We start from the raw sequence: 53,124 nt of genomic DNA, 5'->3' as shown, positions 1-53,124 counted from the left end.
GATATTGGTTACGGGTAGTCCTGCTGCTCGTGATGCCGTATTGGCGACAGTTGATAATCTCAATACGCTCAGTTTGCCTCAAAAGGCAGACGAGGGTGAGCTGTCCATGGCAGTGGCGGACAACGATTTTGCTCTGCAAACGGGCAATCTTGTTGTGCAACGCTTGCTATGTAGGCTATTTCTCCCACGACCCATCGGATATGCGATGATTATTCTTCGCGCTATACCTCGCATTTGGGAGGGCCTGAGGCGACTGGTAAAAGGTGAGTTGACTGTTGAGGTTCTTGATGCAACAGCAATTACCGTGTCGCTTGTGCGCGGTGCATTCGCTGATGTTTCTACTGTTATTTTTCTACTAGGCCTCTCTGATATCCTGCAGGAACATATACAGAGACGCGCTCGCATTGCTTTGGCAGATGGACTTTTCACCCGTGCTGAGACCGTGTGGCGAATTATAGATGGTATTGACGTTGAAGTCTCGCTTGCAGATGTGCGCGAGGGTCATATTTTGCATATTCGTAGCGGTCAGGTCTTGCCTGTTGACGGCTTTATTGTGGCAGGAGAAGGTGAGCTTAACGAGGCAAGCATGACTGGCGAGTCTCGTCCTGTACATAAGGATAAGGGTATTACTGTTTATGCTGGCACAGCGCTTGAGGATGGTGACCTGCAGGTACAAGTAACAGCACCCCCAGGACGCGCGCGTATCGATCAGCTCGTTTCGATGGTAGAAAGCTCATCAGAGCTGAAAGCTGCAAGCCAAAGCCGTGCAGAACGACTTGCTGATGCACTTGTACCCTGGAGCTTTGCTGCCTTTTTTGGTGTTTTTGCATACACGCGCAATATCCTACGGGCTATGGCTGTGCTCATGGTGGACTATTCCTGTGCAATAAAAATTTCCACGCCTATCGCGGTGATGAGTGCGATGAAAGAGGCAGCTGACCGTAATGTGATTGTTAAGGGTGGCAAATACCTTGAAGCACTTGCGGCTGCTGATGTAATTGTTTTTGATAAGACAGGCACGCTTACCGTGGCAGAACCACGTGTCAAGCGGGTGTTGACATGCGCAGATGTAGATGAAGATACTCTGCTGCGCTATGCCGCTTGCGTTGAGGAACATTACCCCCACAGCGTAGCACGCGCTATTGTGCGCGAAGCAAAGCTACGCGGGCTACATCATGAACGAGAACTGCACGCTGAGGTGCGTTATGTGATAGCGCATGGCATCTCAACAACGATAGATGGTCAGGACACATTGATTGGGTCAGCCCATTTTATATTCGAAGATGAAGGAGTGCCACGCAACGAAGATTTGCTCAAACGGATTATTTGCGAGGAGCCAGACAGCTCTCACATTTATGTGTCAATGGCTGGTCGTTTGCTGGGTGCCATCTGTGTTTCTGATCCCTTGCGCCTCGAAGCAACTGAGGTTATTCGCCAGTTGCGGCTCTTAGGTATCAAGGATGTTGTGATGCTTACAGGGGATTCCAAGTACTGTGCTGCTACGGTTGCCGCAGAACTTGGTATTGACCACTATTATGCTCAGGTACTTCCCGAGGATAAGAGCGATTTTGTACAGCAGCTACGCGATGAAGGCCATGTCGTGGTAATGGTTGGTGATGGTATTAATGACTCACCTGCACTGGCGGCGGCAAATGTATCGGTAGCTCTTGCTGATGCAAGTGATATTGCGCGTGCCGTAGCGGATGTCTCAGTGCACGGCTCTTCCCTTGAGTCTCTTGTTGAGTTGCGAGTACTCTCGCAGCGACTTATGCAACGCATCCACCGTAAGTATCACTTTATTGTCATGTTCAACTCTGCGCTCATCGCACTTGGTGTGGCGCAGTTTATTACCATTACTACTGCTGCCTTTCTACATAATGCCTCGACACTTGCGGTTGCGACTCATAATGTGACTCCGCTGCTGCGGACTCAGCCGTCGCAAAAGCGTTTATCTGATTAACAAGGTTTGCCAGCAGATCAATCGCTCATATATATTGAGGAAGTATTTTTGAGTGGACTGAGGCTGAAAGCTTAGCTTTGGGGCATACGCGCAGAAGAGCTTGATGAGATACATTCGCAATAGAGAAGAGGTATCCGAGCATATAGCGTCGTAAAGTGCTGTATCTGCCAGCCATTATCTGCAAGAAATGTCATGTAGTCTGCTGCAGTCCACTGCTGCTCAAATGTAACGCCAGCAATTTCGAGAATACGTGTCCACAACCTAGCTTTCTGCTTGCCCTCACGCGCAACAAAGTTAGGCGCTACAAGTAAGCCGCCAGTTTTGAGTACACGATCTATTTCCGCAAGTACCCTCTCGGGGGCAGGGATTATATGCAGTGCATTTGCTATAACAACAACATCAAACGTATTATCTTCAAATGGCAGATCCACGGCGTTTGCAACCATAAAACTGAGATTTGCAGGTATCGTACCTTTTTGTGCTTCATAAATCATGCCTGAAGAATAATCTGTTGCTACAACCTCATGGGCTGATGGTGCAATGTGCTTTGCGAGTTGCCCTGGGCCACAGGCGATTTCCAGTACATCTTTGTTCTCGACCAGGTGGGCAATGCGCATATACATTGTCTCAAAGAGATGTTTTTCAGACCTCAATGCCAAGTTATAAATCGGCGCAAAGCGATCCCACGTCTTTTTATTCATACTAAACTCCCTATAGTTAGGTATGACTAACTATAATATGCTAGTTGATTGCTTTATCCCATTTAAGAATTACTTTTCAAACCACACTTGCTGCTAAGTTGTACGGGAATGAGTATCTCTTGCGTACAAATCTGTAATCAAAACCCTCCCGATTCGTTGCAACCTCGGGTTGCAACGTTTTAAGACTGCGATAGAGCGATGGCAACACGTGGCTACGTTGATAAGCACATAGGTTAGTGGTTTGGCAGGCAAAATTTTTATCTTTGCAGAAAGATACTTAGCTATATTTTCAGCTAAAGGGCCTATGCAACCAGTGGTTGACAAGGTTCCAACCAAAGTTGGTAGCGAAATTGAGCTATGTTTCCTAAGCTTTTAACCGCGTCGACGAAGAGGAAAATCATTATCCGAAAGGCACTGATTATGATTCTCGCAGAAAAAATTATGAGCTTACGCAAACGTCTCGGCTGGTCCCAAGAAGAACTTGCGCAGCAATTAGGTGTATCACGTCAGTCTGTATCAAAGTGGGAAGCTACAAATGCTATGCCTGACATTACCAAGGTCGTGCAGATGAGCGAGCTTTTTGGTGTGAGTGTTGATTACCTATTCAAAGATAATGCTGATGATGAGCAGAACTTATCGCTTCTTGTGGACAATCAAGAGAGCGGCGAGGCGTATACAAGCAATTCTCGTTCTGATGCTAATGTTTTGGCGGCATCAGAATCGTCTGATGTTCGTAAAGTTTCACTCGAGGAAGCGAGTGAATATACCAACCTTGTGGCACAAAGTTCTTCTGCTATGGCCCTTGGAGTTGCCCTGTGCACATGGTCTCCCATTGTATTGTTTGTGCTGGAAGCGCTTAGCGAAAAAAATTTTATGGGGATGAGTGAGGGCACCGCTACAGGAATTGGTCTCGCAGTTTTATTGCTTGCTGTTGCAGTTGCTACAGCGTTGTTCATCGTTAACGGTGGCAAGCTAAAACGCTATGAATACTTAGAAGGCGAGGAGCTTGAGCTGCAATATGGTGTGGAAGCTGCCATTCTGCGTAAAAAAGAAGCATTTGAAAGCTCTTATCATCTTACGCTTGCATTCAGCATCATTTTAATCTTTCTAGGCGTGCTGCCTGTGGTTGTTATAGGATCAATATTTGAAGATGACTCCGTTTCGTATCTTAGCGTTCCTTTGTTTCTTGCCTTTGTGGGAGCAGGAGTATTTTTCCTCGTTAAATTTGGGATGATCCGCTCGAGTTATCTCAAACTACTGCAAATAGAAGATTTCACCATAGAAAACAAACGTATTGGTCGCTGTATTGACTGGTTACCTGGAGTGTATTGGTGTCTTGTGACTGCTATTTACCTAGCCTATTCCATCTTCACCTGGGATTGGGGTCATTCTTGGGGGATTTGGCCTGTTGCAGCCGTTTTGTTTGTGGTTATATACTCCGCTCTAAGGGCTTGGATTCGGCGTCAAAACTAATACGCATCCGGTGGTATTGCGACATACCGAGGCAAGATTGAGAGGTAGCCATGAAAGTGGTCATCGTGGGTGGCGTAGCTGGCGGAGCAAGTGCGGCAACTCGTATTCGTCGACTTGATGAGCAGGCTCAGATTATTATCTTTGAGCGCTCTGCTTACGTTTCTTATGCAAACTGCGGTCTTCCGTATTACATAGGAGACGTCATTACCGACAAGAAGGCTCTTGCGGTACAGACTCCTGAAAGTCTCAATAGGCGTTTTCGTTTGGATGTACGTGTGCGCCATGAAGTAACGCGTATCATTCCTGAGCGCAAGGTGGTGCTTGTCCGTAATCTTGAGTCGGGCGAGGAGTTTGAGGAAAGCTACGATCGCTTGCTGCTCTCACCTGGTGCTCGCCCAACGGTACCTAACTTTGTGGGTACTGAGCTTGATGGGGTCTTTACGCTACGCACGGTGGAAGATACCTTCAAAATTAAAGAGTGGATTGTCGAGCACCAGCCCAAGACTGCTGTTGTTGCAGGCGGTGGCTTTATCGGTCTTGAGATGGCTGAAAACTTGGTGGAGCTGGGCGTGCGGGTCACCCTTGTGCAGAACACTCCACAGGTGTTACCTCCTCTCGATGCAGACATGGCAGCTTTTTGTCATGCCGAACTGCGCAAGCAGGGCGTTGACCTGCGTCTGAATGCCACGGTTAAAGGTTTTGCTCGCGATGCGCAGAATGCCACGCTTGAAGAGCCTGAAGGGCCTGAAGGTTTTGCTCGCGATGCGCAGACAGGCGTGTCAACGCTCCTTAAGGATGCAGAAGCGCTGCACTCGGATATGGTTCTTTTAGCTATTGGAGTCACGCCTGATACGACATTGGCGCGCGAGGCAGGTCTTGAGCTGGGCATCAAGGGCAGCATTGTGGTCAATGATCATATGCAGACCTCCATCCCCGATATTTATGCAGTTGGTGATGCCGTGCAGGTTAAGCATTTTGTGACCGGCGCTGATACTTTGATTGCTCTCGCAGGCCCCGCCAACAAACAAGGCCGTATTGCTGCAAACAATATATGCGGCATCGATTCGCGGTTTACAGGCTCACAGGGTTCATCCATCATTAAGCTCTTTGATCTCACCATTGCATCTACGGGCATTAACGAAACCACCGCAAAAAGCGCGGGTCTCAACTACGACAAGGTGGTTCTCAGCCCTGTGTCACATGCGTCATATTACCCAGGTGCGCGCGCAATGACCCTAAAACTTATCTACGAAAAGGGCAGTCTGCGTATCCTCGGTGCGCAAATTGTCGGCAAGCAGGGCGTAGACAAGCGCATTGATGTGTTGGCTACAGCGATTCATGCAGGTATGAAAGCTACCGAATTGGCAGAACTCGACCTAGCGTATGCACCACCCTATTCTTCGGCAAAAGATCCCGTCAATATGGCCGGCTTTATGGTTGAGAATCTTGAGAGCGGATTGGTAAAGCAGTGGCATTATGATATGGCTTCCGAGTTGCCACGTGATGGTAGGGTAACCCTGCTTGATGTGCGTACAGCAGCTGAGTATGAACGCGGTCATATCGATGGCTTTGTAAATATTCCGGTGGACGAGTTGCGCGAGCGTATCGGCGAAATTGATACGGACAAACCCGCATATCTTATTTGTCAGAGTGGTCTGCGTAGTTATCTTGCGACACGCATCCTAAAGCAAAAGGGTATTGATTGCTATAACTTCTCGGGAGGCTTTGGTTTTTATCGTACAGTCGTGCTGGACGAGCAGATGCATGCCAGCTGCTATCCTTGCGGCATCTAGACTCAGGCAAGATAGCGCAACCAGTAGCTAAGCTTTGAGCCCTACTATGCTGCATTCTCGTCTAGGTGCAATCCACTTTGTATTCGTGAGGATAGAAACCAAAATAAGAAATATTAAAAACATGCTTGACCCTTACGCAGCGTGAGGTCGTATAACTGTTTGCGGAGGAGGGGTGTATGTATCTTATCCAAGAAGCAGCTAGGATTTCGGGCATATCCGTTCGCACGCTACATCACTACGACCAAATCGGTTTGTTGGTGCCAAAGCGGGCAAAAAACGGGTATCGCTATTACAGCGATGAAGACCTTGATACATTGCAGAGTATTCTGTTTTATCGTCAACTTAAATTTTCATTGGAAGAGATTTGCGGATTACTAGAGAGTGCAAAAGAGGATCGTCTAGGGATGCTTGAGAGCCAGCTTTTGCTTCTTCAACATGAGCAAAGCCAACTAAACACGCTGGTTAATACATTAAAGAAGACCATTAGTGCATATAAGGGAGAGACTACTATGTCAGTTGAGGAGAAGTTCCAGGGTTTTTCTTGGAATGACAATGCCAAGTACGAAAGCGAGGCTCGCAAACTTTACGGTAACGAAGTTATTGATGAGTCACAGCATCGTCAAAAAGGCAGGGAAGAAGAAATCTCCGCGGCATTCAATAAGGTATTTCGCGCTTTTGCGACAAACTTGGCAGCAGACATTCCTGCTGCGTCGGAAGAAAATTTGCAGCTTGCAAACCAGCTTTTTGAGCATATCAATACGTATGTTTTTGACTGCTTGCCTGAGGTTTTTGGCTGCATTGGAGCTAGTTATTCTGCTAATCCAGAATTCAAGAAAAATATTGATAAGTTTGGAGAAGGTACTGCTCAATACGCTAGTGATGCAATTGCTGCGTTTATTGCCCTGTAGATTACTGCGGGCATGACATGTCAGACCATGCAGCTATAGGCGCACCCTGTCTATAACCATAGTGCCATTGCAAGAGTTGCGACTGACATGAGAACCAAACCCAAAGCAGCTTTTGGCGACAACTTTTCATGAAAGATAATTCCAGAAAATGCGATAGTCACCAAGATACAAAGTTTATCTAGGGGAACAACGATACTTACCATCCCGTTTTGGATAGCGTAGTAATAGCAAAGCCATGATGCGCCCGTTGTCAGTCCAGGCAGTACAAGGAACAGCAGGGATTTTGCATCAATAGCGGCGATGCTTCCTACAGACCCCACGATAGCTGTCATGAGCCACGCAAATACTAAAACTACGATTGTCCGTAGTGCGGTTGCAATATCAGAATCTGTATCACTCAGCCCACATTTTGCAAGTATTGAAGTGAGTCCTGCAAAAACCGCCGATCCGACAGCTGCTATCAACCACATAAGATCACGCTTTCAAAGGTCACAAGAAAAAGTGTCTGCGTTCATTTATTTTTGGTTAGAGTGTTCAAGATAGTAGTCATTATTTTGGCTATAATTATATCTAAAAAGGAGGATAGAATGCCAGCGCTAACGATGGGTCTTGCCGAGGTAAAAAATAATTTCTCGAAGGTAACTGCCGAGGTAAATAAAAGCGGTAGGCCTGTGACAGTTCTCAAAAATAATCGACCTTGGGTAGTTATTCAACCTGTTTCGACTGAGGTGAGCGTACTTGATGTTGCCATAGATTTTATGGATGAGTACTCTGATGTCTTTGAGGAACTTGCAAAATGACCTATGCGCCTCGCATTTCGGTAAGGGACGTGATAACTATTCACGATGCTTCAATCAGAAAGTTTGGTGGTGCTACAGGATTACGCGATGAAAACCTATTAATATCGGCTTTGGCACAGCCATTCCAAACTTTTGAAGGAGTGGATTTGTATCCAGGAGTGGTTACAAAAGCATGTAGGTGCGCTTTTGGAATAATTGCAAACCATCCCTTTATTGATGGCAATAAACGTACGGGTGCAGCTGTATTGGGCGTTCTGCTGCGTCTTTCTGGTTATGATTTTCATCCAAATCACGAGGCTTTTCTACGCATAATATTCGGAGTCGCAGATGGGAGTGTAAGTTGCAGCAAGTTGACTTCATGGGTATATTTGGTGTTACAGATACCAGATGAATAGGTCACCCATTCATACATTCGCTCACCCACGTATTGAAAGAGTGGACAAAAAATTCTGAATTGCGACTTGCTCCGCTTAGGGCATCCCTCATAGAGTTGCTTGGGCAGACATGATGAAGGGCATAGGCTTTTCTCTTACACATGCTGTCTTTTGATTAAGCTATGCCCCTCATGCATTTCTACAACTTGTTAGCCCGCAGCCAAAACTACGTCATCGCACCACCGCAGAATTCGCAGCAGCCTGATGCATCGGGAGTTGTTGTGGCACCACAGTGAGGACAGGTCATTGCCGTCTTTGGTGCGCGATCCGCTTCGATGGATTCATAAATACGCTCGCGCTCGGTAGTAAGAGCTTCACAAATTTCCTGCGCTGCTGTACGTGCCTGCTCGGATTCCAAGGAGTGCGGCATTGAAGTGCTTCCACTCGATACATCAATGGTAAAGCCATCAAACCAAGGATTATTGACACTTACAACAACCTTTGATGTATATGAATACGTGTAGCGAGGAGGTACATAGCGCTTGGAGTTGCCGTCTTTGTCCGTGTAGATCTCTTCATCGCGCTCTTCGTCAAAATCTACCTGTGCACCTGTGACCTGCGCTAAGGGGATGACGTCAGGGTTAGTTTCCTTCCAATTGCGGCCTTGGCGCACCACGACAAAATTGCCCTTAACGCTATCAATCATGACCTTTTCATTCAAGCCAAGCGTACGATTTGCCTGGAATGCTGCAACGTCAGCTTTATTGGCCTCGCGATATTCTAGCTGTGCTTTGATGTCTTCCACGGAAGACTTCTTGCGACCTAGATAGAAGGGGGAGAGCTGATTGGCACAATCTTTGCAGATGTAGCCATCATCTATCTTGCGCTTGCCCAAAGCACCGACCTCTTTGCCGCAGACTGCGCAGTTGCTCTTTTTGAAGCGATCAAACAGCCCCATAGTTTCTCCCTTCATCAACGAGGGTAATTTGTTGCTTTCACCTTGCCCGAGCTACCACTTATTGCATAGAGCAGAATTACTCTTTTTTATCTGGGGTTCTCATTGCACAATACATACCAAAGACGGATGGGAGAGCAATGCAGACGGCGCTAAGAAAATTGCGGAGCTATCGTGCACCAGCGCTGCTCTTAGCTGCATTTTTTATTTGGTTTTTGCTACGGAATTTTTTGGGCACGTACTTAGGGTCCGTTGTGTCTTCACCAGGACTTATATATGACATCTATTTGATTTTTGTGCTTTTGGCTTGGAGCTTTTTTCGCGTAGGCAATATTGTCCAGCGATGGACACGTTACCTGCTCTTAGGTATAGCTGCGCTGATGTTGCTTTGGATGATGCTACGCATAATCAAATGGTACTATGTAGAAGATGCGACGCTCATTCGCTACCTGTGGTATGCCTACTATTTTCCTATTTGTTTAATGCCAGCTTTAAGCGTAGTGTGCGCGGTCTCCATCAACAAGCCTATGGCTTGGCATCCCACGTGGCAACATGTAGCACTTCTTGTCGTTGGAGTACTACTCTCGTTTGGCGTGTTTTCTAATGATGCGCATCAGCTGATGTTTTGCTTTTCAGATTCTGTCTTTTGGAATAGACATGGCTACGCATATGGTCCGCTTCGCTATATCGTATTGGCTTTTATTATTGCGTGTGCCATTGGAACCATAGTCATCATCATTCGTCGCAGCCATGTTCCCTACAGTCGAAATTGGCTGGTAGCGCTACTGATTCCGCTTGTTATGGGCATTATTTATGGGATTTTATATCAGCTGCGTGAGTATCTAGATATGACTGGTTTTTATTGTTTGCTGGTGATGTTTGAGTATGAGTGTTTGATGTCGGCGGGGCTTATTCGTACGAACAGCAATTACCAAGAGCTGTTTGAAGCATCTTCGCTCCAGGCAGCCTTGCTTGACGAGCAGGGTCAGGTGTTGGTGGCTTCAAAAAATGCGCCCACTACTTGGGAGCAGGGCACTTCTACTGGCAAATCAGTGCATAGTATTCCTGTGTCAGGAGGCAGTTTTTGTTGGGTTGAAGATAACAGTCTGGAATATCAAGCTCGCCACCAATTAGAGGAGCAAAACACTGAGCTCATGGAAGATGCAGAGCTAGCTCAGGCTCATGTTGATATCAGACGCAGGCGAGCAGAGCTTGATGTGCGCGCAAAGCTTTTTAGCCGCATTAAGCATGATTGCGCGGATAAATTTCGCCTGATCCACCATTTAGTTGATGAAGGGGATGTGCTTGTAGACAAGCGCCCCGAACTTCTCGCGCAGCTCTGTGTGGCGGGCTGTTATATCAAGCGTCGTTGCAATCTCATCATTATCGAAAGCCAGCATTCTCAGGCAAGTACCCGTGAGCTTTTTTGGTGTCTGCGGGAATCATGTGACCACCTGAGTGAAGCGGGTAGACGTGCTACGGTGTTGAGCTCAGGTGAGGCAGAGGCCTCTTTACGAAATCTCGAGCTAGCTTATGACTTTTTTGAAGAGCTCGTTGAATGGGCTTATCCGACGCTCTCAGCATTGTTGGTAAATCTTTCAGTAGAAGCGGATTGCTTAGTGTTAAATCTACAGTTGGAATGTGCCGAGGATGCTTTTGCTGCGGAAGGTATTGTGCGCACGCGCAGACGAGCAGAGCGTCTGGGCGCAAAGGTGGAAACCCAAGTTGATGGACACTCGTGGTGCGTTGAGCTCACAATGCCACTGGGGAGGTGTTTGTCGTGTCAATCTTGTCCCCATTAAAAATTAGGATATCCGCAACTGCGATAAAAGAAGGCATTGATACGATGCCCAGCGGTGTAGTCTTCGCCCAAAAAAACGGCTTAATTATCCTGGTTAATGTATGTATGGATGAGCTTTGCAATGAGTTTTTTGGTGCCCCGCTTGATAACGCGAAGCTTTTTTGGGAGATGTTGCGAGCGGGAGAATTATCTGGAGATGCTCAGCTGGCAAATCTTTATGCCGAGGATGTTATCGTGGAATTGCGAGGACAGTATTGGCATCTGCATCGAGCTCTCATTCCCTATCGCGGTGAGGAAGCCGTAGAAATTACTGCGCATAAGGTCACCGAACTTATACTGCTTAATCGTGAGCTCAAAAAGAAAAACGTCTTGCTTGCAAAGCGCGGACAGCAGCTTCATGCCTATGCGCAGGAGGCTGAATCCTTGATGGTGGAACGCGAACTTCTTGATCGCAAAGCCGCAGTGCATGATGAGTTGGGACGCTTGCTGGCAGAGACCCATGCGCTACTGCGCAATGAGGATTCCAATGTGGCGACGGTTGAAGGTATTTGGAATCGCTGGCGGCTGAGTGCTGAGCTTATCCTGTCTGAAAAGGGAAAAGAAACGCTCGAAGAAACCGACCTTTTGCAGCAGTTACGTGAGACTGCTCAATCGGTAGGCATTAAGCTGCAGACATTGGGAGAATTGCCACCACAGGGTGAAGCGGCAAGTCTATTGTTGGCAGCAGGGGCGGAGGCGCTGACAAATCTCATGCGGCATGCACAGGGTGACGAACTTGTTATTGAGGGCAAGCGTCTGAGCAATGGCTGGTCTTGTGAGCTTACGAATAACGGCATGGTACCAGAGGGGCCAATTGTTGAAGGCGGTGGACTGACTGCACTGCGCAAAAAAATAGAATCGGCAGGTGGAGTAATGCAGATTGAGGCATGGCCTCAGTTTAAGTTGCTGGTATTGTTGCCACAAAGTGATGAAAGCGAGACGGACAGTGTATAAGGTGTTGATAGTAGAAGACGACCCCATTGCTGCTCGTCTCTTTGAGCTTATGGTGCAGGAATCAAAGGAGTGCGAGCTCTCGGGAACACTTGCTAGTGCGGCACTTGCTGAGGCATGGTGTCTGGGTCATCCCGTGGATTTAGTACTGATGGACGTTGTGACGGCAGGTCGCGCGAGCGGACTCGAGGCAGCATCAAAGCTCAAGAGAAGTATGCCTCACATAAAGGTTTTAGTGGTTACTTCCCAGCCCGAGGTGGACTTTATTGAGCGCGCAAAAAGTGCGCACGTGGATGGATTTTGGTATAAGACTGCAAGTGACATATCGCTTGTCGAGCTGATACAGCGCACTATGTCAGGCGAGCGAGTTTTTCCTGCTTCTGTACCCGAGGTCCAACTGGGAAAGGCATTGGTGAGCGACTTTACGCCTTTGGAAGTGCGCATCCTCCGCGAACTGACAACAGGTGCAACCAATGCCAAGATTGCATCGCGTCTCGGTTTATCTGATCGCACCGTGGGCAACAACATTCAAAGCATGTTAAGCAAAACAGGTTTTGCTACGCGAACAATGCTAGCTGTTGCTGCAGTGGATTCCGGTGCCGTAATCAGCGGAGTATAAAAAGCTAAGCCTCGATGCTTCTCATCCACTTGTTCACGCTCGTCTTGCATGCGCCAAGCACAGATAGTTTAACTTTCGAGGGCTCCAATTGAAGATGGTTCAAATTTCGAAGTAGGCGAGCGTAAAACCGCAGGTCAGATTTTCCTCTACTTCGAGAAACGAACCATCTTTTGAAATGAGCTATCGAGAAACGAATCATCTTTTGAAGTTTTGCTAGCCCGAGCCATACGCGCCATAAGCAGCTCGGGCCATTGCGCTCTAGTTGACGATTTGCTCCATGAGCGCAGCGCTACATCTGATCGTGACAGGCACGAGCAATAACATCAAGCTGCTGCTCACGTGTGAGGTCGATAAATTTAACCGCATAGCCAGAGACGCGAATCGTGAAATTCGCGTATTCTTCCTTTTCCGGATGTTCCATGGCATCCTTGAGCTTGTCGGTATCAAAGACATTCACATTGAGATGATGCGCGTCTGCGGCAAAGTAACCATCCAGCACGTTCACCAAGTTTGCCTTACGCTGCTCAAGGTCATTACCAAGCGCGCCAGGACTAATAGTCTGGGTGTTAGAGATACCATCAAGCGCGTACTCATAGGGGAGCTTTGCTACAGAATTGAGCGAGGCAAGCAGACCGTTCTGCTCGGCACCATATGCAGGGTTGGCACCAGGAGCAAAGGGCGTATAGGGCTTGCGACCGTCAGGCATGCCAGCCGTTGCCTTGCCATATACCACGTTAGAGGTAATGGTAAGAATAGAGGTGGTTGGCTCAGAATCACGATAGGTGTGATGCTTTTTGATTTTGGTCATGAATGCCTTCAGCAGCCAGACAGCGATATCGTCCGCGCGGTCATCGTCGTTGCCGTAACGAGGGAAATCACCTTCGGTCTCAAAGTCGTAAACTATGCCATTTTCATCGCGCAAGCACCTGACCTTGGCATATTTGATTGCCGAAATCGAGTCGACAACGTGTGAGAAACCCGCAATGCCTGTGGCAAACGTACGACGAACGTTGGTATCGATAAGTGCCATCTCGGCAGCCTCGTAATAGTACTTATCATGCATGTAGTGGATGAGGTTCAAGATGTTGACATAGATGTCAGCAAGCCAATCCATCATGAGGTCAAACTTGTGCATGACCACATCGTAGTCCAAGTATTCAGACGTAATAGGAGCATACTCAGGGCCAACCTGCATATTGTGTCCCTGCTTGTCCTTAAACTTGTCATCGACACCACCGTTAATAGCGTAGAGCAAACACTTTGCCAGGTTTGCACGAGCGCCAAAGAACTGAATTTCTTTGCCAGTTTCGGTGGCGGATACGCAGCAGCAGATGCTGTAGTCATCGCCCCAGACAGGACGCATAATGTCATCGTTTTCGTACTGAACCGATGAGGTAGTGATAGAAACCTTAGCGGCGTAATTACGGAAGCTTTGGGGGAGATTTTTTGAGTAGAGAACCGTAAGGTTGGGCTCGGGTGCAGGCCCCATATTTTCAAGTGTATGCAAGAAGCGGTAGTCGTTTTTGGTCACCATGTGACGACCATCCATGCCAAGGCCAGCCATTTCAAGGGTTGCCCATACGGGGTCACCCGAGAAGAGCTCGTTGTAAGAGGGGATGCGGGCAAACTTGACCATACGGAACTTAAGCACCATGTGGTCAACAAGTTCCTGAGCTTCAGATTCGCTGAGTGTCCCTGCGGCAAGGTCACGTTCAAGATAGATATCGAGGAAGGTGGAAATACGACCAACAGACATGGCTGCACCGTTTTGAGTCTTGATAGCAGCCAGGTAGCCAAAGTAAAGCCACTGGAAGGCTTCGTGCGCATTGGCAGCAGGAGCAGAGATGTCATAACCGTAGATCTTGGCCATCTCTTTCATACCCTTAAGGGCACGAATCTGCTCAGCAATTTCCTCACGCAGGCGGATAACATTGTCAGTCATGCTGCGACCACCGCAATTGGCGAGGTCTTCTTGCTTTTTGGCGATGAGGAAGTCGATGCCATAGAGTGCAACGCGACGATAGTCACCAACAATGCGACCACGACCATAGGTATCGGGCAAGCCAGTGACAATATGAGAGTGACGTGCGGCGCGCATCTCGGGGGTATACGCATCAAAGACGGCTTGGTTATGAGTCTTGTGGTACTCGTTAAAAATCTGGTCGTACTTATCGTTTATGTGATAGCCATAGGTTTCGGCTGCCTGCTGGGCCATCTTGATACCGCCATAAGGCATAAAAGCGCGCTTGAGAGGCTTGTCAGTCTGAAGACCGACAATGCGCTCCAAGTCTTTCATAGCGCAGTCGATATAGCTAGGACCATAGGCAGTGAGGCCAGAGACAATTTCGGTTTCGCAATCAAGAACACCGCCATTTGCGCGCTCCTGAGCCTGGAGCTCCTGTACCTTGCTCCAGAGCTTGTCGGTTGCCTCAGTGGGGCCTACGAGAAAAGACTCGTCGCCCTCATAAGGCGTGTAATTTTTTTGGATGAAGTCTCGCACATTGACGTCTTCAGTCCAGTGGCCTTTCGTAAAGCCGCTCCATTCGTCACGAACTTGCATCTCTATGCCTCCTTAGCAGGTATGCTGTGCATCGCAGGTTTGCTGCGCATCGCAGGTATCGGTTCCCAAAAGAATTCGTTCGGCATGAGCCACACGTTCTGCCGTTGGTGGCTTGGTATCTCCCAAGGTATAGGGGATGCCAAGCTCGTCCCACTTAAAGCTGCCGAGACGGTGATAAGGCAACACCTCAATACGTTTGACATTATTTAATGTTTTGATAAAAGCTCGCATTTGTTTGAGGTAGTTGTCGTCATCTGTGATGCCGGGAACGAGCACGTGTCGTATCCAGATGGGTTTGTTGATACAGGAGAGGTAGCGAAGGGCATCAAGGATGTTTTCGTTGCTCTTGCCCGTAAGGGCTTTGTGCTCAACAGGGTCGATATGCTTGATGTCTGCGAGAATGAGGTCAGTGACTTGCATGAGATTTTGGAATTTTTCATAATAAGGCTCTTTTCGTGAAAAAGGCGCAAGTGACGTATCAAGGCAGGTGTTAATACCGCGGCTCTGTGCTTTGGAAAAGAGTTCAAGCAAAAAATCGATTTGCAGAAGCGCTTCGCCTCCGCTTACCGTGATGCCACCCTCTTCTCCCCAGTAGTTACGATAGCGTTCGGCCTGATCTAATAGCTCATCAGCACTTTTTAGCTCACCTTTGTCGAGCGCCCAGGTATCAATATTGTGACAGTAGCGACAACGCATCGAGCAGCCTTGGAGAAAAATAAGATAACGCACCCCAGGGCCGTCGGCCGAACCAAACGACTCTGTTGAGTGAACTCTTCCCAGCATGCGTTACATCTCCTTGCGGCAATTTCTTGCGTTGTGTAACGTCCAATCTAGAGGGGGAGAGGAGTACATTCTATGATTAGAATCAAGTTACAGGAAATTCATGGCATCGCCGCAGATACGACCCTGGTTATTCACCACGTATTTTGTTAAGACGCAAGCTCGTTGGAAAAAGCATTGTTGCACACGGGCCATACGTAAAAACAGCAGCATACGACTGTTTGGTCTCACGCGTACTTTTCTTCCATGTCTGCTTAGTTGCTCCCGACTGCTACGTCGTGTAAAGCAGAACGATCGAGCAACAAAAGTCTTCCCTGTCCTACTCTGCGCAACATACCCCTGCGTTCAAAGGCGCTCAGGGTGCGAGAGACGGTTTCGGGCCGTAGTCCAACAGAGCTCGCAATATCTTGTAACTTAAGACGAATTTCAGGGCCGACGCAGCGCTCATCTCGATACAAAAGATATTCCGCAAGCCTGCGTTGAGGGTCACGTATGCCGAGCATCATAATCTTTTCTTCAGCTTCAAAAAGTTCTGCGCCAATCATGTGTATCAGTCCTATGGCCACCTTAGGATTGTTTTTGATCAGCGTTTCAAAATGAGAGCGGCGAATGATATAGAGATCCACATCAGTAAGGCAGCCTACGGAGTAGTGATAGGTCTGCTCTTCCATGAATACGCCGCGCCAAATTGCCTGCCCGTCATGGAGAACGTCCAATACATATTCCTGACCGTTACTGTCGGTACGAAAAGTTTTGATACGTCCCGAGCGAACAATAATAATGGAATTAATAGGGTCGCCTTCATGTACCAAGATGGATCCTTTGGGACGCAAACTATGTATTGCTCCTGAGATAAGGCTTTCCTTGGCATCATCAGACAATCCCGCAAACAAAGGGATAGAACTTACAAAAGTGTGATCTGCATCCTTTGGACTGACAGTAGGGTTGACATTAGAGCTGACAGCGGGACTGACAGTAGTTTCCTGTGGGCTTCTGGAGGTGTTTTCGTAGTCATTTTCTGCCATGCTATCCCCGCTTTTATTCATATTTTGATGTCTTTTTGCATCAAATTTCTCATAGTTTTTTGTTCAAAGTCAAGCAGTTTTTGTTTGCGTTCAACGCCGCCTGCATAACCCGTAAGGCTACCATTTGCACCTATAACGCGGTGGCACGGAATAATAATTGAAATAGGGTTGCGTGCAACTGCTGCGCCAACGGCTCGAGGAGAAACGCGCTTCCCGCCATTTTGATGGTTTTCTATCTGTTGTGCAAGTGCGCCGTAAGTAGTGCATATGCCATAAGGAATTTGAGTTAACTGCGCCCATGCTTCTTCCTGAAAAGCTGTCCCATGAAGAGAAAAAGGAGGGAAGGTAGTAGGTATTTCTCCTGCAAAGTATGCATCAAGCCACGTGCAGCTACGTGAGATATACGGTGAGCTCAAAATACCAGCGTTTCTTTTGAGATCTTCATGGGGCAAATCTGTCGTTGAAAGGCCAAGACGTATTGCGAGCTTTTCTTCGAAATGTGCTTGGTTTTCAAACCATGCTCCACAGAGCCCTTCTGTGTTGGCAGCAAGAAAAATCTTGCCTAAAGGGGATGTGTAGGTAGCAAAAGAGACAGAAAACATCTTTTTCTCCAACTCAGCCATTCGCCTGACAAAATGAAGAAGTGAGCTTGTCAGCAGGATGGGATTGCTGCTTACTTGCCTTGTTGTTTACGGTAGGCGGCAAGACGTTCGCTGTAACTGGCGCCTTGATGGCGAAATGCAAGGGTAAAGCCAGCGGTCATAATGGCAAGTATGAGCAAATAGCTGACGATAAAACCAATCCATGCACCAAGATTTTTTGCAGGAAACCAAGCCCCTATTGAAGCGCAAAACGAAAGAACGACAAAGTAACTGAGACCAAAGCCGGCAATTCTTACGGGGTAGCTTGGCTTCATGAGCAAAAGATAGCTAAACCAAAACTGTTGTAACAATCCTCCCAAAAGGCTTGCGATGATAAGGGAAAAACAAATGGCGATTCCTTGGTTCCACTTGCCTACGGCTGCACAAACAGCGCAAGCGAGAAGCAGCCCTACCACTGCAAACAAACTGCCACTCAATATACCGCGTACAAATAGGGTTAATGATTTTTGCTCATAGGTCTTGCCAAATATGCTGGTACTGGTGTCATTTTCTGTTGTCATAATGGTCCTTTCTCGGGATGTGCATATGGTCGATAAAGCTATGGACAATAAAGCTATAGCATGCTGAGTCGTCGCTTAATTTCGGGTACATAACTACGCGTCACAAGTAGCTGCGTACCGTCTTCCAATTCGAGCATAAGGCGGCGATTGAATTCAGGTCGGATACGTAAAACCTTATCGAAATTGACAATAACCTGCTTCGAGATACGGATGAATTCTGTGCGTGCGAGTGACTCTTCTAGTTCGTAAAGGCGTTGAGGACTTTCGAGCTCAATACCGCCGCTGCAATGAATCCAGCACCGCTGAGTATGAATTTCAATGAATAGCACATCGTTATAGGGCAGTATGCGGTGCGTTACCGTACCAGGTTCATATGCGATGAGTTTTCCATCGATTGTCTTCAGTTGATCAACAATCTTGATTGCGCGTGGGTCGTTTGGTGCACTTGTTACGACCACCTTGATGTTGTGTTGACCTTCTTGTTGTATGTGCTGTATGACCATAGTCTCTCCTGTGTCTTTGTGTAATGAAATCATAGGGGAGCAAAGCAGAAATGTGCTGATGGATATGCCAACTTGCACAAGTTAAGGCTTGAGTTACCCCTTATAGGAAATCTGTTGTGTCACTTTGACCTTTGCTATGTCACTTTGACCGTGCAGATTATGGAAATCTACGAAATCCTTGTCTGCCACGACGCTGAGCAGAAAATACGCTCCATTTACCCAAGCAATCCTGGCGCTCATTTGACGGCTGTCTATTTACGTGTAGCGAGGGGTATAACTTGACTTGTGGCTGGCGAAGCGCGTGGCTCATAACATTCTCGCGACTTGCTTCGCTATACTTTTACAGTTCTTTGAAAGGAGCCAATACATGGGTATTAAGAAGGTCACCATTGCTGGTGGCGGTGTTTTGGGCAGCCAGATTGCCTACCAAAGTGCATTCAGAGGTTTTGACGTTACCATTTGGCTGCGCAGCGAGGCCTCTATTGGTCGTTGTGAGCCCAAACTTGATCGTCTGCAGGGAATTTATGTTGCGAGCCTAGAAGCTGCAAAGACCGACAAGAGTAAGTGGGCTCCTGGTTTTGGCAAGCTCGAAGAGGCAACTGATGAGCATATCGACGAGCTTAAGGCTGCTGCTGTTGCTGCTCGTACCAATCTTCATTTAACCACCGACTGGGATGAGGCTTTTAGTGATGCTGACCTCGTTATCGAGGCTGTAGCTGAGGATCCCCAGCAGAAGATAGCCTTCTATGAGGAGCTGCAGAAGCACCTTCCCGAAAAGACTATCGTCGTTACCAACTCCTCAACACTGTTACCCAGCACTTTTGCCGAAAAGACGGGGCGTCCTGAAAAGTTTTTGGGATATCACTTTGCCAATAATATTTGGATTGGCAATACTGCTGAGATTATGCCGCATCCTGGTACCAGCGATGATGTCTACCAACAGCTGGTACAGTACTCCCAAGATATCGCTATGGTTCCCATCCAGCTGCACAAGGAGCAGCCGGGTTATGTGCTCAATTCCATGCTCGTGCCCCTCTTGAGTGCAGCGCAGATGCTCTGGGCAAAAGATGTCGCGAGTCCTCAGGATATCGACCGCGTCTGGGAGATTGCTACAGGCGCCGCTCATGGCCCGTTCCGTATCATTGACGTTGTTGGTCTGACCACGGTGCTTAACATCGTTAAGATGCAGGTTACTACGGATGACCCCAACGATATTCATAATATCCTTATCAAAAAGATTGAGGCCATGATTGCCGAAGGCAAGACAGGCATCAATGCTGGCGAGGGTTTTTACTCTTATAAGTAGACGCTCCGCAGGCACATCGTGGTGCAGCTATGTTATGACGCAATGAGTAGTACCAGATAGATTCAAGCAGGACGTGACGCAAGAGCGTTGCGCCCTGCTTTTAAAAAAGGAGGATTATGTTAGAAATTGGAGCCATTGCACCAGACTTCGAGTTGCCCGATCAAGATGGTGTAACTCATAAACTCAGCGATTATCAGGGTAAAAAAGTTGTCTTGTATTTTTATCCCAAAGACAATACGCCTGGCTGCACCAAGCAGGCTTGTGGTTTTGCCGAGCGTTACCCTCAGTTCCTTGAGAAGGGTGCTGTTGTCCTAGGAGTTTCCAAAGACTCCGTGGCATCACACAAGAAATTCCAGGAGAAGTTTAACCTTCCCTTTACCCTGCTATCTGATCCTGAACATAAAATCATCGAGGCTTATGGCGTGTGGCAGGAAAAGAAAAACTATGGCAGAACCTATATGGGCATTGTGCGTAGTACGTACCTTATTGATGAGAAGGGCCATATTGTGCGCGTGCAGACCAAAGTGAAGGCTGCAGAAAACCCCCAGGATACGCTTGATCTGCTTGACGCCCAATAGATTGTCCCTGCGATGAGAATCATTTTTTCCCCAGCAAAACGTATGCGGAGTGAGGCTGATGACCTTGCTCCGCTTACCAAGCCGCTTTTTCTTGTACAAGCGCAAACAGTGCTTGAGTGGTTGCAGTCGCTTTCTTATGAGGAAGCAAAGCGCCTATGGAAGACGAGCGACTCTATTGCACAGGCAGCTTATGATGCGCTTGCGCAAGCAAATCTAGAACGCGGGCTTGTACCTGCGATTTTGTCATATGATGGCATTGCTTTTAGCTATCTTGCGGCCGGTGTTTTGGAAGAAGAACAGCTGGCCTATTTGCAAGATCATCTGCTTATACTTTCGGGACTTTATGGTGCGCTGCGACCTTTTGATGCAGTGGTGCCCTATCGCCTAGAAATGCAGGAAAAAGCGCAGGTGGCTGGTACACGCAGTCTTTATGAGTATTGGGGCGATGCAGTCTATCAAGAAGCAATGCGTGGCGTAGGTGCTGACCATGTGGTTGTTAACCTTGCTTCCAAAGAGTATTCACGCATGGTTGAGCGCTACCTTACGCCGCAAGACCGGATGGTTAGCTGTAATTTTGTCGTTGAAACTGCGCGTGGTCTGGTGCAAAAAGGAGTTTATTGCAAGATGGCTCGTGGCGAAATGCTGCGTTACGCTGCCGTGCACCAGGTCAAAGCGCCTGAAGAACTCAAGCAATTTGACTCGCCGGATTGGCGCTTTGCCGACGCGCTTTCTACGGATTCCGAGTTTTTCTTTATAAGGAAAGCCAACTAAGTCCGCTCAGCCCGCCTCGTGTATGCGACTGCCGCTGCTGTAGGTGTGCTTTGGTGTCAGCTGGCCTAGGCGCGCGTTTATCACAACTGCCGCAAATACACTCTGAGCCGTAGATGGTTCGAGTTTCGACGCCTCAAACAAAAGATGGTTCGAGTTTCGAAGTAAGCAAGTGTAAAAGTGCAGGTCAGATTTTCCTCTAGTTCGACAAACGAACCATCTATTGAAAAAAGGCTCGAAGCTTGAACCATCTTTCATTTGCCATGTGGGATCCGCATGACATGAACCATCTGTCATTTTTTGGGACGCTACTTTTGGTCCCCAGTGGGCTTATGGCCAATGCCAAAGTCGGCGTAAAGACGATCGGCGAGCCAGTTGCTGGCCTTGGTAGCACCCGCAAGATTAAGATGTGTACCACCGTCGCGTGAATCGACCGACCAGTCGATACCAACCTTAGATGAGGGATCATTCATGTCGTAATAGGTAACACCGTTCTTTTTTGCCCAGCGTTCAAGCTCAACATGTCTTGCAAAACTAAACTCGCGAGCATTTGGGGCGCTCACCAGCACTAATTTTGCACCATGCTCTTCACAGCTTTTCTTTAGGTCGTTGAGGTAGTACTCGGCGATGGGAGTCAAGGAAATCTTGTCGCCCTTGTCCTTCATATAATCTCCGCCCTTGTACGGGACTACTCGATCTTTCTTTTTATAACCCATATGCGGAGCAATGCCTTGGGGATTGTCGTCCATGTGTCCTGTGACAATAAGCTTCCAGTTGCTGTGGTAGCGCAACAAAGGACAAACTCTGCGACCAACATCCTGCATAACCATGCGAACGCCCGTACGGTGGAAGAAGTTGTTGGTTTCGGCAACAACAACCTTGGTATGGTGATAGTTAAACGTGTCAGTGGCAATCTCATCGGACTCGGCGAGCTTTTGTAGTGGACGAGCAGAATTGTATGAGCGGATGCCTATACGTTTTTCAATAAGCTCAGGAGCAAAACTGCCTTGTGCACTTGAATCGCCAACAAAGATAAGGTCGAGACTGTTGCGGTCAAGCAGTGTATAGTCAAACTGATTAGAGTAGTGAAAACCTAAGGTGACCACAGGGTTGTGTGGTGTCACTATCGCAGAAAGAACCAGCAGAACTGCATAGAGTACGGCCATAAATCCCAGCGAGCGCATAATGCCATGCAGGAGGGACGGCGTGTCTGAGTGTTTTTTCTCGGCGGAAGGCTGTTGCCCAGCAACATGCTGCTTTGTTGCAGCCGTCTCGCAGTTCTTCTTTTCTTCAATCATGGTTCATCCTAGAAGTTGGCGTAAATCGAGGGAATGGCATCATAGCCAGGTCCATAGGCTCCAAAGGTCAGCATAAAAGCGACCAAAGCAATGCCCACTGCCCAGCGCAGTGCCGTACCATGCCTGAGTAACAGCGGACGTAGGGCGATATCACACTCATGAGTAATATCGACAGCAAGCATTAATGCGCCGCCAATAAGCGCAATGCTGAGGTCGGCAGCAGAGACGCGGAAGCTAAGCCACAGATTGTCAACGAGTGGTTCTGTGCCTGGGCCAGCAAAGATAGACTTAAACATCTGTACAAAGTCAGTGAGCGTATCGGCGCGGAACAGCATCATGCCGACAATGACCAGCACTACGGTGCGTATCATTGCGATACCCTGATTAAGCAGACCATCGCGCTTGATACCCGCGCGCTCAAAGAAAGCAGCAAACAAAGGTTCCAGTACCATGCCTACTATGACTAGTGCAAAGTAGTACAGGCCATAGGCGAGGTATTTCCAAGCGGCACCGTGCCAAATACCTGTAGCAGACCATACGGCAAGCAAAGGCAAAAGAGTTGGCACAATGCGTACGGCGTTGCCCTTAAGATGCTTGCGTGCCCAAGTTGAAAGTGCCCTTGTAGCACCTGATAGCGATACAGGATAAAAAACATAGTCGCGCAGCCATCCACCGAGCGTCATGTGCCAACGACGCCAAAATTCATTAACACTTTTTGAGAAGAAGGGCTGACGGAAATTCTGAGCCAACGTGACGCCGCATAGTTCGGCACTGCCGCGAGCAATATCTACAACGCCTGAAAAATCAGCGTAGAGTTGCAGAGTATAAAGCGCCGCAGCAATGATGACCATAACGCCCTCGTAGGAGGTGTGGTTGGTAAAAATCATATCTACCAAAGGTGCAATACGATCGGCAATGACAATCTTTTTTATCATGCCCCAAACGATGAGTTGTAGGCCATAGACTAAACGTTCACGACGGGCAATCTCTCCAGCACGTAGCTGTGGCGCGAGTTTGTCAAAGCGCCCAATGGGACCTTCGGTGAGTGTAGGGAAGAAGGACAAAAAGAGCGCAATGGTCCCCAGATTGTGGCAGGCAGGGTATTTACCTCGGTATACGTCAATGACATAGCCTACCGCAGACATGGTGTAAAACGAGATACCCAGCGGTAGCGCAACTGCTGCCGGCAAAATCTTGGCATCAGCGTTAAGCAGACCAATAAAGATGCTCTGAATAAAGGTACCATATTTGAGTATCACAAGAATACCCAGCAAAATGAGGGTACCGATGGTGCATACCAGGCGCATACGCTTTTGGGTGATAGCACGACGCTGTTTACGTTCATCGCGGGTTTCTTTACGTCCCTCAGGCTTTTGAATGGAATTTCTTGCCCGCTCAATAAGTAGCCCGCTGATCCAGGTGACCAAGGTGGCTGCAATGAGATAGACCACCAAGATCTTGCTGGAGTTCCAGAAGAAAGCGTAGCTGGCAGCCAACAAAATAATCCAGCGCCACCGCTTAGGGACAATAAAATAGGCAAGGTAGACAAAAGGGAGAAACACTCCAAGATAGAGTGCCAGACCCTTCCAGGCTGTGAGGGACACGTTATACTCTATTCGTCGAGGAGGCGCTCAATAAGTGCCGCAATGGAATCAACAGAAGCAAAGTTATCGGGTGTCATTTCTAGGGGAGACACGCGAACCTCAAACTCGTCTTCGAGAGCACTCACGAGCATAATAGAGGTCATCGAGTCGATGGCACCTGAACCTACAAGGTCATCGGTGTTGTCGATATCAACATCAGGAAGAATCTCCTGCAGCATATCGCGTACTTGCTCTTTGATTTCATCCATGGCATTCCCCTTCTTTTAAAAAATGACCGTTGAACAGTATATAGAAGTAAAAAACAGCAGGTAAAGCTACACACAACAAGCATCAAGCAAAGCATGACGATCGATTTTGCCATTGGCATTAAGAGGTAGTGTGGGCAGCAAGTTGATGTTGTCAGGCATCATATAGGTGGGCAGGCGATGAGTCAGCTGTTTGTGTAGCTCGTCTTTGTTGAGTTTGTTACCTGAAGCAAAGATAACAATATGACCTTGCGTAGGCTCCCAGATAGCCGCGCAACTTGCGACACCCTCACATGCAGCTGCAGCAGCCTCAATTTCACCCAATTCGATGCGATAGCCGTTGCGTTTGATTTGGAAGTCTCTGCGGCTCACATAACGCAAATCACCATCACGGGCAGGTCGAACAATATCGCCCGTGCGATAATAGAGCTGCGGGTCATGTGCATCGAGTGGATTGGTAACAAATGTTTCTGCGGTTCGCTTGGCATTGCCCAAATATCCCCGGGCAACAAAAGGTCCACCTACATACAGTTCGCCCTCATCATCAATGCCAGCTTCTTGACCGTCTTCGCGTATCACAATAGCTTTCATGCCCTCGCAGACACGACCTATAGGCAGCGATTCCTCGTCAGACAAGCGCCTGTTAACCTTGTAATAGGTACAAATATCGGTAGTTTCGGTGGGGCCAAAGAGATTGGCAAACTTTGCTTTGGGTAGCTTGTCCATCCAGTAATTGAGTGTGGGTGTAGGCATTACCTCGCCGGCAAAAAGAACTTTGCAGATATGTTCTAGCGGAGCGACGGATAGTACATCCCAACGAGAGAGCATCCCAAGAGCAGTGGGTACCCAATAGATAGTGTTGACCTTACGTTCGTTAAGCCAGTTTACAAGGGGCACTGGCCAACTAAAGAGTTGCTTGGGGATGATGTGCATCGTAGCGCCTTGGCGAATGGTGGCAAACATATCCGAGACAGACATCGAGAAGTACAGCGGTGTCTGGCTTCCAAATATGGTCTCATCGCTGATGTCAAAGCAGTTTGCAAACCAGCTGACATAGGAAATGACATTGGCATGGCTTACCATGACACCTTTGGGCATACCAGTTGAACCTGATGTATAGAGTACATAAAGTAAATCGTCGGGGTGAGTCTTGCAACGAATATCGGCCAACATGGTGGTATCGATATCCCCTGATGAAGCCTCGTCGATAGCGATACAAGCGCCAGGAAGTAGCTCTTCTCCAAGCTGGGCAGTTTGATCGCAGACCAAAATTGCTGCTGGCTTAAAGGATGTCACGATGTTCGCGAGACGCTCGCGAGGAGACTCAGCATCTAGGATGGCATAATGGCCACCAGCAGCGGCGATACCCAAGAGCGCGACAACCTGATCGACCCCACGAGGGAGCAGAACGGCTATTGCCTGCTGTGCTTTACCACGGTGTGCGAGCGTACTGCCTACGCTTTGAACTTGAGTGAGGAGCTCAGAGTAGCTTAGTTCTTTTTTATCGTCTGCATATGAAATCTTGTCAGCATGTCGCTGGGCTGACTCCTCAAGCCATTGAAGAACGTTTGTATAGGTCATACTTTTCCTTCCATGGTGCGCGATGCTCTCAATGCGTCGAGTTTAAAATGTTGACGTATCCGTTCAGCAGTGTGACAAGGATAACTTTAATAGTAGAAGGAAAATCTTAGGACAACCTTACATCTAAGCTTATTCTTTCTTAAGAAATGAGAAAAAAAGCCTAAATGAGTTGCAGCTAAATGAGCTGTAGTTAGTGTGCTGAGCGAGCCTTAGTCTTCAATAGTGCACGTTACCACAAACGCCTTGCTTAGCCATCCGTATGGCTGGTCAAGGCGTATTTGATAGCCGTGAAGATCGACAATCTTTTTTGCAATGGAAAGCCCCAGGCCACTGCCGTTTAAATTGGTGTTACGTGCCATATCGCCGCGTGAGAAAGGTTCAAAAAGCGCATCGGTATCTCCGGTGATGGGTATACCTGTATCGCCAATAACGACAGCGACGGCTCCTGCAAGATGAACAAGTCCTACATAGATGGTGGTACCAGCGGGATTATGTCTGATGGCATTGGTGATAAGGTTAGCAAAGACACGACCGAGTTGATGCGCGTCAGCGTAGATAGGAAGGGGCGTTTCGGGCACCTCAACCTCAAGTGTCATCCCTGCTTCTTCCGCATCGGTATAGCTGGCAGCAGCTTCGCTTAGTACGATTTGTGGTAGGTCGCAGCGCTCTCGAGTGAGGGCATAATTTTCACTTTCGAGCTTGGTAAAATCAAAAAGTACGTCAGTTAAGCGTCCCATACGATCAGCTTTTGCTTGGATAGAACGCAGATAACGTTCTTGGTCGGCAGGGTTGCTTACGAGGCCGTCTGCTAGCGCTTGGGCAAGACCACCGATACTCATCACAGGTGTGCGCAAATCGTGGGCCATATCAGTAATCATGAGATTGCGCCGAGCGTAGAGCTTTGCTTGCTCAAGATCGCGCCTCTTTTGTTCTTGTTTGACGCGACGCTCAATCATGCGGGCAAAGAGTAGTGAACCGACAAGTAAGGGAGCAAATATCAGCGATATGCCAAAGAGTGAGGTAGCGATACCGTGAGTCCAGGCTCCTGTATTGCCTTTTACTGCTGTTGCGAGAAGCGCAAAGGAATGACGGAAAACAATTCGCTTAGCGAAGGGCCAGATAATCCATTCGATAAAGACCACCAAACTACATACCAGCAAAAATCTAACGCTGAGATACCCGTTAAAAGATCCGAGTTCATTGGCGTTATTCGCGGGTACCTCTGGCTTGGTGTGGGGTGTCATAACTAGCGCTCCAAACGGTAGCCAAGGCCGCGAATGGTGCGGATGTAGACATTTGCATCGTCGGAGAGTTTGGAGCGAAGCTTGCTAATACATACCATGACGTTATTTTCAGCGGCCATGTAGGTTTCTCCCCAGCCCTTTTCGTAAATTTGTTGCTTGGTAAAAACGCGTCCAGGATGTCCCATCAGAAGTTCCATCACGCGGAATTCCACCGAAGTAAGCTCGATGGGTTTGCCTGCACGGGTGAGCTCGCAGGCATCTAAGTCAAGCACAAGGTCGCGCACGCTCAGCTGGCGATTTTCATTATGCTCAGCTTGAGGGGATGCGGTGGCTGCAGCGGTGCTTGATGTTTCTGCAGCTACAGGTTGGGAGGGAAGGGGTTGTGCATCAATAGCGTACACGCGGCGCATCAATGCATTGGAGCGCGCAACTGCCTCTAGGGGATTAAAGGGTTTGACTAAATAGTCATCGGCACCTAAATCCAAGCCAATAACACGCTCAGCATCCTGACCCTTTGCCGAAATCAAAATTACGGGCGTGGGTGCTGTGGCGCGTAGCTGACGGAGAATCTCATAACCGTTCACCTTGGGCATCATGATGTCCAAAAGACACAAGTCAATGGGCTGATCTGCAAGAACATCGAGTGCTTCTTGACCATCTGATGCTTCTACTACCTGATAACCAGCATTTTCTAGGTAGAGACGTAAGACCTCGCGAATCTCCGCTTCATCATCGGCAATCAGAATGCAACGATGTTCATTGCTGCTCATGTAATCTCCCCTTTAACTGCACAGGCGCCGCTCGAGTGTAATGCCCGGGCGGCGCATCTCAAGGCAAATGCTAACGCTAGAAAGTGATGCAAACTTAGCGTGAGGTGAGTCTCACTTAGAGAAGCGCCGTTTCGTCGGCATCGCTTGGACGAGAGCTATGGGGGCTATTGTCCTCGTTGCTCTCGGTATCCTCAGCTGCAGCAGTACCCGTATCGCTAGCAGCACCCTCATCGTGAACAGCGTTCTCATCACTGGCAGCACCCTCATCACGGGCGTCTTCCGTAGATTGCTCTGTAGAGGGCACTTCTGGAGTGAAAGCTTCATCGCTAGGAGTTTCGACAGGAGCTACAGCTACAGAAGTAGTGCTCATGGGATAGCTTACCGTAGGGGGTACAGGACCATGGTTGGCAGAAGCGTTCCAGCTGCTGTTTTGCTCATCCGCACTAAAGGGCAGATAAGACGAACTCGTGTTATAGCGTAGCGTCTCGTAAAGAGCGGCGTAAGTCATTTGGATGTAGGGCTCCACATAAAAGATGTCGAGAATGCCCAGGGTCAAGCCAGCAAGCAGATGCCAAGGGATAAAGGACAGGTCTAGTACAAAGGTCTGCCACTTATTACCATCCATCATCTGACGACTCTCCGCAAACGCACGCTCGCGGGTCATGGTGGGGTCATCTGCCAAAAGATAAGGAATCATGCGGTACTCATAGAACTTGATGATACCGGGGATAACGAGCAACAAAGACCAAGCAAAGATGTACAAATCCATAAAGAAGAGCGTTTTGAAGTTTTCACTAAAGTTGCGGTCAAAGCCACGACCAACCTCAGCAACATTGGCGGGTTGATGGAGGTTGCGCAGGAAAAAGCGGTTTATGCCAACACGCAGGGGATTGTAGATAAGAATTTGTATGGCGGCTGCGGCAGCTATAGCCACAACAATCGCCAGGATACCCAAGCCCAAAAATGGCAGCAGCACAATGGCAGGCAGAGATGAATCGTCGTATTCATGGTGTGGAAAAGCTATGTCTGAGTTATTCAGGACAAAGCTATCCTCATCTTCGCTAAAGCCGTATTCAAAGTCCTCATCAAAGTCATCAAAAAATTCGGGGTCGCTACTGCTGTAGTACTCAGACGAGCTGTAAGCTGCGCTCCCAGCTCCCTTGGTGACTTCCTGAAATGCCGCATTAGCAGCTGTCCCAGCACTTGCACCCACGCCAGCACCTGCAATTGCTGCTACCAAAAAAGCAACCAAGACGGTTTTCCAATAGTTGGCTCGCAGACTCCTCTTGGCTTTTTCTTTTAGTTCATAACGCTCCCACATGATGTCCCTCCTTGAACATCTGAGCTGTTTGCTGATGACACTATGATGATGCCCAAACCTAGTCAAGAGGTATACGATTCCCTAAGTTTTTCTTAAGTTCTTCTGCAATATAAGCAATTTATTATCTGTCTGTGAGCGCAGTATTTTCACGCCACGCTACGCCACGCCGAGACACTAGGCAAGCAAACCGGTGGCAACGGCAATCAATGCGATTATAACGCCGACGATGGATTCGCCACCAAGCAGACCAGAGGCTATGACAATGCCGTCCTCGTCGCCTTTGTTCTGAGGACGCATGCGGTCATAGATAAACTTAACAAGTGCCCCAATAGGAGCGGTGAGTGACAGATAAAGAGGCAGGTAAACGCCTAGTCCGAGCATCATGGCAGGTAGGCCAAAGCAGTGCAGCACCACTCCTGCAACAATGCCTGCAATAAAGGCAGAAAGGCTTGGGATACCAGCAACCATTGTTGCAACAACAGAAGCCTGGGCCGAGACAAATTCCTTGCCAGGACCAAAAGCGTCTGCACCATGTGCCGCAAGCAGTGCTGCCATAACCGCAACCGAAATTAAACAGCCAAGCAGAGCACCGATAGCCTGACCCTTCCACATGGCACGAGGACTGGTGCCAAGGAGCTGACCTGTCTTGAAGTCACTCATCACATCTCCGGCAAGACCACAAGCGACAGCCACGATACCTGCGACAAAGAAAAGCTTAACTTCGTCAGCTTCTCCCAAGGCAGCAACGGCTAGCAACACAATGAGGCCAAAAATTTCCATGGGATCGATGCCTGTTTGGCCAACAGACTGTGCGCTCATGATAGTGGTCACAAAACTGAGCGCCACAATAACGAGCATTGCTACAGGACCGAGCCCCAAGCCAAAGCAAATGAGCAGTGCCGCAGCAGCTATCAGCAAACCCAAAGCCCCCGCATCGGTACGAGAGAGCCAAGCCGACTCAGCGGTATCATCGCTTTGTATGGCATCACGGTGCTTGGATTGGCGCAAGAAAAAAACAAACTGAGGAATGATGTCTTTGACGATAACGCCAGCGCCAGATCCCATCATCAGACCCATACCTAAACTTGGCACAATGCGGCTTGCGGTCGCAAGGTCCCAGAGTCCAAGTGCGCTACCTCCTACCGTGAGACCAAAGTTGGCAAGCAGAGCGCCGCACAGCCAAAACGCTACAGCACTACCACCTACAAGAAAGCCGACAGAAAGCATCATGGGTGAGTTATAGATACCAAATGCAATGCCAGGAATGGGAAGCTGGGCTACGATGGGCGGCATGAGAGCCAATACATCGCGTGCGATACTCCAAAGACCAGCTACCGCCATTGAGCCAAAGAGTTTTTTGCCCGTACTCCCGCCAGCGGTACTTGCTTCTAAGGTCTGTGCTGCAGCAATACCGATGGGGTATTCCAATCCTGAACGCTCCACTAAACGACGGCGAAAAAGTGCTGTCCAACTAAGACCCAGCAAGGTACCACCGAGCGCCACGAGCAGCATGACCACCCAGTTGACGCGGTCAGCCATACCGAGCATCCACGCTGCGGGAATGGTAAACGCGAGGCCACCCGCAACCATGGAGCCTGCAGACATAATGATCTGTGTAATATTTGCTTCGTTTAAGCTGCGATGACCAAAAGCGCGCAACAGAGTGAGCGCCGTAATTGAGGTAAAAATCGTTGGCCAAGGAAGTGCGCCCATTTTAAGCGCGGTATAGACAGATGAGGCTGTGATGATGATGCAGCCAATGATGCCTATTACGAGACCCGTAGCCGTAAGCTCACCAGTAGAGTCGCTATCTGCGGACTTTTCGGGAGAGTTTGTTGATATCTTAGTTTTCACATTCGACCTTTCACCAGTTACTCTTGACATGCTGCGACCTTGGCGCGGGCTACTTACCCACGCCAAAAAGTTACGTGGCTCATACTTTTACCGTAAACATTGCCGGTTCATACTATCATTTCAAAGAAGTAGACGGCACTATTGCTGTTCGATTATCCTAAGAGCAAGTGTTTGCGTTGAGTTTGAAAATCAAGCTTGAGTTACGTTTTTTGCATTTAGCTAAGAGCTTTTAGTATTTGAATTGAGGCTTTCCGCGTCAAAAATGCGCTTGCTAGGTGAATAATAGGCATAAATGCCGGTCTTTTGGTCGGCAGTGAAGTGGAGGTAGACCATGTCAATCCGCATCATTACCGATTCTGCATCCGATATTGCTCAGGGTTCTCAGCAAGGCCTTGAAATTGTTCCTCTGTCCATCACCTTTGGTGAAGGCACCAACGCAAAGGTCTATTCCGATGGCATCGATTTGACTCCACAGCGTTTTTACGAGTTGTTAGTTGAGTCGGATATGTTGCCCAAGACAAGCCAGCCCGCCCCGGGGCTTTTTCGTGAGGCGTATCTGTCCGCTCGTGAGGCGAACGAAGATGTGGTAGTCGTTACCATTGCATCTGGTCTTTCAGGTACGTATCAGAGCGCTCAGCTCGCACTTTCCGAAATTGAAGCGATCGATTCTGAGTATGCAGCGCGCGTGCATATCATTGAGTCGGGCTCAGCCTGCGTGGGTCAGCGCGCGCTGGTCGAGTGGGCACTTCGCATGGCTCGCGAAGGCATGAGTTGCGAGCAAATCGTCAAGGAACTCGAGCTGCGTAAGCGCGATTTGCGCGTCGTGGTATTGCTTGACACCCTTGAGTATCTGCGCCGTGGTGGCCGCCTTACAGGAGGTGCTGCTGCGATGGGTGCACTGCTTTCTATCAAGCCTGTGGTCGAGCTTCGTGATGGCGTTATAAGTATTTTGGGCAAAGCGCGCGGTTCCAAAAATGGCAAAAACCTGCTTAACCAAAAGATTGAAGCAGTAGGTGGTATTGACTATGAGCTGCCTCTTAATGTGGGCTATGCGGGCACCTCTGCGCATCTTGCCAACAAATACATCAAGGACAGCTCTCATCTTTGGGAGAGCGCGGCGGGAAAGCCTCCCGTTTGGCCCATGGGTGCCACCATTGGTACGCATACCGGCCCAGGCGCTATTGCCGTGTCTTTCTTTGCCAAGCGCATATAACTACAGCGGTGTACGGGCGATGTGATGGATGTAGATTTAGGTCAAGCCCAACAGGAAGCAAGACAAGCAGGACTTGAGCTTATCAAAGACGAATGCGGCTTGGTTTTGACTGATGGTACGATGAAGCTGAGCTGTGATTTTATGGCTCTGCTACCGCGCTTGCGCCAGGATCGACTGGCACGTGAATTAGTAGTGCGAGCGGCGCGTATTAAAGCTGTCACGCAAGCCGTAGTGGTTGATGCCACAGCGGGTCTGGGCGAGGATTCGCTGCTTTTTGCCGCGGCAGGTTGCAAAGTTTTGCTTTTTGAAAACGATGCAGTCATTGCGGCATTACTGCATGATGGCTTGCAACGAGCGGCAGGTATAGCCCAGCTAGCACCTGTCGTTGCACGTATGCAGCTCTTTGAAAACAATAGTGTTGACGTGCTGCCTCGCTTGGCAAACAAGGTGGATGTCGTCTATCTTGACCCGATGTTTCCAGGTCGCAGCAAGTCAGCGGCAGTCAAGAAGAAATTCCAGCTCTTACATCAGCTAGAGCAACCATGCACTGATGAAAGAGCGCTGTTACATGCTGCGCTTGCAGCAAACCCGCGCAAAGTGGTTATTAAGCGACCTCTCAAGGCGCCAACACTTGCCGCTTCACATCCTAGCTATAGTCTTTTAGGTAAAGCCGTGCGTTTTGACGTAATTGTGCCACCGCAGACTTTGTCGCAATAAGACTCCCAAGCTATTAGAATGTTTCACATGATAAAAAGACTTAAAAAAACGATTCCTGTGGCATTGCCCGTCATGTTGGGCTACTTGGCCATTGGTCTGCCGAGCGGTATTCTTGCAGCTCAGGTAGGTGTTCCCGCATGGGCTTGTTTTGTTGTAAGTGCAACGATCTATTCAGGTGCGGGTCAGTTTATGTTCCCCAATATGGTGCTTGCAGGGGCAAGTCCGCTTGCGATTATCGCTTCGATTTCTCTTGTTAATACGCGCCAAGTACTTTATTCGGCGGCCTTTGCACCTTTTTTTCGCAAAACAAGCCGCCTACTCACGGTGGTTTTTTCAGCAACGGTAACTGACGAAACCTTTGGCATCAATCTCGACAAACTCTCACGCGCTGGTGAGGACTGGACCCCTCAAGATGCATTGGCAATAAATCTTGAAAGTATGTTTTCGTGGGCAAGCGCAAACTGCATCGGTGCGATGGTGGGACCTCTGCTTGCTTTGCCAACAGGAATTACCTCTTTTGCCATGACGGCTATTTTTATTTGCCTGCTTGTGGGCCAGCAAATGCGTATCGAAGCAATACTTGCCTTGGTAGTAGCGGTGCTGGGCGTTACTGTTTGCAAGCTGATAGGGCTGGGTGGACTAGCAGTCTTTATCGGGGCTTTGCTGGGCGTAATAGCAGGTACGGTGTATGGGGCGGTGAAATCATGAGTCCCTATGCGAGCTATCTTCTTATTTATGCGGGCGTTTTGCTTGAGATGCTTGTCTGTCGTGTGGCGCCTATTTTACTGCTCAAAGGACGTACCCTACCCGAGCGCGTTGAAGAGGCATTTTCATTGATACCCGTAACTGCTTTTGCGGCGTTGGTGGCAAATGATCTTATTCAGCCTGAGCTGTTGATGGGAGATCCCAAAGCAGGAATACTGCCTTTTGTGGCTGCGCTGCCCGTCATTTTTGTTGCAAAAAAGACAGGGTCGCTCATTTGGAGTGCTGTTGTGGGTATGCTTGCCTATGCTGCGCTGCTTTGGGCGGTGTGACGAAGCAGTTCAAATCTGTCAAACTAGTGATGTCTTATACCGCGAGGACGGGAGTACGATGTCGGAGTCTGCTTATGACCTTGAGGGTCTGGCGTGGAAGTTTCGCTCGATAGTAGGAGAGGAAGATGTTCTTCTCAACGAGCCTATGAGTGAGCATACGACTTTCAAGATTGGTGGTCCCGCCGATCTGTATGTGATTCCTGAAGATGCAGCCGAACTTGCGGAGATTCTTGATATTTGCCGTGAGCGAGAAGTACCGTATTTTGTCTTGGGCAAGGGCTCTGATCTGCTTGTTGCTGATGAGGGCTACCGCGGTGTGATTATTGGTCTTGCGGATGGTCTGACAGGCGTTACTGCTGACGATGAGCTGCTGACCTGTGAGGCGGGTGTGCCTTTGCGCGAGGCGTCCGAGATGGCGTGTGAATTGGGCCTGACAGGTCTTGAGTTTGCCTGTGGCATCCCAGGATCTGTGGGTGGCGCCTGCTTTATGAATGCTGGTGCCTACGATGGCTGTATCGCTGATGTCTTGTCTTGTGTTCGTGTGATTTTGCCAACAGGTGAGCAGCAGACTCTTGGCATTGATGAACTTGCCATGGGTTATCGTACCAGCCGCGTCAAGACGGACAATCTGGTAGTGGTAAGCGCAAGTTTTGCTCTTCGTTGTGGCGACCCCAAAAAAATCCGTGCCAAGATGGATGACTTCACTTTGCGTCGAGAAGAAAAACAGCCGTTGGAATTGCCAAGTGCAGGCTCAACCTTCAAGCGTCCTGAAGGTTATTTTGCGGGTAAGTTGATTACCGATGCAGGGCTTAGGGGCTACCAGTATGGTGGTGCAGGTATATCAACCAAGCATGCTGGCTTTGTTGTCAATCTAGGCGGCGCAACTGCAGCCGATGTTCGTGCGGTGATTGCGCATGTCCAAGATGAGGTTGAGCGTCAGTTTGGCGTCCATATGGAGCCTGAAGTTCGCTTTCTGGGTTAGAGCCATACCGCTTTTCCCTCTCAGGCTACCGCTTTTTCTCTTAAGTGTGGGGATGCACGAACCCCTGTACCCCTTACTTGGAAGTCGCAGATGAGCAATTTCCTCCTTTGAGCTGTTAGTCGCTCGTTGTAGTTAGTGCGGTAGTTGATACTGCTTGCAGGATAAAAAACTTCATCGGCGTGATAGGTCAGTTGTCGTTTTGTCTGAATATCCAGCAAAACAACGCCCACGCTGTAACCATCTGCTTCAAGCAGGGAAATCTCGTCGGCAAGATCGCCCATAGCGTCACTTTTTAGAAGTGCAGTCGCTTGGGGATTTTGCAGATAGGATTGATTGTGTTCGTCAAAGAAAAGAGGCAGCAGACTCGCAGTACTTGCAAATGGTTCGATCTCGTCTTGTGCCTCTGTATCAGGCTCTTTGACTGCATATCCTGTCGTTATGCGAGAAGTGCTATAGGCAGATGAGCCTGTAAAATCCGAAAAAGTTGAAGTGACAGGTTCTGCTTGGTCTCTGATTTGAGTTTTTTGGAAGGTGGTGACTACAAGCACGCCTACCCCTGCAAGGGCCGTAGTAAGCAGTGCCAAGCCCAGGCGCCTCACCTGGTATATGAGTCTTTGAACTGCCGATATGTCCTGCTCTTTGTGCATAGAATCTAATTTTTGAGCGAGTTGAGAGGAGCGGGGAAACGACCGCCGCGATGTGCAAGCACGCTGCCTGCATGCGGATTGACGGGCATGACTGGTGCAGAACCAAAGAGGCCACCGTATTCCAATACGTCGCCTTCCTTATGACCAATTGCGGGGATGAGACGGACAGCGGTGGTTTTATTGTTGATAACACCGATAGCCATTTCATCTGCGATGATGCCGGCAATAGCTTCAACTGGCGTGTCTCCTGGAATTGCAATCATATCGAGGCCGACCGAGCAGACGCAGGTCATAGCCTCAAGCTTTTCTAGTGACAAGGCTCCCGCCTCAACAGCAGCAATCATGCCCATATCTTCAGATACAGGGATAAAAGCACCTGACAGGCCGCCCACGCTGGAGCTTGCCATCACGCCGCCTTTTTTAACGCAATCGTTAAGCAGAGCAAGCGCGCACGTAGTGCCAGGGCCTCCACAGGTACCAACACCAATGATTTCCAAGATGCGTGCAACCGAATCGCCTGCAGCAGGAGTGGGCGCGAGCGACAAATCGACAATGCCTTTTGCGACACCGAGGCGGCGTGCTGCTTCGCGACTCATCAGCTCTCCCGCGCGGGTAATCTTAAAAGCGCTACATTTGATTTCTTCAGCCACATCCATCAAATCGGCATCCTCAGGCAGGCGCTCCAGCGCTGCTGCCATGACGCCAGGGCCAGAAACGCCTACATTGATGACGGCATCTGCTTCACCACTACCATGTACAGCGCCTGCCATAAAAGGAGAGTCCTCAACCATATTGGCAAAGACAACGAGCTTTGCTGCACCGTAACAGTTGATATCGGTGGTGAGACGTGCGGCATCAATCATCTTTTGTGCCATGAGCATAACGGCATCCATGTTGATGCCAGCGCGCAAGCTTGCAACGTTGACTGAAGAACACACGCGTGTGGTTGACGCGAGTGCTTCAGGGATTGAATCGATGAGTTTCCGGTCGGCGGCACCCATGCCTTTTTGTACCAAAGCAGAAAAGCCGCCCATAAAATCAATGCCTAGAGTTTCGGCAGCGCGATCCATCGCCTGTGCGAGTGGTGAAAAATCGTTGTCTACACAAGCTGCCGCTACCTGCGCAATCGGTGTAACTGAGACGCGCTTGTTGGCAATAGGAATGCCATACTCGCGCTCGAGTTGGGCGGCTACAGGTACTAATTGCTCGGCAGTCTGGGTGATGCGGTCATATACCTTGGTTGCCATGCGATCGATATCTTCGTCAGCGCAACCCAAAAGGGAGATGCCCATGGTGATAGTACGTAGATCAAGGTGCTGTTCGGCAACCATACTTCGGGTCTCGGCGACCTCTTCGGGGGTAATCGACACCTTTGCCTCCTCAAAAAAATGCCTGCAGCTGGATGGTTCTGCTTGCAGACAACCAAAACTTTCTCTGCTTGTCGCTTGCATCTTGTACCAGATGACTTTGCGGCTAACTTTCACATTATGACGCGTCTGTAAAGCTTTTGCCGTCTGCAGAATTACTGGGAGGTGAAAGGCAGACGAAAGTGGTGAGGCATGAGACACTATAGAGAACAATATGCGTTGTGCAGCAGGAGGTAGACGATGAGTTCAAAGCCGCATAGGAGAGTAACAAACAATAATCATCATTCCCGTAGGCCAATTTGGAATTGGCTGAGCGTTGCAGCTGGAGCTTTGCTGTTGATCATCGTGATAAGTAAGCTTGTTAGTGGCGCCGTGAGCCTTGGTGCGAGTACAGCAGCTAAACTTTTTGAGGGCGAGCACATGCCCATTGTGGGCGATCTCGATGTGCAAGCTGAAAAAAAGAAAGATCAAGTTACCATTAATTTGCTGGCCTCGGGTGATGTGGTTGTGCATGGTCCCGTCATCAAAAGTGGCCAAAAATCTGATGGTAGCTATAACTATGACCATCTGTGGAAGCATGTGACCAAAGAAGTACAGGCCGCCGACCTTGCCTTATTGAGCCAAGAGACGATTTTGGGTGGCAAGGACTTTGGCTATTCGGGCTATCCTGCCTTTAATGGGCCTACAGAAATTGGTGATTCCGAGGTCAAAGCAGGTTGGGACGTACTCGTTAAGGCATCTAACCACGTGCTGGATATGGGTGCAGAGGGCATAAGCGCAGAGCTTGCGTTTTGGCGTGAGCAACATCCCAAGACAGTCATCATTGGCATGGCAGATAGTAAGGAAAGCTACGAAAACATTTATGTCTACGAAAAAGAGGGCTTTCGCGTGGCATTTTTGAATTATACCTACGATACCAACGGCATTCCCATTCCTGAATCCAACCCCTATGCCACGCATCTCTTTGATGACGACACGATTCGCGCGGATGTGGCTCGAGCAAAAAAGAAGGCTGATCTGGTGATAGTGTGGGCCCACTGGGGTACTGAATATCAAGCAACTCCTGATGAGTTTCAGCAGCATTATGCCCAGCTCTTTAATGAGCTTGGCGTCGATGTCGTGATTGGTTCTCATCCGCATACCATAGGGCCTGTGGATACGATGACCAATACATCGGGTCACAAAATGCTGATTTTTTATTCTTTGGGCAACTTTATGTCCAATCAGATAGAAGGCACGATGACTTCGCTTGGTGGTCAGGTCAAGGTGAAGTTAGTAAAAGACAAAGAGGGTGCACGGGTAACAAATTGGGAGTTTGATCCTGTGGTAACTCAGCGTGCTGAAGGTACGGACTTTAGTGTGTACAAGCTTTCCGATTACACTGATGAGCTGGCAAGCAAGAACCTCACCGCTCTTACCCTTGAGAGCTGTCATAAGTACTGTGAGGATGTTTTGGGTTCTCACTATGACCGCAAAAGCTGCAGTCTTACGGGAAAGCTTTAACGGGCAAACTCTAACGGGCAAACTCTAGAGGTGACAATCCGCTTTCGGGATATAGAAAATGAGATGTCCCCGCTGCATTGCGGGATGGCATGCGCAAGAAAATATGGCGAGTCTGTGGCAGTCGACAAACTACGAGACTTTTGACACACTCTGAGTAATAATTCACACACTGTGTAATTTTCATACTCTGAGTAATAGCTTCTTCTTGTCAAAGGAGTTTTATGTCACAGACGCTGACTATGCCACTTGCGGCTGGAGCAGCCACTCGTTTGTACACAGCTGCGGGTGACCCGCGCACGCAACGTACGCGCTTGGCACTGCGCGATGCCCTCGCGACAGAAATTGTTTCGACAGGCGACTTATCTCAAATTACGGTCAAAGCAGTTGCTGATCGTGCTGGAGTGACTCGCCGTACGTTTTACTCTCACTTTCGGGACATTTTTGATTTGGTGGCCCAGATTGAGGGTGAGACTCTCTCGGATTTGCGCCCACTGATGGAAGATATTGCGGCAGTGCGCTTGGATGAGTTGGAAGTAGCGCTCGCAGCACAGGAAGCTTGTCCAGGTGCCGTGGCTTTACTGAGCTATTTTCGTGACCGTGCGAGCTATCTGTCGCCGTTGCTTGGTGATGGGGGAGATCCTGCATTTGCTAAGCGCATGAAGGTGGTTGCGCGCCACGCTATTGAAAAGCGTGCTCAAGAAGGTCTTGACCTGAGTGTCTTTGGTGCCTTTTTTGACTACTACCTTACCTATGTCATCTCGGCGGAGACGGGCGTGTTGGTGCGTTGGCTTACAACTGGCACTCATGAAAGTGTTGAGTTGATGGCACGGGTGATGACTTCGCTCATGTTTGTGCGTCCCGGCGATCTGTATGGCAAAACTATCGATTTTGATGCGCCAGCGTTTGGACTTTCGCTGCTCGCGAGCTTTATGGGTCAGGATTAGGAGAGTATCATGACCAACACTACTTCTAGCAATCGCGCCCAGGCGGCTGCCAAAGAGCCGCTTGAGCTTGTGCAGCACGATGCCGAACTTGTTCCGCGCAAAGCAGACCTGTCGCACGCTCGTCTGCGCCTCGGTATTGATGTTGGTTCAACAACGGTCAAGCTTGCCGTGGTAGATAGCCAAAACCACTTGGTATATGCCAACTATGAGCGTCACCATACTGATGTTAAAGCGACAGCTCGTGCTTTGTTTGCTCGCGCACGCAAGACCGTAGGTGACGTGCCTATGCGCGTTGCTATTACGGGCTCGGGCGGTATGTTGCTGGCTGAGTGGCTTGACTTGGAGTTTGTCCAGGAAGTTATCGCTTCCAAGCGTGCGGTTGAAGCTTTGATTCCTCAGACTGACTGCGCTATTGAGCTTGGCGGCGAGGACGCAAAGATTATATTTTTTGATAACGGCATTGAGCAGCGTATGAATGGTACCTGTGCAGGTGGTACGGGTGCCTTTATTGACCAGATGGCTTCACTCCTTGAGACTGACGCACCTGGTTTGAACGAGCTCGCAAAGTCTGCAACACATATCTATCCCATCGCGAGTCGTTGTGGTGTTTTTGCCAAGTCTGACGTTCAGCCTCTGCTGAACGAGGGAGCTCCTCGTGAGGATATCGCGGCATCGGTCTTTCAGGCTGTAACAAATCAGACGGTTTCTGGCCTTGCCTGCGGACATCCCATCCGTGGCTATGTTGCCTTCCTCGGTGGTCCTTTGCAGTACCTCTCTGAGTTGCGTCATCGTTTTTATGAGACCTTGCACCTTGATGAAGAGCACCGTGTGTTGCCCGAAAATGCTCACCTCTTTGTGGCAACGGGTGCTGCGATGGCAGGCGAGTCTCACAAGCAGGTCAGCTTTGCTCAGGTTATCGATGCGATTGATAATCTGGGTGATACTCAGGGCTCTGAGGTCGAGCGTCTTGATCCGCTTTTTGCCCTCGAGCAGGACTATCAGGAATTCAAAGCCCGTCATGACAAGCAGGTTGTACCCAAGGGTAGTCTCGAGGGTTATCAGGGACATGTCTTTATCGGCATTGATGCGGGTTCAACTACTATCAAGTCCGCAGTAGTTGGCGAAAGTGGCGAGCTACTTTGGACATGGTATGGCAATAACAACGGCGACGTTGTCGGTATGGCACGCAAAATCATGGATATGATTTACGACCAGTTGCCCCAAGGCTGTTCTATCGGCCATGTAACCACCACGGGTTATGGTGAGGGAATTTTGCAAGCAGCCCTTAGTGCGGACTCGGGTGAAGTCGAAACAGTTGCTCATCTGCGTGGCGCCAAAGCTTTTGTCCCTGATGTCGATTTTATTCTCGATATTGGCGGCCAAGATATGAAATGCTTGCAGATCAAAGATGGCGTTATTGAGCACATCAGTCTCAACGAGGCATGTTCTTCGGGCTGCGGATCCTTTATTGCAACGTTTGCCGACTCGATGAACATGAGCGTACAGGACTTTGCCAAGGCGGCAGTTTTGGGTACTGCTCCTGTTGATTTGGGTTCACGCTGCACCGTCTTTATGAACTCCCGTGTCAAGCAGGCCCAAAAAGAGGGAGCTACCATTGGTGACGTTGCGGCAGGACTATCCTATTCGGTCATCAAGAATGCCCTCTTTAAGGTCATCAAGCTGCGTGATTACGACGAGGTTGGCAAGTATATCGTCGTTCAAGGCGGCACCTTTATGAGTGATGCAACTCTGCGTGCTTTTGAGCTGCTGACGGGTCGCGATGTGATTCGTCCTGATATTGCAGGTGTGATGGGTGCCTTTGGCGCTGCTCTGCTTGCCCGCGATCGAGCAGGTCAGACTGGTGTTTCGAGCATTTTGCCGCGTGAAGAGATTGATGCTTTGAAGGTGAAGCACACCAATGTGCACTGTGGCCTTTGTGCCAACAACTGCTTGTTAACCGTTAATAGCTTTGGTAAGGGTCGTAAATTCATTACGGGCAATCGCTGCGAGCGTGGTGCCGGCAAAGTCAAAAAGGAAAAGACTCAAAAGCCTGCACCAAACCTCTTTGCCTTCAAAAACAAGCTGCTCTTTGAGCGTGAGTCGCTCGCTATTGAGACGGCTCCTCGCGGCACCGTGGGTATTCCACGTGCACTCAATATGTATGAGAACTTCCCCTTCTGGCATGAGTTCTTTACATACTTGGGCTTTTCGGTTGTGCTCTCCGATCAGACCAACAAAAACACCTATGAGGCGGGTATTGAGTCGATGCCCTCTGAGTCGGTGTGCTATCCCGCCAAACTGAGCCATGGCCACATCATGAATCTGTTGGCTAAAGATCCCGATTTCATTTGGATGCCTTGTATTCGTTGGGAACGTCAGGAAGATGAGCATTCGACCAATCACTATAATTGCCCGATTGTTATGAGCTATCCGCAGAGCTTAGAACTTAATGTTGATGAGCTTTCGGATCCGTCGGTCGAATATATGGCACCTTTTATTCCTTATGACAACAAGCGTGAGCTCAAGCGCCGCCTGTATGAGTTGGTTTCAATTCAGCGTGAGGCTGATGCTAAGCAGGGCAAGGGTCGCTTTAAGGGTGCACATATCACTCGTGCGGAGATTGATGATGCGGTTAATGCTGCTTGGGAAGCAGACCTTGAGTTTAAGGCGCAGATGCGCAGCAAGGGTGACGAGACCCTCGCTTGGATTGAGAAGACTGGGCGTCATGGCATCGTTGTTGCAGGTCGTCCGTACCACAATGATCCAGAGATCAACCATGCCATTCCTGAACTCATCTCTGGTTTTGGTTTTGCCGTGCTTACTGAGGATTCCGTTGCACACAAGATGGAAATTGAGCGCCCGATTCGTGTTGTTGACCAGTGGACCTATCATAGTCGTCTCTATCGTGCTGCTCGTTTTGTTGCGTCGCGCAATGATTTAGATCTTGTGCAGCTACAGAGTTTTGGTTGTGGTCTGGATGCTCTTACCACCGATGAGGTGCAGGAGATTCTAGAAGACTCGGGCAAGATTTACACCAACCTAAAGATCGACCAGGTATCTAATTTGGGTGCGGTGCGTATCCGTATTCGTTCATTGATGGCGGCCCTGCGTGAGCAAGAAGCTGAGCTCAGACGTCAAACAGCCGCAGGCTTGGTCAAAGAAGAGCAGCCTCAGAATGTCTACTTGGCAGATGGCTCTTTAGAGCACGCACGCCCGACAGATCTTTCTCGTCGCAGCCCCGTCTATCGCAAGGCGGCCTCTGCTGCCTTTAAGAAGGTTCGCTTTACCAAAAAGATGGCTCAACAGGGCTACACCATCTTGGCGCCGCAGATGAGCCCCATTCACTTTGATTTGCTTGAGCCCTTACTGCATGATGCTGGTTTGAATCTTGTGTTGCTGCCCTCTGTTGATCACGGTGCCGTTGAAACTGGCTTAAAGTATGTCAACAATGATATTTGCTATCCTTCAATTTTGACCGTAGGCCAGCTGATGGAAGCAGTTCTTTCTGGCAAATATGACCTTGACCGTACAGCGCTGCTCATCAGCCAGACGGGCGGCGGCTGCCGTGCTACCAACTATATTGCGTTGATTCGCAAGGCGCTCAAGGATTCTGGTCATGAGAATATCCCCGTTATTTCTTTGGCGATAGCAGGCGGTTTGGATGAGGATAATCCTGGCTTTGACGTGCTCAAGCCCAAGTTTTTAATGCGTGCGGTATATATTTTGCTGTATGGCGATCTGTTGATGCAACTGCTGTATCGTGTGCGTCCCTATGAGGCCGAGCGTGGTGCTGCTAACCGTCTCTATGCGAGCTTTAATAGTCGCGCTCGCGTGCAACTGGTGCACTGTAGCCGTAAGGAGTTCTTCCGTCTGTGCCGCGATACGATTGAAGCCTTTGATGCGCTACCTCTGGTCAATGACCGCAGCAAACCTCGTGTCGGTGTGGTTGGTGAGATTTTAGTTAAGTTCCATCCTACGGCAAATAATGAATTGGTCAGAGTTATTGAGGAGGAAGGCTGCGAAGCCAACGTACCTGGTTTGGTGGACTTCTTCCTATATGGCTTTGCAAATCCCATTACTGGTCGCCGCGAGCTTGGGTCGTCTGCAGTGACGCGCGCGCTGCATGGCACGGGTATCAAGCTCATTGAAAGTATTCGCAAGTCTATTGATCAGATGCTTATGAAGTCTGAGCGCTTTGAGCCCTACGAGCCCATTATGTCTTTGGCCGAAAAAGCCAGCCGCGTCGTTTCGCTGTGCAACAACATGGGTGAGGGCTGGCTCTTAACCGCCGAGATGATTGACTTGATTGAGCACGGTACCTCTAATATTGTGTGCGCGCAGCCATTTGCTTGTCTTCCCAACCATGTAGTAGGCAAGTCAGTTATCAAACGCTTGCGTCAGATGTATCCAGAATCCAATATCGTCGCGGTCGATTATGACCCTGGCGCCTCTGAGGTCAATCAGCTCAATCGTATTAAACTGATGATTTCAGTCGCCAAGGAAAACTTCAAAGAAAATGGTAGCTTCAAGCTGCAAAATGATGACGACCCAACCGAGCGTCAGGATTGGCCCGTCTTTGAGGAACATCGCCGCCCTGGTCAGTTGGATGATGCAATCGTGAATGAGGGTGGTCGCTGCAGCACTGATAGGGGCCAGGGAACAAGTCATTACTCGCTACATTTGACTGATGAACAGCTCGCAGAAATTGAGCGCGCTAAGGTTGAGGCCGGCGTGAAGTAGGTGATGAGTGCTGTTAGTGATGAGAGCTGCTTGACCTTTGCAAGCCTCAATGAGGACTGCTTGCTTTTAGGTTCTGCTTAGTAGTATCGCCAGACGTTGCAACCTCAGGTTGCAACGTCTATTTTTGTAAGCATTCTACCTGTGTATATATAGTACTTCTGCAGCTAGACGCTCTGGTGTTGCAACCTCAGGTTGCAACAGATTTGCTGTGGTAAAAAGCAGGGCAAGTTTGCTAGATAAGGGTTTCAAAACATAGGGCTGGGGAATTTAGGCAATATAGATAAGGGCTACCACAAATGAGCAGGTTAAAATTGCGCAGATGAGGTCACGATGCTGGAATCTGAGAGGGTGCAGGTGAGTGCGCTGCGCGTTTCCCTCATAACAGCGGGCATCCAGTGCGCGCGAAAGATTGTTGGCATGACGGAGAGCGCTTGCAAAAACAGCAACCAAAAGAGCGGTCAAAGCCTGTATGCGCAGCCCTAGCTTTCCCGAAGAAAGTGCAGCTCCACGAGATTCTTGGGCTTCAGAAATAGTTTGCACATCATCAATCAGTGTGGGGATAAAGCGCAGCATCAGTGCGAGCACCATCGCAATCTCATGTCCTGGCAGACCTATGCGCGACAGGGGTGATAACAAAGAATCAAAGGCATCTGCGATGGCGGTGGGGGTAGTAGTACGTGTTGTTAGAGAGCCAACAACCAGTGCAATGGCAAAGCGGGTGGGATAGAGAAGAGCTGCCCACACGCCATGGCTGGTGATATGAACGCTTCCCAACGTGAGCAATACCATACCTGTCTTGATGAAGAAGAGATTAAAAAGCCCCAAGATGGCAAGCAGAGCAAGTGCGGGGCGAATCGAGCGCAATACAGCTCGAGGAGAGATTTTGCTGCTTGTGAGAATGGTTACGGTAGCTGTCAGTGCAAGTATCAGCTGCTCCAAAGTAAATACCGTAAAGGTGGCAATGACAAAGATAAGCCCACAGCAAAGTTTGGATCGGGGGTCAAGATGATGCAGCCAAGAATCGCCCGAGATGTATTGTCCAAGACTAATTTTGACGGCCATCCTGCGCCTCCTTTGCAATAAACTTTGAGGCGAGGCTGTCTGCCAACTCATCAATGGTAAGCGGCTGACCCAACTCGTCTGCTTGAATAACCCCCGCCTCTTCGCATTTGATTGCCCACTGCAAAGCCAAAGGTAAGCCGAGCCCGCACGACCTTAGTTTTTGTTGATGTGCTCGGCAAAAAATCTCCTGAGGACTGCCTGTGGCAAGTAGCTGCGACTGGTTAAGTACATAGACAATTTGAGAGATAGCGGCGTCATTCATTGAATGTGTGACCTGCACGATGGTCACTCCTTGAGCGTTGAGCTGCAAAAGCAGGCGGTATAGCTCCTGGCGCCCCTGCGGGTCAAGTCCCGCCGTTGGCTCATCAAGCACGAGTACCTCGGGTTTTATAGCAAGTACACCAGCAATCGCGCACAGACGTTGCTGGCCTCCCGAAAGTTCAAAAGGAGAAGCCGTGCGCTTGTCTTGTAGCCCGCAAATCTTGATTGCCTCCTCAACGCGCTTTTGTACTTCCTGCGCGGAGAGTCCTAGATTGGAAGGACCAAAAGCTATATCTTCTGCAACGGTATTGGCAAACAGTTGGCGTTCGGGGCGCTGCATAACATAGCCGACGCGTGACCTGAGCTTTGCGCGCCATGCGCGTCCGCGACGACCGTGACCTCCACGTGCACTATCGTGTCCATCAATGAGCACTCTGCCTTCATCAGGTAGTTCAAGGGCACAAAGCAAACGAAGCAGTGTGGATTTGCCCGAACCAGTTTGGCCTACGATAGAAACCCGACTGCCTGCAGGAATTGAAAGAGTGATATTTTCTAACGCTTTGCGCTCTGGAGTATAAGAAAAACCCAGCTGCTCTGCTGCGAGAACGGAAACAGACTGCTCTGCTGCGAGAACGGAAACAGACTGCTCTGCTGCGAGAACGGAAGCAGTGCGGGGGACTTTTGCACTGCTTTTAGCGGGAGCTGCTGCTGATATGGCTTTTAACTTACCAAGCTCTGCAAGGAGCTCTTGGTCTGTAGAGACCCAAGGAATCGGCAGTCCGCGCTCGCGTAGTGTGTGCGCAAGACGAGCAGCAAAAGGCCATTCAAGCCCTAGGGCAGACAGTTCATTTTTCTGAGAAAAAATTTCGGCAGGAGTACCTTCCAGCGCAATTTTGCCGTGGTCAAGTACGATTACACGGTCAGCGCTGAGAGCTTCTTCCATGTAGTGAGTGATGTGAGCAACCGCGACTCCCGCAGCGCGCAAGCGGTCCATTACATGCAAAATTGAGCGACGCCCGCGTACATCTAAAAGCGCCCCTGGTTCGTCAAAAACGATTGCCCGGGGCTCCATTGCGAGTGCACCAGCAATGGCAACACGTTGCTGTTGGCCTCCCGAAAGACGACGCGGGTCTGCATGGGCATAGGCATCAAGAGCAACGCGATGCAGTTCCCGCTTTACACGAGCAGCAATTTCGTTGCTGGGAACACCAAGATTTTCAGGACCAAAGGCAACATCTTCTTCAACAACGCTCGTTACAATCTGGTCGCCAGGATTTTGGAATACCAGGCCAATGCCACGGCGTGCACGGCGATAGGCTTCCAAATCAATCTTTCCGTCTTGGCAGACCTGCTCGCCCAATAGGCATACATCACCTGAGTCAGGTGCCAGCAAGCCACACAGCACTGATGCCAAGCTTGACTTGCCCGAGCCATTCGCACCCAAAATGCACAGGCGCTCACCCGCTCGCAGTTCGACTGAAATATCGTCTAGTGCGTAAGTGCTTTTGTTGTGAGCGTCATCATAAATGAGGCTGACATGGTGTGCAACAAGCAGTGCGTCTCCTTGCGCGTGTTGCTTGGTAAGGGTGTTGTTGCCAGTAAGAGCTTTGGTCACGATAGCTCGCTAGCCTGCGATTGCTTTGGAGATGGGCTTGTAAATAAGAGCTGTAATACCTGAAGTCAAAACTACTTTGAGCAGGTTAAAAGGCAGTAAGATAGGCAGAATCATCGCGATAACATCACGTATAGCGATGGGCGTGTAAAGTGGCGTGATGACGAGGTTTGCCAAAAGGCACACAACGATAGAGCAGATGCTACCAACAATCATACCTATGATTGCGCCACGCATATTGAGCTTGTGCCAATAGATTGCCGATGCTGGTGCAACAAGCGATACTAACGAAATAATTGCCATGAGAACACCGTAGGGGTCAAAGGCAAAAAGCAGGTGGACAAGCCAGCTGAGCACGGCAACAAGAACGCCAGTGCCTGGTCCAAAAGCAAAGCCTGCAACGAGTACTACTATGCCAGAGGGGTCAAAGCTCAGCCAAGGCGCGGGCGGAAAAATGTGGATTTCAATGAAGCTGGTTACGAGGGCAACTGCGCAAAGGATGGCTAACGTAGCGATGCGTTTGGTTGACCACGATCCGCCTTGGGTAGTTGTTGAGTGTGTATCGTGACGATTTGCAGATAAATGCTGCGAGGAAAAAGTTGCCATAATGGCTCCGTTTCTTCCATCCGGACTGTACCGTTGGTCCTGGAGTTACACCAGGTCTGCCGCAATGCGGCTCGCGGACTGGGGGGACATGAGCCCCGTCACCGCCAGTGGGGAATTTCACCCCGCCCTGAAACTGACAAGTTGACTATACCCGTTTTGTACTGCTTTTGTGCGCGCGAATGGGGAAACTTTGAGTTGGAGCAGCGCGTGCTGGTGTCGGGTTGATGAGCAGCGCATGTTGGTATCGGGTGCGTGTAGGTGGAAGAGCGTCTGGTAAACCAGATGTGGGGAGCGCGCAAACAAAGTCATATTGATGGGCACAAAAAGCCCCGACGAGCAGGAGTATCGCAGGTCGGGGCATCGGATGTATACGGAATGCTGTGCAGATGCAGAGTGTCACTACGAACACGGGATATTGCGCGGATATGCAGCAATGCGTGCGCACAGCGACCGAGCTGCAGCCGCTTTGCTTAACTATGCGCGTGGGCTTCCACACTCAGAGCAGAACTTACCCGTGTTGGCAGCGCCACATTTGGGGCAGGTCCACTTGCCAGATGCTGCCGGTTTGGGCGTGCCGCATTCAGCACAGAACTTGCCTGTGTTGCTAGCCCCACAGTTGCTGCAGGTCCAGCTACCAGCGGGCGCCTCTGTGGGTGCGGGTGTCGGTGCCGCAAAGCCACCGCCTGCTGCGGTCTGGTACTGATTGGTCGGCGTTTGGCCAGGAGCCTGAGCGTAGGTTTGCTGAGCGCCCATACCAGTCATTCCCGCCATATTCATACCCATAAAGCCGGTCATAGCACCTGCCGTATTGCTGGCAGCAGCACGCATTGCATCGGCTTGAGCACCCGCCAAGGCGGCGGCACGCATACTGGGATCGCGCATCGTAGCAGACTTCTGCAAATCCTTAATCATCTGCTCGTCTTCGGGTGAAGCAGAAATTGAATTAACGCCAAACTCTGCAATTTCAATACCGCGCAAATCGCGCCACTTGCTACTTAGTTGCTCGTTGAGAGCTTCGGCAAGTTCGAGGGTGTGTGCAGGAACTGCGCTATAGCGGATGCCCATGCCAGAAATCTTTGCAAAGGCAGGCTGTAGGGCTGTTAGCAGCTCGCTTTTGAGCTGTGCATCTAGGCGGTCGCGCGTATAGGGCTGCTCAACATTGCCGCAGACATTCTTATAAAAAAGCAGGGGGTTGGTAATTTTGTAGCTATACAGACCATTGCAGCGAACGGAAATATCAACATCAAGACCGATATTATTGTCAACCACACGGAAGGGGACAGGTGATGCGGTTCCATACTTGTTGCCAATAATCTCTTTGGTGTTGAAATAGTACACACGCTGGTCATGGCCAGTATCGCCGCCAAAGGCAAAGCGTCCGCCGATTTGCTCGAACATCTTTGTGATGTTCTCACCAAGGTCACCAGAGAAGAAGGACGGTTCGCTGGATTGATCGTAGGTATACTCGCCAGGATCGCCGCAAAAATCAACGATAGCTCCCTGGTCTACGATAATCATTGCCTGGCCATCGTTAACGATGATACGTGAGCCATTGGTGATGATGTTTTCCTCACCGTGAACATTAGAGCTACGTCCGCTGGTACGTTTTTGACCCTTGACGGCAAGTACATTCTCGGGCAAAGAATCGCAGTAAATCATTTCTTTCCAGCTGTCAGCTAAGACGCCGCCCGCTGCTCCTACTGCTGCCTTAATTAGACCCATTGTGGCCCCTTTCGCTAATCCGTCGTCGTCCGTAGCGCTTCGGATTCCCTTACATTCCAAGTACCCGACCTTGCGGTTTGGTGCTTGTCCTTCCATCGTTTTTTGGGTATGAGGAACACCTTTAGCATACCCAGCTTACTGCCATTTGTGTCATACGCTAATTATTGGAACGTTCAATGTGCGTACGTGTGACACGGGTGGTGACATAGCGATCCGACTTCTCGCTGAGCTCTAGAGGAGTCGAGATATACTCAGCAGCTTCACTTCGCTCATGCGCGGTTTTCATTTCGGCATAAAACATCCAGCAGATTCCCGCTGCAATAGCTGCGCCAACACCTATAACCGCTGGCCATAGCAGGCTGTCGTCAGCCATATCGAGCAAAAATATACAGATAGCCCATGTAGCTGCCGCCGCGAGCAAGAATATGCCAACAAACCAGAGGGCAACTTTGAACTTATCTACTGGTAGATTTCCGATAAAGCGCCCTGTTTGGCCGTTCATGGCAAAAAGGTAGTCATCGCCCTGCCATTGTGTATGGAGCAGCCACACGGGAAGCAAGGCGTAGTGCAAGTCTTTCCAACTCACCTGTGCTTCACCAGATTTAAGAGATACGTTGCCATAGCCTGTGACTGTTGCTTGCAGTGAATCGAGCATTGAGTGCTTCATGCGCTGCTCTACGTGAGCCCGACACTCAGTCGCCTCAAGGTCATAGCGTTCGGCCAAATATCCTGTGAGATATGCCGTTGAGAAGTCTGTCAGCTCGCCGTAATCAAAAGGCTCGATAGCGTCCATATGTGCATTTGGCATCTTTGATGAACTGTCAGCAGGTACTCGTGAAAACGCTAGGCTACCTGCACGTCTCACATCGTAGATATCAGTTTTGGTAATGCGATAATCTCCCGAGATATAGCTGTGAGTATTGGTAGCCTCAAAGCTTGCGCGCCCCGAAGCGTGGGAGTCATACAGCCAAAAGGGAACGTAGACACCCTGAATATGTGCGATGCGGTTATTTGAAGCAAAAGCTTTGGGCAAGAATTTCTTTCCCTTGTAGTAGCTTGCTAAAGCTGCCTGAGCATCGTCATGTTTCACTCTAAAGGGAATGACCATCTCGGGTTTTGCACCAGCGGTCAGCGCTCCAGGCACTACCGCACTGCTTCCGCAATACGGGCACTCTGCCACCGCTTGGCTTGCATCAACCGTGAGGGCTGCACCACAAGATGAGCAGGTATAGGTTCTCAGTCCTGCTCGTTCACTCTCGTTCCAGCTTGCACGATCAAGAAAGGCCTTGATAGGATCAACTTCGTGTGCCGAAACTTCGCGCGCATCTGCAAGGGATTCGGCTACCGTGCGCTTGCCTTCACCAGCAACCCTACCTGCAACTTCGTAATCACTGAGTGTGCCCGCTGCAGCTTGTTCATCGGTAGCTTCTGCAGCAGAGTCTGCCCGTTGTTGTTCCTGCGCATAAAGTGCTTCGATTTGTGCCACGGTAAAAGTTGAGTCGCAAAAATCGCAACGGAGTTTGGCAAGCTCGCCGTCGTAGCGCATTGACCCGCCACATGCAGGGCAATGGTAGTTGACAGTCTCGTTAGGCATGCAAACTCCTTTTACGTGCTCGTAAATCTTCTTTAGTATGACCTTTACAAAGCGCTCGCGCTAGCTGGAGTAGCAACGTGTCGGCGAACTGGCAGCGCAGCCAAGCAAAACAAAAGGTGGCTTGCTGAACAAAAAGAGCGGTGCACATCCAAAAACCGAGTCTGATGTGCACCGCGCAACGATAGGACAAAATGGCCCGTTAGCTAGCCCTTCTGTCCATACTTAAACTCATAGGTGCCAATGGCGTTGTAGTCATCATCGGTAACTTCAAACTTACCGTCGATATTGGCGAGTTTTTCGGTGCCTCCGCCCAGATTATCTTTGGTGAAATAAAGGGCTGCATCGGTATAGGTGCCTGCTTTAATGTTTTCATACATGGATGGATCAACCATCTTTCCATCGACTGACCAACTACCATATGAGCAGGAAATCACCAGGTTTTTATCGCTTTTGTTGGTAACCTTAAACTCTATGATGGCATCGCCAAAGGTGTCGTCATACATCTTGATAGCTTCAATTTTTACGGTGTCATCATCAGCTACTACGCTATTGATTTCTTTGACATTTTTCTCATCGTCATCGCCCTTCGAGCTGTCAGGTGCAACTGCTCCACCTTTTTCTGAGCCAGAAGCAGGCTTGTCTGATTTGTCATGCTTTTTGCCCTTTTCAAAGACCATGGTGGTCTTTTCACCTTCTACGGAAAAACTCACTTTGCCATCTTTGAGGGTGAGAGATTCAGTTTGCTTTTCTCCTTCCATGGTGACATCAATTTGTGTGTTACTTTTAGCCTTCCAGGTAAGGGAAATTTCTTCCCCAAAGACATTAAAGGTGCCTTTACCATCTTTTTCTATTTCAAGATAGGTCTCAAGACCAAAGTCATTCATACTTTTGACATCTTCGTGGCTGGCACCATTGTCGCCGGTAATTTCGTATAAATCCCACGTGCCAATAAAGGCACTCGCGTCCGCAGAGGAGGCTTTCCCACCGCAGCCGACTAGCACAAAGCAGAGCAACAGAGTTCCCAAAAGCAGGCTGATAATTCCTCTATGCTTCATAATGACTCCTTTCTCGCGCCTATATGCATATCGGCAGCATGCAGGCTCTAGCGTCTAGCAGAAAGCTGCTTTAGGATATTTTTGAAAAGGAAGAAAAAAGAAACTAGAGCAGAATTACTCTTATTCAGCAAAAAATTTCTCGTGGAGTAGAGATATGAGTGAAAAAAGAAGGAATAAATACACGTCTCTCATTAGCCAGAGCAAGGCTCAAGAGGCACGCCACTATGCTGCGCGCATTTACGACGAAGATGCGGTCATACGTCGCATCGGCCAGCGCAGCGCCCTATCCGAGCTCAGCTCAAGCTCAACGATAGCTGCTGCAGTGATGGTCTTTGCTGCAGTGCTGGCCGTTATGGTTGCCAATTCTCCACTTTATGAAACAGTACGCCATGCAATTGAAGCGCCGCTAATGGTAGGTGTGGGACGGGCTGCTGTTGAAATCAGTGCCGAGCAATTTGTCAATGACTTTTTGATGGCCATTTTCTTCATGCTGGTAGGTGTCGAGCTTAAGTATGAAATGACCGTAGGGCAGCTGCGTCACCCCCGCCAAGCTGCGCTTCCCATGCTTGCTGCTGTTGGAGGTGTTGTCGTACCTGCAGTTATATATCTCATCTTTAATCTGCACGGTGCACACCAGGGTTGGGCTACTCCTATTGCAACAGATATTGCTTTTGCACTGGGAGTCATGAGTTTGTTGGGTGATAAGGTTTCTTTTGAAGCAAAGGTTTTTTTTCAGACACTTGCTATTGCAGATGACATTTTGGCCATTGTGGTATTGGCACTCTTTTATGGGCAAACCATTGATGTGATGTGGACAGCAGCAACTTTAGGAGCAATTTTTGCACTTGCTTTGCTTAATCACGCAAAGGTGTATTCGCTCAAACCCTATGTGTTTGTGGGTCTCATATTATGGCTTTGCATGTTTAACTCGGGTATTCACGCTACGTTGGCAGGCGTTATTTTGGCATTTTTCTTGCCTTCGCATTCTGATGTTCAGCTTTCTGCGCTGCGAGGATGGTTGGATGCGCAGGCCATTGAGCTTGATCGTGACTACGATAGTCAAGAACATATTTTGGGTCAGCATGATTTCAC

At 49.3% G+C, this 53,124-nt stretch carries 46 protein-coding genes and 1 riboswitch; of the genes, 21 read left to right on the top strand and 25 right to left on the bottom strand.

Going from position 1 to position 53,124, the window contains the following annotated elements; all coding sequences use genetic code 11:
• The coding region (locus Q0X25_RS01140) for a heavy metal translocating P-type ATPase (RefSeq protein WP_298578530.1) at positions 1 to 1,960 on the top strand (1,960 nt) is incomplete at its 5' end.
• 71 nt (positions 1,961 to 2,031) lie between these two features.
• Here Q0X25_RS01140 and Q0X25_RS01135 read toward each other — a convergent pair.
• Positions 2,032 to 2,661: a class I SAM-dependent methyltransferase gene (locus tag Q0X25_RS01135; protein WP_298578529.1), complete on the bottom strand. Its 630-nt coding sequence runs from the start codon at positions 2,659 to 2,661 to the stop codon at positions 2,032 to 2,034.
• A 420-nt stretch (positions 2,662 to 3,081) separates the two neighbouring features.
• Here Q0X25_RS01135 and Q0X25_RS01130 point away from each other — a divergent pair, with 420 nt between their 5' ends.
• The 3 genes from Q0X25_RS01130 to Q0X25_RS01120 all read left to right on the top strand — a co-directional run bounded on the left by Q0X25_RS01130 (position 3,082) and on the right by Q0X25_RS01120 (position 6,835).
• Positions 3,082 to 4,134 (top strand): helix-turn-helix domain-containing protein, encoded by a 1,053-nt coding sequence (locus tag Q0X25_RS01130; protein ID WP_298578528.1) that lies wholly within the window; start codon positions 3,082 to 3,084, stop codon positions 4,132 to 4,134.
• 50 nt (positions 4,135 to 4,184) lie between these two features.
• Positions 4,185 to 5,927, top strand: a complete 1,743-nt coding sequence (locus tag Q0X25_RS01125; protein WP_298578525.1) for an FAD-dependent oxidoreductase — start codon at positions 4,185 to 4,187, stop codon at positions 5,925 to 5,927.
• Between the two features lie 176 nt (positions 5,928 to 6,103).
• On the top strand, positions 6,104 to 6,835 hold the full coding sequence (locus Q0X25_RS01120; protein ID WP_298578524.1) for a MerR family transcriptional regulator: 732 nt from the start codon (positions 6,104 to 6,106) through the stop codon (positions 6,833 to 6,835).
• Positions 6,836 to 6,885: 50 nt separating this feature from the next.
• Here Q0X25_RS01120 and Q0X25_RS01115 read toward each other — a convergent pair whose 3' ends face one another.
• A complete protein-coding gene (locus Q0X25_RS01115; protein ID WP_298578523.1) occupies positions 6,886 to 7,305 on the bottom strand; it encodes an EamA family transporter in 420 nt (139 codons plus the stop codon).
• Positions 7,306 to 7,422: 117 nt separating this feature from the next.
• Here Q0X25_RS01115 and Q0X25_RS01110 point away from each other — a divergent pair, with 117 nt between their 5' ends.
• Positions 7,423 to 7,635 (top strand): type II toxin-antitoxin system Phd/YefM family antitoxin, encoded by a 213-nt coding sequence (locus Q0X25_RS01110; protein ID WP_298578522.1) that lies wholly within the window; start codon positions 7,423 to 7,425, stop codon positions 7,633 to 7,635.
• Positions 7,632 to 8,030 (top strand): type II toxin-antitoxin system death-on-curing family toxin, encoded by a 399-nt coding sequence (locus tag Q0X25_RS01105; RefSeq protein WP_298578521.1) that lies wholly within the window; start codon positions 7,632 to 7,634, stop codon positions 8,028 to 8,030. The genes Q0X25_RS01110 and Q0X25_RS01105 overlap by 4 nt, the downstream gene beginning before the upstream one ends.
• Before the next feature lie 205 nt (positions 8,031 to 8,235).
• Here the strand turns inward: Q0X25_RS01105 and Q0X25_RS01100 are convergent, their stop codons facing one another.
• Positions 8,236 to 8,967 (bottom strand): DUF4428 domain-containing protein, encoded by a 732-nt coding sequence (locus Q0X25_RS01100; protein ID WP_298578520.1) that lies wholly within the window; start codon positions 8,965 to 8,967, stop codon positions 8,236 to 8,238.
• Between the two features lie 251 nt (positions 8,968 to 9,218).
• Here Q0X25_RS01100 and Q0X25_RS01095 point away from each other — a divergent pair, with 251 nt between their 5' ends.
• Genes Q0X25_RS01095 through Q0X25_RS01085 form a run of 3 tightly spaced genes read left to right on the top strand, consistent with a single transcriptional unit; the run spans position 9,219 to position 12,374 of the window.
• Complete coding sequence (locus Q0X25_RS01095; RefSeq protein ID WP_298578519.1) at positions 9,219 to 10,766, top strand: histidine kinase N-terminal 7TM domain-containing protein; 1,548 nt, start codon at positions 9,219 to 9,221, stop codon at positions 10,764 to 10,766.
• Positions 10,745 to 11,758: a hypothetical protein gene (locus Q0X25_RS01090; RefSeq protein WP_298578517.1), complete on the top strand. Its 1,014-nt coding sequence runs from the start codon at positions 10,745 to 10,747 to the stop codon at positions 11,756 to 11,758. Before Q0X25_RS01095 ends, Q0X25_RS01090 begins: the two co-directional genes overlap by 22 nt.
• Positions 11,751 to 12,374, top strand: coding sequence for a response regulator transcription factor (locus tag Q0X25_RS01085; protein ID WP_298578516.1), 624 nt, complete (start codon positions 11,751 to 11,753; stop codon positions 12,372 to 12,374). Before Q0X25_RS01090 ends, Q0X25_RS01085 begins: the two co-directional genes overlap by 8 nt.
• 289 nt (positions 12,375 to 12,663) lie before the next feature.
• Here Q0X25_RS01085 and pflB read toward each other — a convergent pair whose 3' ends face one another.
• The 6 genes from pflB to Q0X25_RS01055 form a co-directional block, all read right to left on the bottom strand.
• On the bottom strand, positions 12,664 to 14,934 hold the full coding sequence (gene pflB, locus Q0X25_RS01080; RefSeq protein WP_298578515.1) for a formate C-acetyltransferase: 2,271 nt from the start codon (positions 14,932 to 14,934) through the stop codon (positions 12,664 to 12,666).
• 12 nt (positions 14,935 to 14,946) lie between these two features.
• Positions 14,947 to 15,717 carry a pyruvate formate-lyase-activating protein gene (gene pflA / locus Q0X25_RS01075; protein WP_298578514.1) on the bottom strand — a complete coding sequence of 257 codons (771 nt, stop codon included), beginning with the start codon at positions 15,715 to 15,717 and terminating at the stop codon, positions 14,947 to 14,949.
• 251 nt (positions 15,718 to 15,968) lie between these two features.
• Entirely contained in the window at positions 15,969 to 16,739 is a 771-nt protein-coding gene (locus tag Q0X25_RS01070) for a Crp/Fnr family transcriptional regulator (protein ID WP_298578512.1), read from the bottom strand.
• A gap of 17 nt (positions 16,740 to 16,756) precedes the next feature.
• Positions 16,757 to 17,341: a methylated-DNA--[protein]-cysteine S-methyltransferase gene (locus tag Q0X25_RS01065; protein WP_298578510.1), complete on the bottom strand. Its 585-nt coding sequence runs from the start codon at positions 17,339 to 17,341 to the stop codon at positions 16,757 to 16,759.
• 71 nt (positions 17,342 to 17,412) lie between these two features.
• Positions 17,413 to 17,901: a hypothetical protein gene (locus Q0X25_RS01060; RefSeq protein ID WP_298578509.1), complete on the bottom strand. Its 489-nt coding sequence runs from the start codon at positions 17,899 to 17,901 to the stop codon at positions 17,413 to 17,415.
• A gap of 53 nt (positions 17,902 to 17,954) precedes the next feature.
• Positions 17,955 to 18,404 carry a LytTR family DNA-binding domain-containing protein gene (locus tag Q0X25_RS01055; protein ID WP_298578508.1) on the bottom strand — a complete coding sequence of 150 codons (450 nt, stop codon included), beginning with the start codon at positions 18,402 to 18,404 and terminating at the stop codon, positions 17,955 to 17,957.
• 367 nt (positions 18,405 to 18,771) lie between these two features.
• Between Q0X25_RS01055 and Q0X25_RS01050 the strand changes: the two genes are divergently transcribed.
• From Q0X25_RS01050 to yaaA, 3 genes are all read left to right on the top strand, one after another.
• Positions 18,772 to 19,710: a 3-hydroxyacyl-CoA dehydrogenase gene (locus tag Q0X25_RS01050; protein ID WP_298578507.1), complete on the top strand. Its 939-nt coding sequence runs from the start codon at positions 18,772 to 18,774 to the stop codon at positions 19,708 to 19,710.
• A 116-nt stretch (positions 19,711 to 19,826) separates the two neighbouring features.
• Positions 19,827 to 20,288 (top strand): thioredoxin-dependent thiol peroxidase, encoded by a 462-nt coding sequence (bcp, locus tag Q0X25_RS01045; protein WP_298578506.1) that lies wholly within the window; start codon positions 19,827 to 19,829, stop codon positions 20,286 to 20,288.
• A gap of 12 nt (positions 20,289 to 20,300) precedes the next feature.
• Complete coding sequence (yaaA, locus tag Q0X25_RS01040) at positions 20,301 to 21,059, top strand: peroxide stress protein YaaA (protein WP_298578505.1); 759 nt, start codon at positions 20,301 to 20,303, stop codon at positions 21,057 to 21,059.
• 305 nt (positions 21,060 to 21,364) lie between these two features.
• On the opposite strand, the gene Q0X25_RS01035 is transcribed toward yaaA, so the two are convergent.
• The 8 genes from Q0X25_RS01035 to Q0X25_RS01000 form a co-directional block, all read right to left on the bottom strand.
• Positions 21,365 to 22,354, bottom strand: coding sequence for an SGNH/GDSL hydrolase family protein (locus tag Q0X25_RS01035; protein ID WP_298578502.1), 990 nt, complete (start codon positions 22,352 to 22,354; stop codon positions 21,365 to 21,367).
• An 8-nt stretch (positions 22,355 to 22,362) separates the two neighbouring features.
• Positions 22,363 to 23,958: an MBOAT family protein gene (locus Q0X25_RS01030; RefSeq protein WP_298578500.1), complete on the bottom strand. Its 1,596-nt coding sequence runs from the start codon at positions 23,956 to 23,958 to the stop codon at positions 22,363 to 22,365.
• An 8-nt stretch (positions 23,959 to 23,966) separates the two neighbouring features.
• Positions 23,967 to 24,206 carry an acyl carrier protein gene (locus Q0X25_RS01025; RefSeq protein WP_298578498.1) on the bottom strand — a complete coding sequence of 80 codons (240 nt, stop codon included), beginning with the start codon at positions 24,204 to 24,206 and terminating at the stop codon, positions 23,967 to 23,969.
• Positions 24,207 to 24,272: 66 nt separating this feature from the next.
• On the bottom strand, positions 24,273 to 25,784 hold the full coding sequence (locus tag Q0X25_RS01020) for an amino acid adenylation domain-containing protein (protein WP_298578496.1): 1,512 nt from the start codon (positions 25,782 to 25,784) through the stop codon (positions 24,273 to 24,275).
• 209 nt (positions 25,785 to 25,993) lie between these two features.
• A complete protein-coding gene (locus tag Q0X25_RS01015) occupies positions 25,994 to 27,028 on the bottom strand; it encodes a cell wall metabolism sensor histidine kinase WalK (RefSeq protein ID WP_298578494.1) in 1,035 nt (344 codons plus the stop codon).
• Between the two features lie 2 nt (positions 27,029 to 27,030).
• Positions 27,031 to 27,798: a response regulator transcription factor gene (locus tag Q0X25_RS01010; protein WP_298578492.1), complete on the bottom strand. Its 768-nt coding sequence runs from the start codon at positions 27,796 to 27,798 to the stop codon at positions 27,031 to 27,033.
• Between the two features lie 115 nt (positions 27,799 to 27,913).
• A complete protein-coding gene (locus Q0X25_RS01005; RefSeq protein WP_298578490.1) occupies positions 27,914 to 29,119 on the bottom strand; it encodes a DUF975 family protein in 1,206 nt (401 codons plus the stop codon).
• Positions 29,120 to 29,293: 174 nt separating this feature from the next.
• The gene (locus tag Q0X25_RS01000; protein ID WP_298578488.1) at positions 29,294 to 30,973 is read right to left on the bottom strand and encodes an OPT/YSL family transporter; all 1,680 of its coding nucleotides are present in this window, start codon (positions 30,971 to 30,973) and stop codon (positions 29,294 to 29,296) included.
• Between the two features lie 331 nt (positions 30,974 to 31,304).
• On the opposite strand from Q0X25_RS01000, the gene Q0X25_RS00995 reads away from it, so the two are divergent.
• The 5 genes from Q0X25_RS00995 to murB are packed head-to-tail and all read left to right on the top strand — an operon-like array spanning position 31,305 to position 34,919.
• Positions 31,305 to 32,186, top strand: a complete 882-nt coding sequence (locus Q0X25_RS00995) for a DegV family protein (protein ID WP_298578486.1) — start codon at positions 31,305 to 31,307, stop codon at positions 32,184 to 32,186.
• A gap of 24 nt (positions 32,187 to 32,210) precedes the next feature.
• Positions 32,211 to 32,903: a class I SAM-dependent methyltransferase gene (locus Q0X25_RS00990; protein ID WP_298578484.1), complete on the top strand. Its 693-nt coding sequence runs from the start codon at positions 32,211 to 32,213 to the stop codon at positions 32,901 to 32,903.
• A 27-nt stretch (positions 32,904 to 32,930) separates the two neighbouring features.
• A complete protein-coding gene (locus tag Q0X25_RS00985) occupies positions 32,931 to 33,611 on the top strand; it encodes an AzlC family ABC transporter permease (protein WP_298578482.1) in 681 nt (226 codons plus the stop codon).
• Positions 33,608 to 33,937 (top strand): AzlD domain-containing protein, encoded by a 330-nt coding sequence (locus Q0X25_RS00980; protein WP_298578480.1) that lies wholly within the window; start codon positions 33,608 to 33,610, stop codon positions 33,935 to 33,937. Before Q0X25_RS00985 ends, Q0X25_RS00980 begins: the two co-directional genes overlap by 4 nt.
• A gap of 58 nt (positions 33,938 to 33,995) precedes the next feature.
• Complete coding sequence (gene murB / locus Q0X25_RS00975; RefSeq protein WP_298578478.1) at positions 33,996 to 34,919, top strand: UDP-N-acetylmuramate dehydrogenase; 924 nt, start codon at positions 33,996 to 33,998, stop codon at positions 34,917 to 34,919.
• 20 nt (positions 34,920 to 34,939) lie between these two features.
• Here the strand turns inward: murB and Q0X25_RS00970 are convergent, their stop codons facing one another.
• Positions 34,940 to 35,503, bottom strand: coding sequence for a hypothetical protein (locus Q0X25_RS00970; RefSeq protein ID WP_298578476.1), 564 nt, complete (start codon positions 35,501 to 35,503; stop codon positions 34,940 to 34,942).
• Positions 35,504 to 35,571: 68 nt separating this feature from the next.
• Positions 35,572 to 36,936 (bottom strand): PFL family protein, encoded by a 1,365-nt coding sequence (locus Q0X25_RS00965; RefSeq protein WP_298578474.1) that lies wholly within the window; start codon positions 36,934 to 36,936, stop codon positions 35,572 to 35,574.
• A gap of 342 nt (positions 36,937 to 37,278) precedes the next feature.
• Here Q0X25_RS00965 and Q0X25_RS00960 point away from each other — a divergent pair, with 342 nt between their 5' ends.
• From Q0X25_RS00960 to Q0X25_RS00950, 3 genes are all read left to right on the top strand, one after another.
• The gene (locus Q0X25_RS00960) at positions 37,279 to 38,436 is read left to right on the top strand and encodes a CapA family protein (protein WP_298578472.1); all 1,158 of its coding nucleotides are present in this window, start codon (positions 37,279 to 37,281) and stop codon (positions 38,434 to 38,436) included.
• 221 nt (positions 38,437 to 38,657) lie between these two features.
• Complete coding sequence (locus tag Q0X25_RS00955) at positions 38,658 to 39,380, top strand: TetR/AcrR family transcriptional regulator (RefSeq protein ID WP_298578470.1); 723 nt, start codon at positions 38,658 to 38,660, stop codon at positions 39,378 to 39,380.
• Between the two features lie 9 nt (positions 39,381 to 39,389).
• Positions 39,390 to 44,120 carry a 2-hydroxyacyl-CoA dehydratase gene (locus Q0X25_RS00950; RefSeq protein WP_298578468.1) on the top strand — a complete coding sequence of 1,577 codons (4,731 nt, stop codon included), beginning with the start codon at positions 39,390 to 39,392 and terminating at the stop codon, positions 44,118 to 44,120.
• Positions 44,121 to 44,387: 267 nt separating this feature from the next.
• Here Q0X25_RS00950 and Q0X25_RS00945 read toward each other — a convergent pair whose 3' ends face one another.
• The 6 genes from Q0X25_RS00945 to Q0X25_RS00920 form a co-directional block, all read right to left on the bottom strand.
• Positions 44,388 to 45,182 (bottom strand): energy-coupling factor transporter transmembrane protein EcfT, encoded by a 795-nt coding sequence (locus tag Q0X25_RS00945; protein WP_298578465.1) that lies wholly within the window; start codon positions 45,180 to 45,182, stop codon positions 44,388 to 44,390.
• Complete coding sequence (locus tag Q0X25_RS00940; protein WP_298578463.1) at positions 45,166 to 47,058, bottom strand: ABC transporter ATP-binding protein; 1,893 nt, start codon at positions 47,056 to 47,058, stop codon at positions 45,166 to 45,168. The genes Q0X25_RS00945 and Q0X25_RS00940 overlap by 17 nt, the downstream gene beginning before the upstream one ends.
• A 9-nt stretch (positions 47,059 to 47,067) precedes the next feature.
• Positions 47,068 to 47,661: an ECF transporter S component gene (locus Q0X25_RS00935; protein ID WP_298578461.1), complete on the bottom strand. Its 594-nt coding sequence runs from the start codon at positions 47,659 to 47,661 to the stop codon at positions 47,068 to 47,070.
• 4 nt (positions 47,662 to 47,665) lie between these two features.
• Positions 47,666 to 47,800, bottom strand: a riboswitch (FMN riboswitch).
• 335 nt (positions 47,801 to 48,135) lie between these two features.
• Entirely contained in the window at positions 48,136 to 49,383 is a 1,248-nt protein-coding gene (locus tag Q0X25_RS00930) for an SPFH domain-containing protein (RefSeq protein WP_298578459.1), read from the bottom strand.
• A gap of 157 nt (positions 49,384 to 49,540) precedes the next feature.
• Complete coding sequence (locus Q0X25_RS00925) at positions 49,541 to 50,977, bottom strand: hypothetical protein (RefSeq protein ID WP_298578457.1); 1,437 nt, start codon at positions 50,975 to 50,977, stop codon at positions 49,541 to 49,543.
• Positions 50,978 to 51,180: 203 nt separating this feature from the next.
• The gene (locus Q0X25_RS00920) at positions 51,181 to 52,032 is read right to left on the bottom strand and encodes a hypothetical protein (RefSeq protein ID WP_298578455.1); all 852 of its coding nucleotides are present in this window, start codon (positions 52,030 to 52,032) and stop codon (positions 51,181 to 51,183) included.
• A gap of 154 nt (positions 52,033 to 52,186) precedes the next feature.
• On the opposite strand from Q0X25_RS00920, the gene Q0X25_RS00915 reads away from it, so the two are divergent.
• A partial coding sequence (locus Q0X25_RS00915) for a Na+/H+ antiporter NhaA (RefSeq protein ID WP_298578453.1) occupies positions 52,187 to 53,124 on the top strand: 938 nt, incomplete at its 3' end.

It is taken from the genome of uncultured Olegusella sp. (assembly GCF_947253395.1).
In the GTDB taxonomy this organism is placed as follows: domain Bacteria; phylum Actinomycetota; class Coriobacteriia; order Coriobacteriales; family Atopobiaceae; genus Olegusella.
This window is presented reverse-complemented; position numbering and strand designations above follow the sequence as displayed.

What these genes read in the sequence shown, in the direction of transcription:
- Q0X25_RS01135 (WP_298578529.1), bottom strand. Translation starts at nt 2,661, where the DNA reads ATGAATAAAAAGACGTGGGATCGCTTTGCGCCGATTTATAACTTGGCA.
- Q0X25_RS01130 (WP_298578528.1), top strand. Translation starts at nt 3,082, where the DNA reads ATGATTCTCGCAGAAAAAATTATGAGCTTACGCAAACGTCTCGGCTGG.
- Q0X25_RS01125 (WP_298578525.1), top strand. Translation starts at nt 4,185, where the DNA reads ATGAAAGTGGTCATCGTGGGTGGCGTAGCTGGCGGAGCAAGTGCGGCA.
- Q0X25_RS01120 (WP_298578524.1), top strand. Translation starts at nt 6,104, where the DNA reads ATGTATCTTATCCAAGAAGCAGCTAGGATTTCGGGCATATCCGTTCGC.
- Q0X25_RS01115 (WP_298578523.1), bottom strand. Translation starts at nt 7,305, where the DNA reads ATGTGGTTGATAGCAGCTGTCGGATCGGCGGTTTTTGCAGGACTCACT.
- Q0X25_RS01110 (WP_298578522.1), top strand. Translation starts at nt 7,423, where the DNA reads ATGCCAGCGCTAACGATGGGTCTTGCCGAGGTAAAAAATAATTTCTCG.
- Q0X25_RS01105 (WP_298578521.1), top strand. Translation starts at nt 7,632, where the DNA reads ATGACCTATGCGCCTCGCATTTCGGTAAGGGACGTGATAACTATTCAC.
- Q0X25_RS01100 (WP_298578520.1), bottom strand. Translation starts at nt 8,967, where the DNA reads ATGGGGCTGTTTGATCGCTTCAAAAAGAGCAACTGCGCAGTCTGCGGC.
- pflB (WP_298578515.1), bottom strand. Translation starts at nt 14,934, where the DNA reads ATGCAAGTTCGTGACGAATGGAGCGGCTTTACGAAAGGCCACTGGACT.
- pflA (WP_298578514.1), bottom strand. Translation starts at nt 15,717, where the DNA reads ATGCTGGGAAGAGTTCACTCAACAGAGTCGTTTGGTTCGGCCGACGGC.
- Q0X25_RS01070 (WP_298578512.1), bottom strand. Translation starts at nt 16,739, where the DNA reads ATGGCAGAAAATGACTACGAAAACACCTCCAGAAGCCCACAGGAAACT.
- Q0X25_RS01065 (WP_298578510.1), bottom strand. Translation starts at nt 17,341, where the DNA reads ATGTTTTCTGTCTCTTTTGCTACCTACACATCCCCTTTAGGCAAGATT.
- Q0X25_RS01060 (WP_298578509.1), bottom strand. Translation starts at nt 17,901, where the DNA reads ATGACAACAGAAAATGACACCAGTACCAGCATATTTGGCAAGACCTAT.
- Q0X25_RS01055 (WP_298578508.1), bottom strand. Translation starts at nt 18,404, where the DNA reads ATGGTCATACAGCACATACAACAAGAAGGTCAACACAACATCAAGGTG.
- Q0X25_RS01050 (WP_298578507.1), top strand. Translation starts at nt 18,772, where the DNA reads ATGGGTATTAAGAAGGTCACCATTGCTGGTGGCGGTGTTTTGGGCAGC.
- bcp (WP_298578506.1), top strand. Translation starts at nt 19,827, where the DNA reads ATGTTAGAAATTGGAGCCATTGCACCAGACTTCGAGTTGCCCGATCAA.
- yaaA (WP_298578505.1), top strand. Translation starts at nt 20,301, where the DNA reads ATGAGAATCATTTTTTCCCCAGCAAAACGTATGCGGAGTGAGGCTGAT.
- Q0X25_RS01035 (WP_298578502.1), bottom strand. Translation starts at nt 22,354, where the DNA reads ATGATTGAAGAAAAGAAGAACTGCGAGACGGCTGCAACAAAGCAGCAT.
- Q0X25_RS01025 (WP_298578498.1), bottom strand. Translation starts at nt 24,206, where the DNA reads ATGGATGAAATCAAAGAGCAAGTACGCGATATGCTGCAGGAGATTCTT.
- Q0X25_RS01020 (WP_298578496.1), bottom strand. Translation starts at nt 25,784, where the DNA reads ATGACCTATACAAACGTTCTTCAATGGCTTGAGGAGTCAGCCCAGCGA.
- Q0X25_RS01015 (WP_298578494.1), bottom strand. Translation starts at nt 27,028, where the DNA reads ATGACACCCCACACCAAGCCAGAGGTACCCGCGAATAACGCCAATGAA.
- Q0X25_RS01010 (WP_298578492.1), bottom strand. Translation starts at nt 27,798, where the DNA reads ATGAGCAGCAATGAACATCGTTGCATTCTGATTGCCGATGATGAAGCG.
- Q0X25_RS01005 (WP_298578490.1), bottom strand. Translation starts at nt 29,119, where the DNA reads ATGTGGGAGCGTTATGAACTAAAAGAAAAAGCCAAGAGGAGTCTGCGA.
- Q0X25_RS00995 (WP_298578486.1), top strand. Translation starts at nt 31,305, where the DNA reads ATGTCAATCCGCATCATTACCGATTCTGCATCCGATATTGCTCAGGGT.
- Q0X25_RS00990 (WP_298578484.1), top strand. Translation starts at nt 32,211, where the DNA reads ATGGATGTAGATTTAGGTCAAGCCCAACAGGAAGCAAGACAAGCAGGA.
- Q0X25_RS00985 (WP_298578482.1), top strand. Translation starts at nt 32,931, where the DNA reads ATGATAAAAAGACTTAAAAAAACGATTCCTGTGGCATTGCCCGTCATG.
- Q0X25_RS00980 (WP_298578480.1), top strand. Translation starts at nt 33,608, where the DNA reads ATGAGTCCCTATGCGAGCTATCTTCTTATTTATGCGGGCGTTTTGCTT.
- murB (WP_298578478.1), top strand. Translation starts at nt 33,996, where the DNA reads ATGTCGGAGTCTGCTTATGACCTTGAGGGTCTGGCGTGGAAGTTTCGC.
- Q0X25_RS00955 (WP_298578470.1), top strand. Translation starts at nt 38,658, where the DNA reads ATGTCACAGACGCTGACTATGCCACTTGCGGCTGGAGCAGCCACTCGT.
- Q0X25_RS00950 (WP_298578468.1), top strand. Translation starts at nt 39,390, where the DNA reads ATGACCAACACTACTTCTAGCAATCGCGCCCAGGCGGCTGCCAAAGAG.
- Q0X25_RS00945 (WP_298578465.1), bottom strand. Translation starts at nt 45,182, where the DNA reads ATGGCCGTCAAAATTAGTCTTGGACAATACATCTCGGGCGATTCTTGG.
- Q0X25_RS00935 (WP_298578461.1), bottom strand. Translation starts at nt 47,661, where the DNA reads ATGGCAACTTTTTCCTCGCAGCATTTATCTGCAAATCGTCACGATACA.
- Q0X25_RS00930 (WP_298578459.1), bottom strand. Translation starts at nt 49,383, where the DNA reads ATGGGTCTAATTAAGGCAGCAGTAGGAGCAGCGGGCGGCGTCTTAGCT.
- Q0X25_RS00925 (WP_298578457.1), bottom strand. Translation starts at nt 50,977, where the DNA reads ATGCCTAACGAGACTGTCAACTACCATTGCCCTGCATGTGGCGGGTCA.
- Q0X25_RS00920 (WP_298578455.1), bottom strand. Translation starts at nt 52,032, where the DNA reads ATGAAGCATAGAGGAATTATCAGCCTGCTTTTGGGAACTCTGTTGCTC.